This window comes from Blautia sp. DFI.3.45 (assembly GCF_020593505.1).
Lineage (GTDB): Bacteria > Bacillota > Clostridia > Lachnospirales > Lachnospiraceae > Blautia_A > Blautia_A wexlerae.
In genome coordinates, this window is record NZ_JAJDMI010000002.1 from 1 (window position 1) to 57,671 (window position 57,671).

The 57,671-nt window shown below is 40.0% G+C and carries 44 protein-coding genes, 4 pseudogenes and 1 riboswitch (1 of these 49 running past the window's edge); of the genes and pseudogenes, 10 read left to right on the forward strand and 38 right to left on the reverse strand.

The window, feature by feature from the left end:
- Positions 1–26: 26 nt before the first annotated feature.
- The 13 genes from tnpA to LJE09_RS00885 all read right to left on the reverse strand — a co-directional run bounded on the left by tnpA (position 27) and on the right by LJE09_RS00885 (position 14,824).
- Positions 27–470: an IS200/IS605 family transposase gene (tnpA, locus tag LJE09_RS00825; RefSeq protein WP_020993707.1), complete on the reverse strand. Its 444-nt coding sequence runs from the start codon at positions 468–470 to the stop codon at positions 27–29.
- A 110-nt stretch (positions 471–580) separates the two neighbouring features.
- On the reverse strand, positions 581–733 hold the full coding sequence (locus tag LJE09_RS00830) for a hypothetical protein (RefSeq protein WP_155513398.1): 153 nt from the start codon (positions 731–733) through the stop codon (positions 581–583).
- Positions 734–1,752: 1,019 nt separating this feature from the next.
- Complete coding sequence (locus tag LJE09_RS00835; RefSeq protein WP_008703989.1) at positions 1,753–3,222, reverse strand: hypothetical protein; 1,470 nt, start codon at positions 3,220–3,222, stop codon at positions 1,753–1,755.
- Between the two features lie 6 nt (positions 3,223–3,228).
- Entirely contained in the window at positions 3,229–4,287 is a 1,059-nt protein-coding gene (locus LJE09_RS00840; protein ID WP_118569696.1) for a nucleoid-associated protein, read from the reverse strand.
- Between the two features lie 344 nt (positions 4,288–4,631).
- Positions 4,632–5,489: an HNH endonuclease signature motif containing protein gene (locus LJE09_RS00845; RefSeq protein ID WP_008703993.1), complete on the reverse strand. Its 858-nt coding sequence runs from the start codon at positions 5,487–5,489 to the stop codon at positions 4,632–4,634.
- Positions 5,490–5,506: 17 nt separating this feature from the next.
- Positions 5,507–8,002, reverse strand: a complete 2,496-nt coding sequence (locus tag LJE09_RS00850; protein WP_008703994.1) for a DEAD/DEAH box helicase family protein — start codon at positions 8,000–8,002, stop codon at positions 5,507–5,509.
- The gene (locus LJE09_RS00855) at positions 7,972–8,568 is read right to left on the reverse strand and encodes a class I SAM-dependent methyltransferase (protein WP_008703995.1); all 597 of its coding nucleotides are present in this window, start codon (positions 8,566–8,568) and stop codon (positions 7,972–7,974) included. Before LJE09_RS00855 ends, LJE09_RS00850 begins: the two co-directional genes overlap by 31 nt.
- Before the next feature lie 357 nt (positions 8,569–8,925).
- Positions 8,926–9,528: an HDIG domain-containing metalloprotein gene (locus tag LJE09_RS00860; RefSeq protein WP_008703996.1), complete on the reverse strand. Its 603-nt coding sequence runs from the start codon at positions 9,526–9,528 to the stop codon at positions 8,926–8,928.
- Positions 9,529–9,615: 87 nt separating this feature from the next.
- Positions 9,616–10,137, reverse strand: coding sequence for a cysteine hydrolase family protein (locus tag LJE09_RS00865; protein WP_022381390.1), 522 nt, complete (start codon positions 10,135–10,137; stop codon positions 9,616–9,618).
- A gap of 163 nt (positions 10,138–10,300) precedes the next feature.
- Positions 10,301–10,777: a DUF1653 domain-containing protein gene (locus LJE09_RS00870; protein WP_227226391.1), complete on the reverse strand. Its 477-nt coding sequence runs from the start codon at positions 10,775–10,777 to the stop codon at positions 10,301–10,303.
- Between the two features lie 49 nt (positions 10,778–10,826).
- Complete coding sequence (locus LJE09_RS00875; RefSeq protein WP_119243975.1) at positions 10,827–11,168, reverse strand: arsenate reductase family protein; 342 nt, start codon at positions 11,166–11,168, stop codon at positions 10,827–10,829.
- Positions 11,169–11,209: 41 nt separating this feature from the next.
- Positions 11,210–13,666: a transcriptional repressor LexA gene (gene lexA / locus LJE09_RS00880; RefSeq protein ID WP_227310907.1), complete on the reverse strand. Its 2,457-nt coding sequence runs from the start codon at positions 13,664–13,666 to the stop codon at positions 11,210–11,212.
- 393 nt (positions 13,667–14,059) lie between these two features.
- Positions 14,060–14,824: a PIN domain-containing protein gene (locus LJE09_RS00885; RefSeq protein ID WP_227310908.1), complete on the reverse strand. Its 765-nt coding sequence runs from the start codon at positions 14,822–14,824 to the stop codon at positions 14,060–14,062.
- 458 nt (positions 14,825–15,282) lie between these two features.
- On the opposite strand from LJE09_RS00885, the gene pckA reads away from it, so the two are divergent.
- On the forward strand, positions 15,283–16,887 hold the full coding sequence (pckA, locus tag LJE09_RS00890) for a phosphoenolpyruvate carboxykinase (ATP) (RefSeq protein WP_008704006.1): 1,605 nt from the start codon (positions 15,283–15,285) through the stop codon (positions 16,885–16,887).
- Positions 16,888–17,024: 137 nt separating this feature from the next.
- Here pckA and LJE09_RS00895 read toward each other — a convergent pair whose 3' ends face one another.
- The gene (locus tag LJE09_RS00895) at positions 17,025–17,936 is read right to left on the reverse strand and encodes a ketopantoate reductase family protein (protein WP_044952194.1); all 912 of its coding nucleotides are present in this window, start codon (positions 17,934–17,936) and stop codon (positions 17,025–17,027) included.
- 176 nt (positions 17,937–18,112) lie between these two features.
- On the opposite strand from LJE09_RS00895, the gene LJE09_RS00900 reads away from it, so the two are divergent.
- On the forward strand, positions 18,113–19,162 hold the full coding sequence (locus LJE09_RS00900) for an RluA family pseudouridine synthase (protein ID WP_008704010.1): 1,050 nt from the start codon (positions 18,113–18,115) through the stop codon (positions 19,160–19,162).
- Here the strand turns inward: LJE09_RS00900 and ribH are convergent.
- From ribH to LJE09_RS00925, 5 genes are all read right to left on the reverse strand, one after another.
- A complete protein-coding gene (ribH, locus tag LJE09_RS00905; protein WP_020994061.1) occupies positions 19,159–19,626 on the reverse strand; it encodes a 6,7-dimethyl-8-ribityllumazine synthase in 468 nt (155 codons plus the stop codon). The two genes, LJE09_RS00900 and ribH, sit on opposite strands and share 4 nt — an antisense overlap.
- Before the next feature lie 114 nt (positions 19,627–19,740).
- Positions 19,741–20,940, reverse strand: coding sequence for a bifunctional 3,4-dihydroxy-2-butanone-4-phosphate synthase/GTP cyclohydrolase II (locus tag LJE09_RS00910; protein WP_008704014.1), 1,200 nt, complete (start codon positions 20,938–20,940; stop codon positions 19,741–19,743).
- Between the two features lie 163 nt (positions 20,941–21,103).
- Complete coding sequence (ribE, locus tag LJE09_RS00915; protein WP_008704016.1) at positions 21,104–21,751, reverse strand: riboflavin synthase; 648 nt, start codon at positions 21,749–21,751, stop codon at positions 21,104–21,106.
- Positions 21,732–22,841, reverse strand: a complete 1,110-nt coding sequence (gene ribD, locus LJE09_RS00920; protein ID WP_044952695.1) for a bifunctional diaminohydroxyphosphoribosylaminopyrimidine deaminase/5-amino-6-(5-phosphoribosylamino)uracil reductase RibD — start codon at positions 22,839–22,841, stop codon at positions 21,732–21,734. The genes ribE and ribD overlap by 20 nt, the downstream gene beginning before the upstream one ends.
- 244 nt (positions 22,842–23,085) lie before the next feature.
- A riboswitch (FMN riboswitch) is annotated at positions 23,086–23,200 on the reverse strand.
- A gap of 106 nt (positions 23,201–23,306) precedes the next feature.
- Positions 23,307–24,797 carry an AAA family ATPase gene (locus tag LJE09_RS00925; RefSeq protein ID WP_055059509.1) on the reverse strand — a complete coding sequence of 497 codons (1,491 nt, stop codon included), beginning with the start codon at positions 24,795–24,797 and terminating at the stop codon, positions 23,307–23,309.
- A 349-nt stretch (positions 24,798–25,146) separates the two neighbouring features.
- Here LJE09_RS00925 and trpS point away from each other — a divergent pair, with 349 nt between their 5' ends.
- On the forward strand, positions 25,147–26,208 hold the full coding sequence (gene trpS / locus LJE09_RS00930) for a tryptophan--tRNA ligase (protein ID WP_022380250.1): 1,062 nt from the start codon (positions 25,147–25,149) through the stop codon (positions 26,206–26,208).
- 198 nt (positions 26,209–26,406) lie between these two features.
- Here the strand turns inward: trpS and gnpA are convergent, their stop codons facing one another.
- Positions 26,407–28,563, reverse strand: coding sequence for a 1,3-beta-galactosyl-N-acetylhexosamine phosphorylase (gene gnpA / locus LJE09_RS00935; RefSeq protein WP_055059510.1), 2,157 nt, complete (start codon positions 28,561–28,563; stop codon positions 26,407–26,409).
- Between the two features lie 392 nt (positions 28,564–28,955).
- On the opposite strand from gnpA, the gene LJE09_RS00940 reads away from it, so the two are divergent.
- Together LJE09_RS00940 and fliB are read left to right on the forward strand one after the other, a co-directional pair.
- Positions 28,956–29,795, forward strand: coding sequence for an AraC family transcriptional regulator (locus tag LJE09_RS00940; RefSeq protein WP_008704021.1), 840 nt, complete (start codon positions 28,956–28,958; stop codon positions 29,793–29,795).
- A 4-nt stretch (positions 29,796–29,799) separates the two neighbouring features.
- The gene (fliB, locus tag LJE09_RS00945; protein ID WP_055059511.1) at positions 29,800–31,002 is read left to right on the forward strand and encodes a flagellin lysine-N-methylase; all 1,203 of its coding nucleotides are present in this window, start codon (positions 29,800–29,802) and stop codon (positions 31,000–31,002) included.
- A gap of 162 nt (positions 31,003–31,164) precedes the next feature.
- Here the strand turns inward: fliB and LJE09_RS00950 are convergent, their stop codons facing one another.
- The 4 genes from LJE09_RS00950 to LJE09_RS00965 all read right to left on the reverse strand — a co-directional run bounded on the left by LJE09_RS00950 (position 31,165) and on the right by LJE09_RS00965 (position 37,043).
- Positions 31,165–33,663: a glycoside hydrolase family 3 protein gene (locus tag LJE09_RS00950; protein WP_227310909.1), complete on the reverse strand. Its 2,499-nt coding sequence runs from the start codon at positions 33,661–33,663 to the stop codon at positions 31,165–31,167.
- 84 nt (positions 33,664–33,747) lie between these two features.
- Positions 33,748–34,593 carry a carbohydrate ABC transporter permease gene (locus LJE09_RS00955; protein ID WP_008704027.1) on the reverse strand — a complete coding sequence of 282 codons (846 nt, stop codon included), beginning with the start codon at positions 34,591–34,593 and terminating at the stop codon, positions 33,748–33,750.
- A gap of 3 nt (positions 34,594–34,596) precedes the next feature.
- On the reverse strand, positions 34,597–35,550 hold the full coding sequence (locus LJE09_RS00960; protein ID WP_008704028.1) for a carbohydrate ABC transporter permease: 954 nt from the start codon (positions 35,548–35,550) through the stop codon (positions 34,597–34,599).
- A gap of 131 nt (positions 35,551–35,681) precedes the next feature.
- Entirely contained in the window at positions 35,682–37,043 is a 1,362-nt protein-coding gene (locus LJE09_RS00965; RefSeq protein WP_025580051.1) for an ABC transporter substrate-binding protein, read from the reverse strand.
- A 413-nt stretch (positions 37,044–37,456) separates the two neighbouring features.
- On the opposite strand from LJE09_RS00965, the gene LJE09_RS00970 reads away from it, so the two are divergent.
- Both LJE09_RS00970 and LJE09_RS00975 read left to right on the forward strand, forming a co-directional pair.
- A complete protein-coding gene (locus LJE09_RS00970; RefSeq protein ID WP_334303158.1) occupies positions 37,457–40,156 on the forward strand; it encodes a GH36-type glycosyl hydrolase domain-containing protein in 2,700 nt (899 codons plus the stop codon).
- A gap of 78 nt (positions 40,157–40,234) precedes the next feature.
- The gene (locus LJE09_RS00975) at positions 40,235–42,646 is read left to right on the forward strand and encodes a GH36-type glycosyl hydrolase domain-containing protein (protein ID WP_227310911.1); all 2,412 of its coding nucleotides are present in this window, start codon (positions 40,235–40,237) and stop codon (positions 42,644–42,646) included.
- Positions 42,647–42,693: 47 nt separating this feature from the next.
- Here LJE09_RS00975 and LJE09_RS18570 read toward each other — a convergent pair.
- Positions 42,694–42,831: pseudogene (locus tag LJE09_RS18570) on the reverse strand (DUF6783 domain-containing protein).
- Here LJE09_RS18570 and LJE09_RS18600 point away from each other — a divergent pair.
- Positions 42,781–42,897, forward strand: a pseudogene (locus tag LJE09_RS18600) (DUF6783 domain-containing protein); the annotation flags it as partial. The pseudogenes LJE09_RS18570 and LJE09_RS18600 sit on opposite strands and share 51 nt — an antisense overlap.
- Before the next feature lie 8 nt (positions 42,898–42,905).
- On the opposite strand, the gene LJE09_RS00980 reads toward LJE09_RS18600, so the two are convergent.
- From LJE09_RS00980 to LJE09_RS18625, 4 genes and pseudogenes are all read right to left on the reverse strand, one after another.
- Positions 42,906–43,703 (reverse strand): helix-turn-helix domain-containing protein, encoded by a 798-nt coding sequence (locus LJE09_RS00980; protein WP_008704032.1) that lies wholly within the window; start codon positions 43,701–43,703, stop codon positions 42,906–42,908.
- A 9-nt stretch (positions 43,704–43,712) separates the two neighbouring features.
- Positions 43,713–44,381 carry a YkgJ family cysteine cluster protein gene (locus LJE09_RS00985; RefSeq protein WP_118613944.1) on the reverse strand — a complete coding sequence of 223 codons (669 nt, stop codon included), beginning with the start codon at positions 44,379–44,381 and terminating at the stop codon, positions 43,713–43,715.
- A gap of 22 nt (positions 44,382–44,403) precedes the next feature.
- On the reverse strand, positions 44,404–44,781 hold the full coding sequence (locus tag LJE09_RS00990; RefSeq protein WP_118613946.1) for a DUF6483 family protein: 378 nt from the start codon (positions 44,779–44,781) through the stop codon (positions 44,404–44,406).
- A 26-nt stretch (positions 44,782–44,807) separates the two neighbouring features.
- Positions 44,808–44,906: pseudogene (locus LJE09_RS18625) on the reverse strand (DUF6783 domain-containing protein); the annotation flags it as partial.
- Between LJE09_RS18625 and LJE09_RS18630 the strand changes: the two are divergent.
- Positions 44,865–44,996 (forward strand): annotated as a pseudogene (locus LJE09_RS18630) (DUF6783 domain-containing protein). The pseudogenes LJE09_RS18625 and LJE09_RS18630 overlap by 42 nt on opposite strands.
- A 49-nt stretch (positions 44,997–45,045) precedes the next feature.
- On the opposite strand, the gene LJE09_RS00995 reads toward LJE09_RS18630, so the two are convergent.
- A complete protein-coding gene (locus tag LJE09_RS00995) occupies positions 45,046–47,250 on the reverse strand; it encodes a DNA topoisomerase III (RefSeq protein WP_227310912.1) in 2,205 nt (734 codons plus the stop codon).
- Between the two features lie 211 nt (positions 47,251–47,461).
- The gene (locus tag LJE09_RS01000; protein ID WP_055149422.1) at positions 47,462–48,130 is read right to left on the reverse strand and encodes a response regulator transcription factor; all 669 of its coding nucleotides are present in this window, start codon (positions 48,128–48,130) and stop codon (positions 47,462–47,464) included.
- A gap of 305 nt (positions 48,131–48,435) precedes the next feature.
- Between LJE09_RS01000 and LJE09_RS01005 the strand changes: the two genes are divergently transcribed.
- Positions 48,436–49,119, forward strand: coding sequence for a phosphatase PAP2 family protein (locus LJE09_RS01005; RefSeq protein ID WP_118613950.1), 684 nt, complete (start codon positions 48,436–48,438; stop codon positions 49,117–49,119).
- A 128-nt stretch (positions 49,120–49,247) separates the two neighbouring features.
- On the opposite strand, the gene LJE09_RS01010 is transcribed toward LJE09_RS01005, so the two are convergent.
- From LJE09_RS01010 to LJE09_RS01040, 7 genes are all read right to left on the reverse strand, one after another.
- Positions 49,248–50,264 (reverse strand): glycosyltransferase family 2 protein, encoded by a 1,017-nt coding sequence (locus LJE09_RS01010; protein WP_022381019.1) that lies wholly within the window; start codon positions 50,262–50,264, stop codon positions 49,248–49,250.
- Positions 50,261–51,319 (reverse strand): A/G-specific adenine glycosylase, encoded by a 1,059-nt coding sequence (gene mutY, locus LJE09_RS01015; RefSeq protein ID WP_022381020.1) that lies wholly within the window; start codon positions 51,317–51,319, stop codon positions 50,261–50,263. The genes LJE09_RS01010 and mutY overlap by 4 nt, the downstream gene beginning before the upstream one ends.
- Before the next feature lie 195 nt (positions 51,320–51,514).
- A complete protein-coding gene (locus LJE09_RS01020; RefSeq protein WP_022381021.1) occupies positions 51,515–51,811 on the reverse strand; it encodes a DUF3784 domain-containing protein in 297 nt (98 codons plus the stop codon).
- A gap of 176 nt (positions 51,812–51,987) precedes the next feature.
- Positions 51,988–53,553, reverse strand: coding sequence for a L,D-transpeptidase family protein (locus LJE09_RS01025; protein ID WP_182465553.1), 1,566 nt, complete (start codon positions 53,551–53,553; stop codon positions 51,988–51,990).
- 295 nt (positions 53,554–53,848) lie between these two features.
- Complete coding sequence (locus LJE09_RS01030) at positions 53,849–55,189, reverse strand: MATE family efflux transporter (protein ID WP_118585605.1); 1,341 nt, start codon at positions 55,187–55,189, stop codon at positions 53,849–53,851.
- A 245-nt stretch (positions 55,190–55,434) separates the two neighbouring features.
- Positions 55,435–56,976, reverse strand: coding sequence for a 2,3-bisphosphoglycerate-independent phosphoglycerate mutase (gene gpmI, locus LJE09_RS01035; RefSeq protein ID WP_008704048.1), 1,542 nt, complete (start codon positions 56,974–56,976; stop codon positions 55,435–55,437).
- A gap of 194 nt (positions 56,977–57,170) precedes the next feature.
- Positions 57,171–57,671: the 3' end of a homoserine dehydrogenase gene (locus LJE09_RS01040; RefSeq protein ID WP_118613952.1), read on the reverse strand. 795 nt of this gene lie beyond the right edge of the window; the window shows 501 of its 1,296 coding nt (coding positions 796–1,296); the start codon falls outside the window, past its right edge — the gene reads right to left on this strand; the stop codon is at positions 57,171–57,173.

A 57,671-nucleotide genomic window follows, 5' to 3' on the forward strand; every position in this document is an offset into this window, starting at 1 on the left:
TTTCCTCCAACAAATCATTTCTTCTGTCAGGCTTTTTTCTTTTCTTTTTCCTTTTGTCCTTCGATGTAGGCAAGCACCTGGTCTCTGCTCCTGTCACTGACCGTTATGGCACAGTAAGACGGATTCCACAGATGCCCACCCCACAGTTCCTTTTTTAACTCCGGATACGCAAGAAACATCTGGCGTGCAAGATTTCCTTTCATGATCTTGATCATATCTGAAATATAAAACTGAGGTTTACAGTCCACAAGCAGATGGATATGATCCGGCATCACCTCCATTGCCAGGATCTGAAATTTATATTCTTCTGCAAGATTCTGTAACATTTCTTCGCATTCTGTATCGATTCCGTTTTTTAAAACCTTTTTTCTGTATTTTGTACACCAGACAAGATGATACTGCAAGGAATAGACATATCCCCTACCATATGAAAGTTTGTTTTTATCTATATTAAATATATCTTTTTCCATATAAATATTATACCATATGTATTGGTTTATGTAAACATTTGTTCTGTTGTTTTGTAAAAAAATTTGCGCGTCTAACTCATCACTGGAAGTAACGAGAATGCGACGCGCAGTTATTCAATCTGATCAATCGATCTTTCCTGTAATACTCCTGTTATAATTTTCTTATAGTCTTCTTTTGAAATTTCTACTGACAGCTCATTTCTTCGTCTGTCATAAGTTTCCCCTGATTCATAAATAATTTTATAGCAATAATTAAAGTTCAAATCTTCCATGCCTCCAATCAAAAATAGCTTCATGCCATCAAAATTTTTAACTAAAATAATGATAGCATGAAACCATTTTAGCGTAAAGCAACATTCTCCATAAAGAATTCAATAATTTTTTCAGCCAATTTATTATGAAGACTATTGCCAAATTCATCAATGATCAGCATTCCGGCATTTTCTATTATCCTGAGCAGATGAGGCAGCAAATCGGCAAATACCTAGTTTCCCTGCGATTCGCCCTTGTTGCCATAGAGCAATTCCACTTCTTCGTTTCAGGATTAATCCTTAATAACTGACAACTTCTAATATTAATATATTTATGAAAGAATTCTTCCAACAATTCAAGCGATCTCCTTATTGATAAAATGCCCCAGTGATGTAAAGACCATGTCTGGGTTTTCTTTTGATAATTGTGATATTCTCGCCAATTTCGTTTCCATTAGTTCCCCTATCTCTGTGTATAGCTAATGTTTCCTCTTTGATATAGTTTCGCAGGCCAGAACTGCGAGGCACAGTTCTCTCTCGACTTCCCTCCAGTATTTATTTTTGTTCATACCTTCACCGGTACTGTTCGGGCCTCCGACTACCTGCATTTCGTTTGTCTTTTTTCTTTTGGTTGGCGGACATACTTTTCATTTACACACTCTGAAAAGAAAATGCAGGTCCTCTCCAGTTGACATATAGTCCCTGTCTGACATGAATAGTTTCAACAACACCGCAGAGGCATGCAAAATCTCACCATAACGATAAGTGCATATATTGTCTTCCACCCTGACCACGGTGTCGACCCTCTGATACTTTGGGATTTCGGTGCTCCATAGCTATCCCTGCTATCTTGCTGTCTACGCTTAGCCTTCACGTTACCGTAACAGACTCAAGACTCGCTTCAAATGCTGTGGTTAACAGCTTATTTGATGGGACCACCCACCGGACTATATACCCTTTGCTGAACGCACGGTCAGACCCTCAGTATACTCCTACTTAGTTTCTTTTGGGTATATACCGGTATGATCACACTATTTTTTTGTTATTTGGAATAAAGATTTTAAAATAGGCCATATAAAAGGTTCACTACTCATATATTCTACCAATATCAGAAGCGAAAGCAAAATACCACCCCAAATTATGAGATATATTCGCACAGATCTATCAATCGTTCGTTTCATTTCTGTTTTTATGTCATCATTCTGAAAACACTCTCTTATATCATCTTCTGTTAGTATTTCTCGGTAAGAATCTTTTAGCTTGTCATAACTACTATATACTTTTTGTAGTTCATATTTTGACTGTTGATAGCTAATAAAAAGATAACCAAAAGAGGCTATCAAAACAATTTCTGAAAGAATTGTGATGTCTTTTGTAAAAATATTGTCCAAAGGCTGATCAGATACGATGTTCGCAAGTATTACAGAAAACAGGAATCCCAAAATAGCCAAAAGATTTGTCTTGAACTTATCTAACATCTCCGTTGCATATTCTCCGGTTCTCGATACAATATCCGTAATAAATTCTGCGACTTTATTTTTTAATTCCAAATATTGAGTTACATTATCTCTCAAATAAAGATTGTAATTCGTTTGAATGGATGCCATTACTCCATCACTGATATTTAACAAAGATTCATATTTACAATGGAGACATATAATATTCCTAGCTATAATCACTTTATCAACAATACTGCCGCCTGAATAAATCCAATTGTAGATTTTATAAAGATTATTATTTCCCTGTATATTTTCAAGAGTATCATGATATTCCATTGAACGCTGCCCCATTATCTGAAGTTTCAGTTTACCATCCTGTATGAATGAGTTTGAAGCCAGTAAACAAGCAGACAAAATTGTTTCCATTTTCAGGAATAAGTCTTTGAGCGGGTTTCCTTCGTATCCAATTTCTATTTTAAAATCATCTGGAAGTAATTCATAATTGTCCTGATTATAAAAATATGCATTTTCTCTGCATTCCAGTAATCTGTTTGTTCTATCAAAGTCCAAATCCAGTGGTCTGCTTCCTGCCGTCAGAAAGAACATTGTTTTTGTATAAAACATATCTCTACTGTCAAATAATTCAAAGGTTATACTCCGACCAGCTTTTTTCATAAAATTCGAAAATGCTGTTAAAACTTTGTCTATTGGTAATGAACTAATATCTTCAGCAAATTTTTCAAAGCAGTATACAGATAAATATCCATTTACTATTTTTTTGTCTATTGTAAGGCTAACCTCAACTGTTTCATCACTTTCAAGACCTTTAAGAAATTCTGCATACTCTTCCTCTACATTTTCTTTTAAATCAAAGGATTCTCCCCCCTCTGAAACTAGATAAATTTTTATTTTGTCTCTATTAGAAATATCCCAAATCGTATTCATCCATTCTGAATATTGTACCGGAAGTTCTTTGCTGAAACTGAACTCTGCCTCATATGTATATCTCCGTTCTTCTTCCTTTCTCAGCTCTGTAATTTGATTTCGGATTCTTTCCAACATAAGAAACTACTCCTCTCTATTGTCTTCATTATTGCGTGCAAATGTCTGAAAAGTGCGGTCATCGCTTAACCTTATTTTAAGATATTTTTTTCCATACGCATCTTCATATGCACTGATATCATTTTCATTTCCTATATCTGAGATTTTTAACATAATTCCTGTATTTATTTTATAAGTTCTTATTGCTTTTTTCTTTATGGCGTCTGGTATTGCCTGAAATTGTCTGTCAAATCCTTTTTCTTCTGGAAGTCTATTTAGTCTTTCATGTAATTCTCGTTTTTGCTCGCCTGTCATATCATTAGGCATATAACCCGTAAATATTTTTTCAATCATATTATCATAATCGAACATCTCCCGATTTGCATTGTTCATATATGCGTACATGGCATTTTGGATAACTCTATTATCATAAGGCGCTGTTTTCTTCAATTTTCTGTTTAAACACTTTTCAACAGAATCATATGTTTTGTACGTATTTACCCTGTCATTCTGACATTCCACCAACTCTAGGAAATCGAACCACCAATATTTTGCAACCGTATTCGAATATATTTTTGCCTGAAACTGATCTGCATTCAGATTATTCAAATCAAACATGCATGTTTTCCAGATTTTCTTTGTATCTTTTGAGAATCCAAATCTTTCACTGTAGTCCCTTTCATCAAAGAAACCTGTATGCTCAATTTTAGCAAGAATACACTTTCTGTTTCCATTATCCTCAAACAATGCAAAAATCAAACTTCCCTTCTGTACACTGATGTTCATATGCCCAATCCGAGCCTGAGCTTCCCGTTCATTTCTGACAAGTCTTTCTGCAATTGAATCTATCTTTTCTTCAATCGCATCTGGAGTTTCCAGATTTCCTGCAATCTCAAGAATTCCCGCAATAACTTCGGTTCTTGTTGACTGTGTATGATATTCCCTGATGGAAACATTGTTGCTCACATGAACAATCAATTGTTCAATATAATCTTTAAACTTTGGCATCATATTCACATTTCTTCTTTGAACACTGTTGTTTTCATAATCAATCACTCTGACTGCCTGTGCAATTATTTCCATCATAACTCTCCTTCATTTTATCTTTTGTTTATAAAACCTTTGTTGGAATTATCTATTTCACTCTAATTCTTTTCCATTCCAAGTAATCCAGATTCTGATAATACAAATATTTATAATTCAGAATCATTAGTCATGTTTATATCAAGTTCTCACAACATATCAATATCGTCACTGTAAATACATTTTCCACCTTTATCAATTTTGTATATCACCTCTTTTTCCCATACGGATTAATGTTACCTCTTCATGTTCTATATGTGAATATCCATCCACGTTTTTCTACGCTCTGTCTTCCATTATAACAATCTCCATATTAGACCGCAACAATTTTTCTATATTTGTATGTACTATTTCACATATATAAATAAATGCTTATTTAAGCTAATCCTTTCTTCCACCCCATTATCAAACCTATACACCATCCTCCTCCGATCAAACACCGGATTCGCATCATGTATAACACTATGATGATTCGGGCATACAATCATCTGGTTATTCGCATCATTATTCAAACTATTAACAAAATAATCAATGTGATGTGCCTCTGCGATATGTGAACCATATTTTTCTCCAATCACCTGCCCGCATATCTGGCATCGGTATCCGTACAACAGCTTCAAATTTTCTCCAATTTTTCTGTTCAGTTTACGAATCTTAACAATCTGTAACTTCTTTTCTATTCCACTGCTTTTATCTTCCATCTCATATTCTATTTCATTCTCCACAGTCCGCTCTCGCATTCCTTGAATTGCCTTTTTCATAACCTGAAAATCATCCTGTGCTATTGGCTCCAGAAGAAAAGTATCTTCATATTCTGTGGTATAAATAGCAAGATATTCCTTTAGTCCATCTGGCATTTTTATATAACTTCTGTCTTTTGGATCTCTGTTTTCACGAATCATCTTTATGTAACTCATGCTTTTGAAAAAGTATTGCTGAAGTGCCTGTGACAGCTCACCATTTCTTGGATATCTGATCTGATAGGCATCCTTCTTTCTCTTTTCTACTGAGTTATTCATATTAACGATTTTCGCATCATACGTTTTTCCATTCATAAAAAAATGAATGATTTTAGATTGTCCACGCTGTAAAAAATTCTCCATATTTCGGAGAAAAATCACCTGATTATCTAACGGCAATGTAAAGCCTTCCATCAATGTAGACCAGTCTATTTCTTTTTTATACACATAATTTTCTGATTCCATACGCATCTTCTCCATCACTATAAAAGTGCTTTTATCTGCTCTTTATACCGTCTCCGATAATAGTCCATCGCCCTATACTCAATAACATCCTTCATTTGTTCCGCCAGCACCGGCTCCTTCACAATTTCTTCCATTTCATCCCTCAATGCCAACGCCGCGCCATCCTTTTTCACAAAGAATTCTTCCCCAGATTTTAACAGAAAGCGTACCGGCATTTTCATTATCTTTTGGATATGGTTCTTATCCGAAATCTTGCGATATTCCTCATATGTAATCTCTTTCTCCAAATCCTTCCAGTTTGTTCCTGTAGAGAAGAATTTTTTCCAGCTTGCCAGAAGTTCCACCTCTGACACTTCCATTCTCACATTCCCATGGTTATAAAAAGCCATCAGTACCGGCATTTTATACACCTTGCTCATGTTGGTGTTTTCCAGCAGATTTATAAAATCTTTTCCCATTCCCTGGCTGAATTTTTTCTGCTCATCTGTGAGTTCATCCAATTCTTCCAGATAATTCAAATACTTTTTAAACGGATTCTCATTCGAATGTGTGACCGCCATCTGATACACATCATCATCCATATAAGTAAACAAATCCATTCTGGTTGGTTGTTTGCCAAGCAATTCTTTGATCCGGAAATACTCGTTTCTGATTTGTTCTTTGATTGTCAGTTGTTTCTTGTCCATTTCTGCAAACAGATCAATCAATCTCATATCAAAATCAACGAAGCATTCATCTGGATAATCTGCCTTATCTGCCGGATAATATGTTTCTTTTCCTGTTTTATTTTTCCCTATCAGCAAATACCTGACTCTTCCCGCTTTTTCATAATTGCCGATAAAGTCCAGAACATTGAGATATTCTTTTCCCTTACTTCTGCGCAATCCCCTTCCAAGCTGCTGCAGAAAGACAACCGGAGATTCTGTCGGACGCAGGAACATTACCATATCGACTGATGGAATATCTACACCTTCGTTGAACATATCCACTGAAAAGATAACTTTGATTTCTCCATTTTTCAGTTTCTCAATCGCTTCTGCTCTGTCCATGGAAAACTCTCCATCTGCATTACTATAAACTGCTGCCGACGGAATTCCTCTTTTACCGAATTCTTTTGCCATTTCTTCTGCATGTTTTCTGGAACAGCAGAATCCTAATGCCTGACTAGAGCCATATTTGCAGTAATATTTGTAAATCAACTCATGCCTGTAAGCATTCCCGATATAAGTTCTGTTCAGTTCTTCTTCTGCATATTTTCCCTTAACTATATGTAGCTTTGTGTAGTCAGTCTCATCATAAATTCCATAGTAATGAAACGGAACCAGCATTCCCTTATTGATTCCATCTTTCAGTGAAATCTCATACGGCACATTATAATCGCAGATTTCATATATATTTTTGCCGTCCATTCTCTCAGGCGTTGCCGTCAGTCCAAGGAGAAACTGCGGTCTGAAATATTCTACAATTCTTCGATATTGGTCATTGACTGCATGATGAAATTCATCAATCACCACGTAATTGAAGTAATCTGGAGCGAAATATTTTTCATTTAAATATTCCGGTTTTCCAAGGCTTGCTACCGAGGCAAATATAAGCGGTTTATCTGTGCACTTCTCAGCTCCCATAAAAAATCCATAGTCTTTGGAATTCCTTACATTCTGAAAAGAAACTGCTGCCTGTTTCAGAATCTCTTCCCTATGTGCAACAAACAACACTTTCTCATATTTTTTTGAATCAAAAGCAGCCAGAAATGTTTTCCCGATGCCCGTTGCAGCCTGAATGAGTGCTTTCTGTGCTCCTTCTGCTCTTGTATCTTCCAATGCGCACAATGCCTCGATCTGTGCTCCTCTTGGTTCATATAAAGGTTTTATTTTCGTATCATTTGTTTCCGACTCCGTAAAGTCATATCTGTCAAGGTCTTTTGCCACCGCCGGACGATGCCAGTTCTGGGAGTAACGTTTTAATTCTTTATCATCAATGATAATGGAATGATTCACAAATAAATCTTCAAATGTACGAAAGAACTCTTTGTAGTTTTCCGGGTCCTTCTGACTGCTGAACCGATAATTCCATTCTATTCCTGAGGTCAGCGCACTCCTGGAAATATTGGAAGAGCCGATGTAAAGTTCACTGTAATCTGTATAATGGAAAATGTAAGACTTGGGATGAAAAGACCGTCCTTTTTCACAATAAAATCTAAGATCAACTCTGTCACCAAGTTTTCTTTTGATCAGATATAGTGCTGATGGCTGTGTAATTCCAAGGTAGTTTCCTGTCAGGATTCGGATTTTGGCTCCACGTTTTAAAGTATGTTCCAGTTCTTTCAGCAACATTCTCACTCCGGATTCCATAAGAAAAGAGACAATGATATCAACGCTTTCTGCTTTTTTCATGCTCTGTATCAGCTGATAATATAGCTGTCTTCTTTTATCCGGTCCGCCGGTCATTGCATCTGTGGAATATTCGTTTTCATACCCGATGTTTACTTTTTCTGCAGAAGTAAATTCAGCCATTTTTCCTCACCTCTTCCCGGTCGGACATCTCCTGTGATCCAATGTTCTTCTATTTTAAGGCCATGCATGTCATGTATGAAATCTTTAAATGTATATGTCGTAAAATCGGTAAAATATCTTCCGTTTCGTTCACCTTCAAATTCTCCGTATTTAAAAGAGGTATAAATCCATCCTTTCGATTTCAATGCTGCATACATATTTTTCAAAACTTCACGCAGTTGTTTTTTCGGCAAATGGAGAATAGATGCACAAGCCCATATGCCATCATATTTTTCTTTTTCATCCAATTCCTGAAACAACATCTGCCTGACTTTAATTTCCGTATATTCACTTGCAATCCGACACAATTGTTCTGAACCATCAACTGCATCTACCTGATATCCACGACTCAGAAAGTACTTTGTATCTCTACCTGCACCGCAGCCAAAGTCAAGAATATACGCATCTGGGTTAAGTTTCTCCAGAAATTTATCTTGCACTTTTGTAAACTTTACCGAAACAGTCCCAGAGGCAAAAGACTGCGCATTTTCGTTGTAATATTTTAATGTTTTATCTATATCTGCCATATATTCACTCACCAAATGCCATCCAGCACTGATTTCACTCCTGTTTTATCTGCAAAATACCTGTTTTGTTTCTTATGCCTTAATTTTTCTGATAAATCTAACTTCTTTGTGACATATTATACATTTTTTTGACATAAACAGCAACAATTTTCGTCAGACATTTTTTGTTATATTCACTTATCTATAATACGCAAAAACTGTTGCATATTTCTTTTTTGATATCTTTTCTCTTTCATCAACTTCCATATAAGTAAAAAAGAAAGCCAGACTGCACATAGGTTTCTTCCCCTACATACAGTCTGGTTCTCTGATTCCATCATTCATTTCTGGTAATAAGTCAATAAATCAGACATTCCATTACTCTTCCGCATCCATCTCCGACTTAATCTCATCCTCGCAGTCTGCCATTGCCTGCAGTGTCATAGTGAGCAGCTTCTGCAGTTCCCAGCCGAGTTGTTCGGCTCCTCGCTCGATGACTTCTCTGGAGCATCCTGCTGCGAAGCCTTTGCTTTTATATTTCTTCTTGAGGGATTTGAGTTCCATGTCTTTTGTGCTTTTGGATGGTCTCATAAGTGCTGCTGCCCAGATAAGTCCTGTAAGTTCGTCCGCCGCAAAGAGTACTTTTTCCATTTCGTGTTCCGGTGCTACATCAATGGTTGCGCCACATCCTACTGTGATGCCGTAGCCGTGGGATACAACTGAATGGATTACGTCTTCGCCTACGCCTGCTTTGCGGAGCATTTCCGGAGCTTTCAGGCAGTGTTCTTCCGGATATAACTCAAAGTCAATGTCATGGAGGAGTCCTACAATTCCCCAGTATTCTGCATCTTCGCCATAGCCAAGTTCACTGGCATACCATTTCATTACTGCTTCTACAGTCAGGGCATGCTGAATATGGAAGGGATCCTTGTTGTATTTCTTTAATAATGCGAATGCCTCATCTCGTGTAATTGTTTTCATTATTTTGTCACTCCTCATATCTGAATTGTCAAGCGGATAAAATATCTGCTTTGCTACTTGCTCATAACTGAATAACTGCTCCGCAGTTTATCTGTCAATCTGGATCTGACATGCTTCCATTGCTTTCAGTGCATTCTCATGGCTTTCCGGTGTTACGCCTGCGCAACATTTAGCGTCTACGATGATCGGAACTTCCGGGAGAGATGCTTTTGCCAGAAGTGCATTGGAAATAACACAGATGTCTGTGCATAAACCTACGAATGTGATACTTTCGATTTCATTATCCTCATTCATTGCCACCAGTTCTCCTGCAAGGTCTGTGGAACCAAAGGTTTCTTTATCAATGGGTTCTGTTTTTCTGAGTGCATCTAATTCGCTTCTGATCTGCCAGCCTTCAGTGTCACGGATACAGTGCGGTACAGGAAGCTTCTGTCCTTCCTGGGTGTCAAGATAGTAAGTCTCATGGGTGTCTCTGGTAAAAAGAACAACTCCATCAAAATTTTCGATTTTCTCTTTTACACCAGGTACAATGGCAACTGCCTCTTTTGTTCCAAGAGCTCCGTCGATGAAGTCATTCTGCATGTCTACAACTACTAATACCTTCTGCATATTTCCTTCCCTTTCGTTCTTTCTGCACATTTTTTCAGATAATGCTATAAAATCTCTGGAAACGTATGCTGTTATTATTTGTTATTACTATACAACGACAAAGTGTTTTTGTACAGGCAAAAGTGCCTGTTTTACTATAGCAATTCCATAAAATATCAATCATCTATTTTTCAGTATATTTTTCAAATCTGTACTTCTGTTTAATATCTGGATATTTGTCTCTGTCTACTTCACTCATAAACATATCATAGGGTCTGGCACAGATTTTGAAGGGTGCGTAGAGTGCCTGGTAAATCATCAGTTTTTCACCATTTTCTGTGTGATGGGCTACTGCCAGGACTTTATAGAGATATTCGGAAGTATCCGGGGATACCCATTCTCTTTTGAAATGCTGTACAATGTCGCCTGTATGGATATCGTGTTCCGGTGATTCTGATGTATTTTCATTTTCTGCACTGTCAGGTTCTTCTGGTTCTGTGTTGAGTTCCATATATTCTTCTTTATCAAGGGAAACCGGGATTCCGGAACGGCCATTGATGTGGACGCCGCCATACCAGGTACCTGTGACCTCACAAATATCACCTACTTCGTATTCCATGCTGCAGTCATTATTTTTCTTTATGATTCTGATCTTTGCCATCTTTTATTTTTCCTTTTATCTCTTATCATTTTAAATATATTCACATTTTTTATTTCCAATTTTTCCAAATCTCTGGCTGATATCCCACTGTCGCCTGTTTTCCGTTTCTTACCACAGGGACTTTGATGATGCTCTGGTTTTCGAGGATTTTCTCTGCTTTGTCTTCCTCTGCAATATAGGTGATCAATGCCAGCAGGTCTTTATCCTTGCAGTCAGTATCTATCAGCTTGTTATAACCACCAATTGCCTTGCAGACAGATTGGAATTCACCTTTACTTAAGCCTTTTTCTTTCATATCTATAAACTGATATTTAATTCCCCGTTCTTTGAAATAGCGTTCTGCTTTCTTGCTGTCAAAATTTTTCTTTGTTCCGAATATTTGTATATTCATAGTTTCCTTTCCATTTTATAGCAAAGCAATTTCAAATTACTCTACACATTATTTTTCTTTTTTATTACTCCGATTGCATGACCCAGTATCCTGATCTGATCCGCATTGACCATCATGGGTTCATACTCATCATTTTCCGGAATTAGCAAAATGGTACTTCCCATCTTTCGAAAAGTTTTTAATGTGACATTTCCATCAAGTTCTACAGCCGCAATCTGCCCGTTATCTACCACATTTGTTTTCCGCAAAACGACTTTGTCTCCATTATTAATATCTGCATTAATCATAGAATTTCCCCGTACAGTCAAAAGGAAAGTTTCCGCAGGTGCTGAGATCCATTCTAATGGTAATTTACATATCTCTGTTATACCTTCCGTCATTTCTATCGGAGTTCCTGCTGCTATTTCAGCAAATACAGGACATTGTACCAGTTCATTCTCTTTTAAACTTCTCTGCGCATTTTCTTCCTGAAGGATAAATTCATCCGGACATTCTTCGTCACACATATACCTGTATTTTTTGTCCCGTACAAAATCCACATATATATATTCAGCAATTCCTGACGGAAGCATTGAAACATCAAACTTCGGAATATCCTCTACTTCTACTCCCTCTTTATTGATAAGTTTCAGTTCATTTCCATCTGTAATAATTCCATAGCAAACCTCTGGACTTACAGCCATATAAGAGCGCAATTGTTCTTCAGCTACGCTTATTCCTGCCTGGTATTGTTTTACCTCAGCCATAATATACGGTACTATCCGATTATTTTTATAAACCATGACAACGACATCAACAAATCCCATTTTTGAGAAAACCTGTACTTTATATTCTACATCTAGCAATTCTGACGGATAATGATAAACTGTTTTCAGTTCATTCAACAACCATTGACGTATTTTTTCTTCTTTACTATAAAGATCTGCAATTTTGTCCTTAAACATATAATTCTGTAAAGGAATATCTGTCAGGCAACGAAATGCCGCTCCCTCCCTCATTTTCAGAAATTTTGGTTCTATACTTGAAATAAACCTCGAAGGAACGCCATGACAACTCATATACAATCTCTCTGTTGCCCTTGTCATACCTACATAAAGTAATTTTCTTTCCATTGTTTCTACATAAGCGGCATCTTCGTTTTCCTGCAATAACATAGGATTCGGAATTAATTTGTCTGATAATCCCATAAGAATTACTATTTTAAACTCAAGCCCTTTTATAGAATGCATAGTCAGCAGCTTAATTGCCTCTTCTCCGAAATTGATTCCTTCCTGAGAAGTATACAGCGTCATCTTTATATTCTCATCTGTTTCTTTTTTAACTTCTTCCAGGATTCTTTTGGTTCTGGCAACAATTGCAATTTCTTTCGCTTCATAGCGTTTAAGAAGTTTCTTTAAAAGTTTTTCCACTCCCAAAATTTCTTCCCCAATTGTATTATACCGGGCAAAAACGGGATAAATCCCCTGCTTATCAATAAGGGAAGGTTTTACAAAGTTATCATCATTTACAATATCTGAGTCTTCTCTGATCAGACTATATGCAGCCTCAGCAATTTGTGTTGTTGTACGATAATTTTTTGCAAGGGATGTGCTTCTTCCTGTCATATCCAAACCTATGCTTGTAAAGCTCCGTCCCTTCACAAGCCATGATGTACTATAAATACTCTGTGCTGTATCTGCTACAAACATAATACTACTGTAATCCTTTTCAGAATCATACATTTGCATAAGACATTGCAGCTGAACTCTGGATAAATCCTGACTCTCGTCAATAATAATATGTGTATATCCAGATATTTTATGGTTTTTCAGATACTTTAAAGCATACAATGCGACATCCTGAAAATCACAAAGATTTTGCGCATAGCACTCTTTCGTATATGTTGCCATTAATTCATAAATCGCCTGTCTGATCCGGCTGTTTTTCTGTAATTTCTGTGGTCCCTCATTGCTTCCTTTGCTTCCCATTCTTCCAATCCTGTCAGCCGACTGATAACTTTCATATTCCACATAATTACAAGCCCTAATCCATGCAATTTCATTTTTCAAAAATCCTAAATACTTTGCATCCAGAATTTTGACATCCCCGAATGTCTTTTTTACATTACTGAGACTTTTCTGCCATATTTCAATTTCTTTTTGTCCTTGGACAATTTGAAGCAGCTTCCCTTTTTCCTGACAAAATGCTCTAAAATAAGAATACAACAGTTTATCTATATTCGTTATTTTTACGTTTTTCTGTAATTCTGTTTTATCAAACAATCCATATTGGTCATCTTTATCAATCTGACCATATATATACTCAATATAATTTGTCAGACTTTTATTATAGGTGACCATCAATATTTTATCGCTCGCACCATAACAATAATTATCAAGCAAAAATGAAATTCTATGTACTGCTACTGTAGTTTTTCCAGAACCTGCTACCCCTCTAATGATTGAATGTCCCATGGCTGAACTCCGAATCAGTTTTTTCTGTTCCAGATTTAGCTGCATACCTTATCTCCTGTATCTTCAAAATATCATAACCATTCCCTGTTTGCACAATTATAATAATTGATATTCATAGTCTTTTGATAACTGTTCAGTATCTTCTTTGAAAATAGACATCTGAATAGTTACATCTTTTGTACTTTTATCTTATCATAACTGCTAGATGCTTTCAATGTCAGGTCTTATGCAATTTGTTACGTTCATTTTAAATTTCCATCTATTTCACAGTTTTTTCAAATTCTCACCACATATTTCTCACATTTCCTGGTTATATTATTACCTGTACAGAGCAAAGAGTAATTGCAAATAAAACTTTTTCTTTTTCATACTTTTGCCGGGAATCCATAAGGTTCCCGGCCTCCTTCTTTTATTCCGATATTTTTCAGTCCTATTCCATTAAATTTTCTTTTTAATATGGTTATAGATATTCAGTCCTTTTGTCTGTCCGTATTTGGAAATGATAGATCTGTAAATCTGCTGCTTTCTGTTTTTGTCTTCTGCATTTTTCTCCACAGTTGTGGAAACATAGTTTACCACTTCCTTTGGCATACCTGCCTTGTCAAGAACCAATACTAATTCCTGCTGTAATCTCTTTGTTCCGGCTTTCATGTCAATTATCTTTTGTTTTGGCTTTTTTGTATTCTGATTCTCTGATTGTTTGGCAGACTGCTTTTCAGATTGTTCATTCAACTGTTTTTCTGTTTTCTGATCAGTTTGTTCTGCCACCTGTTTGTCTTTTTCTTTACTGGTCTGTTTTTTTACCTGTTTCTTTGTCTGTATCTGTTTTCCGGAAATCTTCTCGTTTCTGGAGATTTTTACATTTTTTTCTGCCTTCCAGAATTCTATAATATGGTCAAATCCTGTATCTTTGCTGATTACAACAATTTTACATTCTTCATCCTGCCCTGTGCACTCTTTTCCTATCAGATATCCCAGATAAGATCCCAGATGCATATCTGCTGACTGATTTCCTGTCGGTACTTTATGCGTGATCAGTTTTGACTCTCCGTGATCATTGATAATATCAAGGTCTATTTTTCTGCTGTTATCTGTATAAAAAAGATTGATAATATCTGTTTCCCGTAATTTTTCGCATCCTTTGAAGCCTTCGCTTCCTACATTTTCATAATCAATTAAATAATAAGTTTTGATAATCTTCATCCTCTCTTTATTTGTTAATGTTCACTCCGTTCACAGTAACCTTTATTTTTCTCTGCTGTATAATACTCTGTCATTTTCAGCCGGATAATTCTTTCCTATTTTAACATGCATCTTTCTTCGGCACAACCACATAGTGGCAACTCTCCTGGTTAGTATTTTCTGGTTGCCTTTCCTGTCTGTTCCAGTCAGACAGAATATTATCATATCCACGAATAGTATTCCCATATTGCCACTATAATAAATTTACATACCTTTTGTGAAAAGTGACGGATTTTTATCAAATTTGAGTTGATAAATCTTTAACAAAATTCAAAAAAACGCAAAAATCCTGTTGATTTTAAGCGTTAAATATGTATAATAGTAAAAGAGAAGCGATACCCATTCGCTTTTATGGTAAGGTATCTTAAGCCTGTTTAAACAGGCGCTTTCATTAACGAAGAAAAGAGGTTAAACGTAAGATGGCAAAAATCGATTTAAGCAAGTATGGCATTACCGGAACTACAGAAATTGTCTACAACCCTTCTTATGAAGTATTATTTGAAGAAGAAACCAAACCGGAACTGGAAGGCTTTGAAAAAGGTCAGGTCAGCGAACTTGGTGCAGTTAACGTTATGACAGGTATCTACACAGGACGTTCTCCTAAAGATAAATACATCGTTATGGATGAGAACTCCAAAGATACAGTATGGTGGACAACAGACGAATACAAAAACGATAACCATCCTGCAACTCAGGAAGCATGGAATGCAGTAAAAGAAATCGCTAAAAAAGAGCTCTCCAACAAGAGACTTTTCGTAGTAGATGCATTCTGCGGTGCTAACAAAGATACTCGTATGGCTATCCGTTTCATCGTTGAAGTTGCTTGGCAGGCACATTTCGTAACAAATATGTTCATCCAGCCAACAGCTGAAGAACTTGAAAACTTCGAGCCAGATTTCGTTGTATACAACGCTTCCAAAGCTAAAGTTGAAAACTATAAAGAATTAGGCCTTAACTCTGAAACAGCTGTAATGTTCAACATCACAACTAAAGAGCAGGTTATCGTAAACACATGGTACGGCGGAGAAATGAAGAAAGGTATGTTCTCTATGATGAACTACTTCCTTCCACTTAAAGGCATGGCTTCCATGCACTGCTCTGCAAACACAGATATGAACGGCGAAAACACAGCTATCTTCTTCGGTCTTTCCGGAACAGGTAAAACAACTCTTTCCACAGACCCGAAACGTCTCCTGATCGGTGATGACGAGCATGGCTGGGATGACAACGGCGTATTCAACTTCGAAGGCGGATGCTACGCTAAAGTTATCAACCTTGACAAAGAATCTGAGCCGGACATCTACAATGCAATCAAACGTAACGCTCTTCTTGAGAACGTAACACTTGATGCTGAAGGCAAGATTGATTTCGCAGATAAGAGTGTAACAGAGAATACTCGTGTATCTTATCCGATCAACCACATTGAAAACATCGTTCGCCCGATCTCTTCTGCACCGGCAGCTAAGAACGTAATCTTCCTGTCCGCAGACGCTTTCGGAGTACTTCCTCCAGTATCTATCCTGACAGAAGCTCAGACTCAGTACTATTTCCTGTCTGGATTCACAGCTAAACTTGCTGGTACAGAGCGTGGAATCACAGAGCCTACACCTACATTCTCTGCTTGCTTCGGACAGGCATTCCTTGAACTGCATCCGACAAAATACGCAGAAGAACTTGTTAAGAAAATGGAAAAGAGCGGAGCAAAAGCTTACCTGGTTAACACAGGATGGAACGGAACAGGAAAACGTATCTCCATCAAAGATACTCGTGGTATCATCGATGCAATCCTTAACGGAGATATCCTTAACGCTCCTACTAAGAAGATCCCATTCTTCGATTTCGAAGTTCCTACAGAGCTTAACGGCGTAGACACAGGTATCCTTGATCCTCGTGACACATATGCTGACGCTTCTGAATGGGAAGAAAAAGCGAAAGATCTTGCTGGAAGATTCATCAAGAACTTTGCTAAATACGAAGGAAACGCTGCTGGTAAAGCACTTGTTGCAGCTGGTCCTCAGTTATAATTATAATTGCTGAATTAAAGTTAATTATAATTAAATTATAATTTTATTGTCCAAATGAGTACGAAAGGGATGCGAGTAATTCGCATCCCTTTTTCATGTTGTTTCGGTGGTCAAGCGGATATTCGCAATCCGCTTCGCTACAGGGCTCTGAGTTTTTCTGCCACTTTCTCATATGCGGGTACCGGAACGTGATATTCTTCTCCCATTCTTACTACTTCGTAAACTAATCCGTCAATTTCGGACTGTTTTCCTGCCATGATATCCCGCTGCATGGAAGTGGTTGCTTCCGGTGCGAGGTTGGAAAGGATTTTTAAATTTACTTCTGCCATATCTTTCTGGAAAGGAACTCCCATGGCTTCTGCAAGTGCTGCGATTTCTTTTATCATGGTCTTAAAAAGTTCTCTGGCTTCGCCTTCTTTCTGGAAATCTGCGGCAGTTGCGTGGTAATAGAGTCCTGCTGCCCCGATCGGGGATACATAGGAAAATTTCTCCAGTGCTTCACGGCGGATGTTTTCCGAAAGAGTCCCGTCGATATGACTGTCACAGAGGTCTTTCTGAATCTCTTTCAGTTCCGGTCGGAATTCTGCTTTGTCTCTTACGCCGAATACAATGTGCAGGATCTGTCCATGCTGGAGAAGTTTTCCCGGTTCTTTAATGTTGGCAGAAACATAGATGCAGCCGTCCGTTACCAGAAGATCCGGCAGTTCTTTCTGCATTTTTCCACCTGTTCCATATATATTCAACACTGGAATTACGATAGTATTTTTCCTGGCAATGCGTTTGATAAACGGAATCGTTTCCTGTAAGGAATAGCCTTTTACGCAGACAAAAATTACGTCCGGATGCTCTGCATAATGCTCCATATCTGTAGCAGGAATGCTTATGTTTTCCTCTGTTTTATCCCACATTTTCTCCAATGTAAGACCCTGTTTCTGGATCTTTTTCAGGTGTTCGCCTCTCGCGATCAGGGTTACGTCCTTGCCTGCTTTTTTCATATAATATCCGGTAACACCACCGGTTCCTCCGGCTCCAATGATTAAGTATTTCATATTTATTTTCTGCCCCGCTTTCATTGTTTTGATTCTTATATCATAGCACAATTGCAATTTTTCTTCAGTATATTTTATGCATTACGCTGACATAATTTTGCATTGACAGTTTATTTTTTGCCCTGTAATATCAATGGTATCAATATCAGAATATATTACACAGGAAAAGTATTAAGATGGAACGATATCTGGAATTTAGAATAGATGAACAAACTACAGAACTTAAAATGGAAGCATTTCTGAAAAAGAATGCAGGACTTACAAAACGGCAGATCAGCCAGGCGAAGTTTCGACCGGACGGGATTACCAGAAACGGAGTTCGCTGTCGTGTAACTGAGACAATATATCCAGGCGATGTGATCCGCGTTTGTCTGGAGGAAGCCGGGACTGCTTCTGCGCATCTTGAAAATTATAATGACGGAATCAGAAGTAAAGATTTGTCGGATTTCCATTCCAACAGAGCTTCAGCTTCAATTTCCGAAACTTCTTTTTCTCTGAATATTTTATATGAAGATACGGATATTCTGGCAGTTGATAAACCGGCAGGAATGGTTACGCATCCAACGGGAATGCATTATACAGACAGCCTCTCCAATCTTGTTGCCGGTTACTTTCGAGAGAAAAATGAACAGGTCTGTGTCCGCCCGGTGGGGCGGCTGGATCAGGAGACTTCCGGGATTGTGGTTTTTGCCAAAAATCAGGTAGCAGCTTCAAGGCTTCAATCTGTAAAATCTCCCTGCAAAATTCACAAGCAATATCTTGCCGCTGTATCCGGTACTTTGCCTGTAGATATGCCTGGTGTCTGGCATACCTTAGATTTACCGCTGATGCAGGACCCGGAGAATCATCTGAAAATGAAAACTGCTGCTGATCTTTCCTTACATTCATCTGCATTATCGGGAAAAATCAAAACAGCAGTTACTCATTATCATACTCTTTTTTCCAGTCAGGACTGGTCGCTTATCACACTTAAGCTGGATACCGGACGTACCCACCAGATCCGTGTCCATATGGCATCCACAGGACATCCTTTGCTTGGAGATACTCTTTATCATTCAGACGATAAAATATCTTCCTGTGCTTCCTTTTCCAGGGCAGCCCTTCATGCATGGAAAGTTTCTTTTCAGCATCCTTTCAGAGATGAAATGCTCCTTCTGGAAGCACCATTACCTTTCGATTTTCGTGAACTGGTTTCACTTTCAGGGTCTGATCTGTTGTCTATTTAAGCTTCAAATTCTTTGATCAGATTTACCATTTCAATGGCACTGAGTGCACAGTCATAGCCTTTATTTCCTGCTTTTGTACCTGCGCGTTCAATTGCCTGCTCGATGTTTTCTGTGGTAAGTACTCCGAATAATACCGGAACTCCTGTTTCCAGTGATACTGATGCAATCCCTTTGGAAACCTCATTGCATACATAATCATAATGACTGGTATTTCCACGAATCACAGCACCTACGCAGATAACCGCATCATACTTTCCACTTTTTGCCATTTTAGACGCGATCAGTGGGATTTCAAAAGCACCTGGTACCCACGCTACCTGGATGTCCTCTTCTTTTACATTGTGACGTGTCAGCCCATCCATGGCACCACTTACCAGCTTGGAAGTTATAAATTCATTGAAGCGGGCTGCTACAATTCCTACTTTCATTCCATCTGATACTAATTTTCCTTCTAATGTTTTCATTTTTTCTGGTCCTTTCATCTGTAAATTTATATTTTTTAACCTGTACAGGTTTTTATATACGGTAAATTTTATTTTCGGGAACGTTATCGTTATATATGAAAATCCCCGCTGTATTTAATACTTCAGAATATGTCCCATTCGTAATTGTTTTGTCTTAAGATAACGCAGATCATACGCTGTGGCATTCATCTGTATCGGAACTCTCTGTTTGATCCTGATGCCAAATTCTTCCAACTGATAAACTTTATCCGGGTTATTTGTCAGCAGCCTCAGCTCTTTTACCCCAAGATTTCTCAGAATCTGCGCACCAATGTAGTATTCTCTTTCGTCTCCGGCAAATCCAAGTGCCAGATTCGCTTCGAGTGTATCCATTCCCTGTTCCTGAAGTTCATAGGCACGAAGTTTATTGATCAGTCCGATTCCTCTTCCTTCCTGTCTCATATAAAGGAGTATCCCTCTGCCTTCTTCCTCAATCTGGGCCATCGCCGCTGCAAACTGTTGTCCGCAGTCACAACGCTGTGATCCAAAAACGTCTCCTGTCAGGCACTCTGAATGCACACGGCACAGAACGTTTTCTCCATCTCCGATTTCACCTTTTACCAGTGCTACATGATGTTCCCCATTCAGGCGGTTTACAAATCCATACGCCATAAACTCTCCGTATCTGGTCGGCATTTTTGTGGTCGTCACGCGATCCACCAGAATATCATGGCATTTACGGTAATTCTGAATATCTTTAATTGTTATGAATTTAAGATTCCACTTTCCGGCAAGTTCCCGTAACTCAGAAGTCCGCATCATAGTGCCGTCTTCTCTCATAATTTCACAACACAGCCCGCACTGTTTTAACCCTGCAAGTCTGCACAGGTCTACAGTTGCCTCTGTATGTCCGTTTCTTTCCAGAACACCGTTCTTCTTCGCCAGAAGTGGAAACATATGTCCGGGGCGTCTGAAATCTTCGGGTTTTGCATTCTCATCCACACATTTCATGGCAGTAACAGAACGTTCTGCCGCAGAGATTCCTGTAGTGGTGCTGATATGGTCTACGGAAACAGTAAAAGCAGTTTCGTGATTATCTGAATTTTCTGCTACCATCTGCGGGAACTGCAGTTTTCTTACATATTCCTCAGACATTGGCATACAGATAAGTCCTTTTCCGTGAGTTGCCATAAAGTTAATATTTTCTGTTGTGGCAAACTCTGCTGCACAGATAAAATCTCCTTCATTCTCTCTGTCCGGATCATCCGTTACCAGAATAATTTTTCCATTCCGAAGTTCTTCCAGAGCTTCTTCTACTGAATCAAATCCGTTCATTTTTTCTCTCCTTATGCAATGTATTTTCTGATACAATATATTTTTCTGTTGTTAAGAGGGCAAAATCATTCGTATTGGCTGCTTATCTGGTTCGTGTCAGGCAGATAAAACATCCACTGTACAGTTCTGCATCAATCGAATAACCGCTTTGTGGTTAATTCTGTCAAAAGCCATACTTATTCAGAAAATCCCGTGTAATATTACTTTTTATCGGCTGTTCTTTCACAGGCGTTATTAATTTTTCCACGTATTTTCCAATTATGTCTGTCTCCAGATTAACGATATCTCCTTCTTTGCGTTCTCCGAGGACTGTAATCTTTACTGTATGAGGAATTGCAGAAATGGAAAAGTCTGTTTCTGAGACTTTTGCCACTGTAAGACTGATTCCATCAACTGTTACAGAACCTTTTGTCACAATATATTTCATAATTTGTGGTGAAGCCTGAATGGTGTACCAGACAGCATTATCATCTCTGCGAATTTCCGTGATTTTTCCTGTTCCATCCACATGCCCGGCAACAATGTGTCCTCCAAATCTTCCATTTGCAGGCATTGCCCTTTCCAGATTTACATGCTGTCCCAAAGAAAGCTGAATCAGCGCAGAACGATTCAATGTCTCATGCATCACATCTGCTGTAAAACCATCTTCCAGACATGCAGTTACAGTGAGGCAGATTCCATTTACAGCTACACTGTCCCCTGTTTTCAGATCATCCAGAATTTTCTCTGCCCGTATCGTAAATACTGCTGAATTTGCTCCTTTTTTTATTTTTTTCACAGTTCCCAGTTCTTCAACAATTCCCGTGAACATTACTCTTCACCTCACTCTCTATAAGAAAATCATCTCCTATTCTGATTATTTCGCTGTTTTTTAATAATATTGCGCTGGCAGGATCAGGAAATCCTTTTCCTTCTATCGGTGTCTTTGCACTTTCTCCCCCAAAAAGTTTAGGTGCTATATAGGTCTGGACTTTCTGAACAATACCGCTTTCGAGTGCTGACCAGTTTAAAGTGCCTCCTCCTTCCAGTAAGATACTGTCTATCTTTGCAGCTCCCAGAAGTTCCATTAGTCTGTTTAAATCTATGTGTCCGTTTTTTTCCGGGACATCCAGAACTTTACATCCCATATCTTCATAATTCTTTATCTTCTGCTGGTCTTTACTGCTGGTTGCAAAGATTGTTGGAATTGTTGATGCCGTTTTCACAATTCTGGAATTCAGTGGTGTCCGCAAGTGGGAGTCACAGATAATACGCACAGGATTTCTGCCGTTTTCCAGTCTGCATGTAAGCATCGGATCATCTGCCAGCACAGTTCCCACTCCAGCCATAATCCCTGTATATTTCAATCTCTGTTTCTGCACATGCATTCTGGCAGCTTCGCCTGTCACCCATCTGGATGCGCCTGTATAAGTGGCAATTTTTCCATCCATGGTCATCGCATATTTCATGACTACATATGGTTTTTGATTCTGTATGTAATAGAAAAATGCTTCATTGAGTTTATCGCACTCTTCTTTTAAAACGTTTTCCGTTACTTCGATCCCATGCTCTTTCAGAATCCGGATTCCTTTTCCTGAAACCAGGGGATTAGGGTCCGAGGAACCAATGATCACACGTCTGATCCCCGATTCCAGGATTGCATTGACACACGGAGGCTGTTTCCCGTAATGGCAGCAAGGTTCCAGAGTAACATATATGGAGGCACCTTCTGGCTGTTCTGTACATGATGCCAGAGCTTCCCTTTCTGCATGAGGTTCACCGTATTTTCTGTGATATCCCTGGCCAATGACTTTTCCTCTTTTGACGATCACGGCACCTACCATTGGGTTAGGTGCTGTAAATCCCATTCCTTTTTGTGCCAGTTCTAACGCCATTTTCATATATTGCCTGTCTTTTTCCATATCCGTTATATCTTTCAATCCCTCATCTCCTGTTCTTCTGATGGTACTGATGATACCAAAAAAGCCCCGGTGTCTTTCAACATCCAGGGCCTGTAAATTAATATCTGTTTGAATTATCTTCGTGTGAATCTGACTTTTTGCTTCATCATTAAAACTGCTTTGATGATATAAAAAAGCTCTGGAATAAATTTATTATTCCAGAGCAGTCGCTTTCACAGATCAGTTAATTCTTCTGTATCTCTACTACTATCTTCTTTCATCCAGACTGTACTGTCGGCTTCGGAATTGCACCGAATCATACCTTACGGCTCGTGGGCTTTACCACCGGTAGGGAATTGCACCCTGCCCTGAAGATCTTATTTTATTTTTATCAGCAATTTCTAAATTTTATCCTGCTGATGTCTGAAAGTATACTCTTAACTTTTATTTATGTCAAGATTTTTTCAAACATATAATTTCAGTTTTTCAGGAAAGTAATTCTCTTACCATCTCTGCATTGAATGTCACACCTGTCAGGTGGTCTACTTCAATCTGGTACAGGGCATTGGCTGCAATATGCTCTGCCGCCTGTTCCAGGTCACGGATTCCGCTGGTGTTTTTGTGTTTCTCAACAATAGCCTCCAGACCGTCTTCTGTCACTACGCATTCTTCTGCTTTGAGGCTCATACGTTTCAGAACTTTCGGAAGTACATATTTGGAGAAGATAATCTTCTTCTCTTCTGAGGTGTAATCCGGAATATCGATCACTGCAAAACGGGACATCAGAGGTGCGCTGATCTGGGATTTATCATTTGCTGTAGCGATCGGATAAACGCCCACTGTCGGCACCATACATTCCATGTAGTTATCTGTAAATCCAAGGTTGTCAAGCAGTGTCAGAAGTACATCTGCCGGGTTTCCGTTGCCCTTGCCTGATGCTGCTTTATCAAGCTCGTTGATGATGAATACAAGGTTGGATTCTCCTGCTGCTGAGAAGGCTTCCATGATGATTCCAGGCTTTGCGTTTGCATAGATTCTGGAGCTTCCTGTGAGCTGTTCCGGATCGTTGATGGAACTCATATCCAGAGTTGTCCACGGAAGTTTCAGGATACGGGCAACCGCATAGGCAATCTGAGATTTACCTGTACCTGCCGGGCCTACAAGAAGAAGTCCGTATGCCGGAAGTGTATGGGTACGGTTGATCTGAATGATCGTCTCAATGATACGCTGCTTTACAGATTCCATTCCGTAGAGTTCTTCGTCAAGGATTCTGCGGGCTTCCTGAGGATCAATTGCTTCAAAGTAATTACTCTTCCACTGTACATTCATCATAATGGAAAGAGCTCGCTGAGCATGGCGTCTTTCCTCCGGAGATACTTCGTGGGAACGGGCAACTGCAAGGTTTCTTCTTGCCCAGAGACGGATGTTGTCCGGAAGGGTTCTGCCTGCGCAGGTCATAAAATCAGTGATGCTCTGAATACTTGTCAGCTTCATTTCATCTCCTGTTTCTTCCTCATCTTCGTCTTCTGCGATCTCTGCCGGTGCACTGCTTGCAAGAAGTCTCTCGATCATAAACTGAAGAAATCCGTCCTCTGCGGAGAGCTTTGTGCCGCCACCGAATGCGGTCTCACGAATCTTATAAACTGCATATCCTTTCTCCTGATTCTGTCCGGAAAGACGTACATTGATGTGATTCTCTCCAAGCCATTTCAGAAGGCTTACGAATCTTGAATCAATGCTGAGAATATCTGCTGCGAAAGTTCCATCGTCCTCTTTAAACTCAAAGGAAGTACGTTTGATCGGGTTTGTAAAAATACCGCAGGAATGATGTTTCCACTGGTGGCTGCTGTTATCAAGAACCATGATCGGTTTCTCAGGGGATGTTTCCTGTTCATTGGACTGGAAAGTCGTGTAGGTACATTCAGACTGTACACCTGGTTTCTTGTCTGAAGCACCGCTGAAATCAAATACTGGCATGGTGTGTTTACTCCTTTTATCTTATCCTTATTCAGTGTAAAATTTTGTATAATTCCTTATTATTTTAGCAGAATCTTTCCTTTTTATCAATTATGGAAATGTATTTCCTGTATAATTATTCACAAATTTAGCTGCTTTTTGATTCTGACCACTTTTCTCTTCCAATATATCATAATACCATACAGATATATGGTATTATTTAGCGTACATAAAACCATACTGGTGTAACATAATACCTATTTATTCTCTCAAAATCATTGACGGTAACATTCGCAGGCTTTATAATAGGGATAACTGAGAATTTCCAGAAACTCTCTGGAAAATCGGAATTTACTTTTAGGAGAGCAAAATGAGCAAAATTATTTTAACCGGTGACCGCCCAACAGGCCGCCTTCATGTTGGACATTATGTTGGTTCATTATCCGAGCGTGTTCGTTTACAGAACTCCGGCTTATATGATGAAATTTATATTATGATCGCAGATGCACAGGCATTAACAGATAACGCTGAACACCCTGAGAAAGTTCGCCAGAACATCCTTCAGGTCGCCCTGGATTATCTTGCATGCGGCATTGATCCTGAGAAATCCACTATCTTTATCCAGTCCATGGTTCCGGAGCTTACAGAGCTTACTTTCTATTATATGAACCTTGTTACTGTGGCACGTGTACAGCGTAATCCTACAGTTAAATCTGAAATCCAGATGCGTAATTTTGAGGCAAGCATCCCTGTTGGATTCTTCTGCTATCCGATCAGCCAGGCTGCAGACATCACTGCATTCCGCGCTACTACTGTTCCGGTTGGCGAAGATCAGCTTCCAATGCTCGAGCAGTGCAAGGAGATCGTCCACAAATTTAATACTGTTTATGGTGAAACTCTGACAGAGCCTGAGATTATTCTGCCATCCAATAAAGCATGCTTACGTCTGCCAGGTATTGACGGAAAAGCAAAAATGAGCAAATCTCTCGGAAACTGCATCTACCTTTCAGATGAAGAAGCTGATGTTAAGAAGAAGGTTATGTCCATGTTCACAGACCCGAATCATCTTCGTGTGGAAGATCCGGGACGTGTGGAAGGAAATCCTGTATTTATTTATCTGGATGCATTCTGTAAACCGGAATATTTCGCAGAGTTCCTGCCTGAATATCAGAATCTGGATGAACTGAAAGCTCATTATACACGCGGCGGTCTGGGTGATGTCAAGGTTAAGAAATTCCTGAACAAAGTACTCCAGGCAGAGCTTTCTCCAATCCGCGAAAGACGTAAATACTGGGAACAGCATCTTGATGATGTATATGATATCCTCAAAGAGGGAAGCAAGGTTGCTGAAGCAAAAGCTGCACAGACACTTCATGATGTTCGTTCAGCAATGCAGATCAACTACTTTGATGATAACAGCTTAATTAAATAATTATATGCCGGTGGCTACAGCGACCGACAACGATGCGTAAATAAGAAATTCAAACGCAAGATTGTTCAAAAATCAACTTATTGACACATCAAAACAGGTTCAGGCAAAAGCATTCTGCTCACGTCTGAACCTGTTCTGTTATTTCTTCACTGACTTGCTTTTCAATCTATTTTACAGATAAAATCTATCCGATATCTTTCATATCTGATACCATTTGATCTCATTTGCCTCCATATGTAACCGGAAACTGCTTCCATCACCTCTGTAAACTACTGTATCCTGTGGTTCGTAAGTGTTGTTGACTACGCAGTATTTTCCATTTTTTACGTAAGCATGTACTTCTACATTGTAGTTGGTTGAATACCAGCAGTGAAGTTCTTCCTCTGCGGATGCTGACCAAAGGACTGCACGATAAAGCACGCGGCTGTTCTTGAAGCTGTATGGAAGTCCGCTGATATAAACGCCTCTTCCTTTACCGAAAGTCTTTACAGCCATCTGCACTTCCTGGTCTTTCTGGATTAAGATTTCTGTTTCCGGTAAGGCATAAATGTTCTTCTTACCTTCACCGAAATCAACCTCGCCTTCTGCATCTTTAAGGATGAAATGATCTCTGTGTTCTTCCCAGTTATATTTATCTGTATTCAGGTTAAATCCATGTTCTTCTTCTACTCCAAGTACATCATCTAACTGAATGAATCTGCCCTGCCACTGATGTGCTGCCGGTTCTCCTACACCGATAAATCCACCGCCATTATATACAAATTCTCTGACTGCTGTGATGATTGTTTCGTCGATCCAGTTCTCGCCGCCTGACTGTGCAGTGTCCGCATCTCCTACATTGATCACTACGTCAAACTTCTTCAGAAGATCTTTGTCTGCTTTGATATCATCAAAGCTGATAAATGATACATCAAACGGTGCGCCGCTTAATGCTTCGATAATTCCGAAATAAGAATAATTCTGCTTGTAATAGATGGCGTGATGTACCATATGGTTACCCCATGAGCGCATCTTTCCCCAACAATTCAGGACTGCTACCCGTTTTACGCAATAAGGAGTCGTTCCCTGAATGTTATCATATAAAGTGCGGAACTCTTCGCAGACTTCTTTGATATACTGTACAAAATCCGGGAATTCCAGGGCAAGTTTCAGATATCCGCCGTAGCCTATTCTCTGGATCGGGCTTCGAAGGATTGCTCTTCTTGCTGTTACCCAGTTTACTTTTGCCTCCTTTACAGGATCGCCGCCTTCATGGAACGTATCCGGGAAAAAGTATGGCAAAAATCTTCCTTCTGTATATTTTACATTCTTAATATCACTGAACAGACGCAGGGTCGCACCATTTCCAACACTTCCAACTACAGCATCCAGTCCGATAGATGCAAATTCGTCCATAAACGGTTCCATACCAATCCAGTGATCTCCCATGAACATCATGGCCTCTTTTCCGTATTCATGTACGATATCTACCATCTCTTTGGCAAGCTTCGCAACTTCGCGTCTCTGAAATGCCTGGAAATCTTTGAATTCTTTTGAGGGAATCCGATAGGTATTGTTCATGTATCCCTGATCAATGATATATTCCGGTCTGAAAGGATAGCCCACTTCTTTCTCAAACTGCTCCAGAATATATGGGCTGACTGAAGCGGAATAACCAAACCAGTCTACATATTTCTCTCTTGCAAGTTCATCAAATATAAGAGTAAACTGATGGAAAAATGTAGTGAAGCGCACAACATCCACATACTCATGAGTATCCAGAAATCTGCGCAGACGTTCCAGAGAGTGTGCTCTTGTTTTCGGCTGACGCACATCAAATGTAATCTGCGGTTCTACGTCTTTCCAGTCATTTACTACTGCATTGTACATATGTACAGGATCCCACATAATATATGCCAGGAAACTTACAGTATATTCATGGAAGCGTTTCGCAGATAAGATCACTACATTTCCTGTCTCTTCTTCATATGACCACTGATCTGTCAGTACCGGCTCTCCTGTGGTACGATCCATTACTTCCCACCATCTGCGGATATCATCTCTTGTGTTGACTGCAAGCATATTCGGATAGAGGTGATCCATCAGATGAATCTCCAGTGTATCTGCAACCGCTGTGTGGAAAGATGTCATAATATACATCTGCTGGATTTCTTCCGGATGTGCTTTCGCCCACGCATTGTCCTTACGAGTTGTATAGTAGGTTGCATAAATTTTGGCACCTGTGTCTTTTAATTTCTGCGGAAATTCTGTTCCGTCACAGTCACGTATAGCATCAGCGCCCCACTCTTCTATCATTTCCAGTGTCTGTGGAACTACATCCAGGTCAGTTGGTATGGTTACACGACCTTTTCCCATTTTCTGTTACCTCCTTCATTTTGCTGACAAGCGGATAATTACTGTCCGTTCGCTTCTGTAATCACATTATTTTCAGTCTATCTGTTTATAAAATACTTTCTTTCAAAATTTTTTTCAATTCACTTTTTGCTTTGTTTTTTAGAAATCTTGCTCTTACAAAAAAATTATGGTATTATAGAAAATATGTTATCAGCTATCTGAAAAGCCTTCTATTTTTTACCTTAATAACTGATGTTGATTTTATTTTTATCATTTTTTATGCACTTATTCTAATTATCCTGAAGAATCTCAGTTATATCTTTTGCGATATAAAATACTATCATTCAGAATCCGCCAACAAAATTGCTACAAATATACTCATCTGCCGTAAACAGAAGAAAGGAGAATCTGCCATGAGCTCACAATCATTTCGTTTCAGCCCCGAACACCCAACAGCTCAGAATATTACGCTTTTAAATACCTCTTCTTCCCGCTACGAGGGTGACTGGCCCAGTATTCCTCACTCTCATGCCTTTACAGAATTGTTCTATGTACGTGACGGTCAGGGAGATTTTCTGATCGAGGATCAGATTTTCCCAATCTCAAAGGACGATTTGGTCATCATTAATCCACATATCAATCACACTGAAATCTCCAAAGGGAGTCCTCCTCTGAGTTATTTTACAGTAGGTGTGGACGGACTATGTTTTTCCTTTAACGGTCATAAAGAGTATCGCATTTTTAACTGTCGTGAAAAGAAAACAGATTTGTTATTTTACTTTAATTCTCTGTTTCAGGAGCTGGACAGACAGTCTGAAGGATATGAAACCATCTGCAGTCATATGCTGGATATTCTGATTCTGCAGCTTCGGCGCATTACGGATTCACCATTTGAACTGATCACCGCCCAGCATCCAAGTAAAGAGTGCGCTCATATTAAGCGTTATCTTGACTCCAATTACGGGGAAAATATTACTCTGGATCACCTCTCAGAACTCAGTCATCTTAATAAGTATTATCTGAGTCATGAATTTACAAAATATTATGGGATTTCTCCTATCAATTATCTGAACCGAAAACGCATCGAAGTGTGCAAGGAGCTTCTGGAAAATACTGATTACGGGATTTCAGATATTGCGCATCTCACAGGATTCTCCTCTCAGAGTTATCTCTCCCAGAGCTTTCGCAAATCCTGTGGCATGACTGCAGGAACTTACCGTAAACTTAAGAAAAAAAGAAAGGATCCTATTTAATATCATGCAATACACATTTCCAAACTACTATAAAGAATTTTCCTGCATTGCAGGAGCCTGTCCGGATACCTGCTGCGCAGGATGGCAGATCGTGATTGACGATCAGACACTGAAGAAGTACCAGCACTTTAAAGGTCCATTCCGCAATCGCCTGCACAATGATATTGACTGGAAAGAACATGTTTTCCGCCAGTATAACAGACGCTGTGCTTTTCTCAACGAAGAGAACCTGTGTGATATCTACACAGAAGCAGGACCGGAAATGTTCTGCAGAACCTGCAGAAATTATCCTAGACATATTGAAGAATTTGAAGGTCTGCGTGAGATTTCCCTGTCGCTCTCCTGTCCGGAGGCAGCAAGGATTTTACTTTCCCAAAAAGAAAAGGTACACTTTATCACAAAAGAAAAAAAGACAAAAGAAGAAGTCTATGATGACTTTGATTATTTCCTGTTCACTGCACTTATGGACACCCGTGATATGCTTATAGATATCATCCAGGACAGAGCTGTACCCATGCAGAAACGTCTGTGGAAACTTCTGGCTGCTGCACATGATTTCCAGTTATGTGTAAATAAAAATGAACTCTTTAAATGGGAAGAAATGCGAAAACGACATGAAGATTCCGGATACGGAGATAGATTTTGCAGCAAAATTTACTCTCGTATAAATACAGATAACATAGAAAACAGTTCTGTTGCATCTGCCTGCGCAAATACACCAGAACAATTATTTAAAAAAATGTGGAAAACTGTTGTCCCGGAAATGGAGGTTCTGCGCCCGGGATGGCAGGAATACTTAAAGAATTGTCTGACTCCACTGTATAATGGAAATACAGATTCGCAGTCTGACTCCGGAAATCTTTATTCCTGGCAGAAAAGTGAATTTGATTTCTCTTATCCGGACTGGCAGATTCAGGAGGAACAGCTTCTTGTTTACTGGATCTATACCTATTTCTGCGGTGCAGTTTATGATGATGAGATCTTCGCCAAGGTGAAAATGGCAGTTGTGTGCACCCTGTTCATCCATGAATTAAATGTGGGAACCTATCTGAAAAACAACCGGCAGTTTAAGCTAGATGACCAGATCCGTATCTGTTATCAGTTTTCAAGAGAACTGGAACACTCAGATCTTAACCTGAACAGATTTGAAGAATTAATGTCTGAAAAAGAGATTTTCTCCTTTGAAAATCTGCTGAAAATCTGCTGATGCAAATAAAAAATCCAGTTATTATGAGCACTAAATCAATCGGAAGGCCTCTGATGGTCTTCCGATTGATTTTAATAATTAATATTGTCCTCTCATTACTGTATTTTCAGCATATGCCAGAATTCTATCTGTTTTCATTTAGAGCATGTTTGAAAAATCATTTCAACAATCTGTACGCTCTAATCTACGGATCATAGATACCAGATGTCCGGCACAATTTCGGATTTCTTCTTCTGTAAGTTTACCTTCTTTATATGCCTGGCGAATATTCTTATCATCATCCGGATTTCCAGGCATGATAATGTCATTGCCTGCTGCCACACATTTCCATGGAACGCTTCCATCTTCCGGAACTGTTGTGTTCCAGTCTGACATAATTGCTCCGTCAAATCCCCATTCTTTTCTGGCAACTGTCATGCACAGATCTTTGCTGTTCGCCGCATGAATACCGTTGATAAGATTATAGGAAGTCATAATAGAAACAGGATTTCCTTCTTTTACTGCAATTTCAAATCCGCGGAGATAGATTTCTCTGAGCGCACGTTCGGATACGCAGGAGTCAACACCCATGCGGTTATCTTCCTGATTATTACATGCAAAATGCTTGATTGTTACGCCACATCCTGACTTGCTCTGAACACCCCGGATCACTGCTGCTGCCAGCATCCCTGACAGATATGGATCTTCTGAATAATATTCATAATTTCTTCCACATAATGGATTTCTGTGGATATTCATGCCTGGTGCAAGCCACAGATTCACATGAAATTCTTCCATTTCTTCTGCGATTGCTTTTCCAAACTCTGTCATGAGATCTGCATTCCATGTCTGTGCCAGTGCTGTTCCTACAGGAAAAGCTGTGCAGTACTGATAATAAGTGTCTGCATTCTCATGGTGTACGCCTGGTTCCAGAATCCCATTTTCCAGAGAGCCAAGAACACCCATTTCATAGATACTGTCTGCCTCTTTATCTACTTCATACCACTGTCTAAGGCGGATACCTGCCGGACCGTCCGCCATAACAAGAGAGGGGATTCCATACTCTTCCAAAGTACCGCAGGTTTCACCTGCTGATCCCGGTACTCGAATCCCTGCTGCACCAAGAGTACTGATATTCTCTGAAATCTTTCCATAAAGCAGAGGAATCAGCTCTTCTGTAGTTCTGTCTTCAAGAACAGAAACAAATCTTTTTTCTTCCTCTGTCAGATTTTCCTGATTTTTTCCGGCATTTTCCGATTTTGCCGGTATCATCGCAGGTTTAAAATAATATTCCGGAACCTGCGCTGTTATCAGTTTTTCCTGTCTCTGCACAGATTTTTCTTTCAATTCTTTTGTCAAATGAATCTGTTTCAGTTCTTCCTGAAGCGGGCAGATTTTATCCATCTGTTCCAGTACTGTATCATCTGAAACTACCAGAACTGCTTCCAGTTTCAGTTTGTCTGAACTGTTTCCGACCAGAATGCCATATTTGCCTTTTTCCACTATCCATGTATGTGTTTTCTCATTGAAAGAAGCCAGTTGTTTCTGCGGAATCTCAACAGTAAGTGTTTGTGTTTCTCCCGGCTTCAGAAGTCTGGTTTTTGCAAAACCTGCCAGTCTCTTATACTCTTTTTCCAGTTCTGTCTGCGGAAGCGTAACATAAATCTGTACCACTTCTTTACCAGCATATTCATTTCCTGTATTTGTAACCTGAACCTCTGCTCTGATCTTACTTTCTTCCATATTTATGCTGCAACACATCATCTCAAACATAGTATAAGAAAGACCAAACCCAAACGGAAACATCACCTTTTTGTCAAAGCTGTCAAAATATCTGTAACCTACATAAATACCTTCTTTGTATTTTTCCTTTTCCAGATTGCCATTCAGATACCCATACTCTTCTGAAGCCGGATAATCCTCGTATCGCCTTGCCCAGGTTGTTGTCAGTTTACCGCCCGGCACTTCTTTTCCCAGAAGTACATCTGCCAGGGCATCTCCCCCTTCCTGACCAAGCTGAGAAATATTTAAGATTCCTTTTATATTGTCTGTCTGTTCCAGAATATCTGTCAGCTCCACAGGACCACCTGCATTAAGAATAAGGATCACAGGTTTGTTCATTTCTGCAAGATAACGTAAATCTTCCTCTTCTCTCTCGCTTAAATAGTAATCTCCCTTTACTTTGCGGCGGTCTTTTCCTTCTCCTGAAATACGACTGATCACATAAATCACCACATCTGCTTCACAGATATCTTCCTCTGCCACCTTACGTCCCAGCGGCATTGCAAAAGGATTCTCTGCATAGGCATCAAAAGGATTATCTACTTTCTTAGCTTCTTCCAGAACTTTTTCTTTCCACGCCTCTCTCGCCTGCTCATAGCGATTGTGATAATCGCTGATCCAGTCTTCGCTTACAATTTTTACTCCTGCTTCTTTCAGTCCCTGATAAATAGAAGTATTCTTTCTGTTGTTAACATCTCCAGAACCAATTCCACCCTTTACGGTTTTCTCTGCTCCATACCCAAGAAGTGCAGCAGCTGTATCTTTCTTTAATGGAAGGATTCCTTCATTTTTCAGCAGAACAATGCCTTCTGACGCCGCTTTTCTGGCAAGCTTTCCATGCATCAGTTCTCTCTCTGACGGCTGTTCTTCTCTAGTTCCACTGTAAATCCATTTCTTCATATAATTATACTCCTGTTTTTAATATTATAATTCTCATGAAAAGAACCTCCATAGCATTCTCTCTATGGGGGTTCTTAATTCTCATTATTCTTTTACACCACCAAGTGTTACACCTGCAATAATGTATTTGGATAAAAGCAGATATACAATAATGATTGGCACGATCGCAACAGTGATCATCATGTAAATTTTACCCATATCAAAGTTCATATAATCAGCACCACGCAGAGTTGCAATCAGGATCGGCACTGTCATTTTGCTCTTTGACTGAATGATCAGGGCAGGAACGAAGTAATTGTTCCAGGATCCTACGAAAGTAAAGATTGCCTGTACTGCTACTGCCGGTTTCATGATCGGAAGTACAATACTGTTAAAGGTTCTGAATTCTCCGGAGCCATCAATTCTTGCCGCTTCTACAAGGGATAAAGGAAGGGAAGACTGAAGGTAACTGTACATAAAGTAAAAGACTGCTGGAGATGCAATGGATGGAATGATCAGCGGAAGTAAAGAGTCATACATTCCCATCTTTGTGATCAGTCGTAAAAATCCCATTGCTGTTACCTGTGTAGGCATAACAAGAATTGCCATAATAAAGGTAAAAGCTGCTTTCTTCATTTTAAAATCATAAGCATATAGACCATAAGCTGTCAAAGAAGAAAAATATGTACAAAGTGCAGCACTGCAGGAAGATACAACAACACTGTTAAGAATACCGCGGAACATCGGGAAACTTCCGTCATTTGCCACATTCTTCAGATTCTCAAGAAAATATTTTCCGGGAAGTGCTGAAAATCCTTTCTGCAGATCCGCATGGGAACGTGTTGCATTTACAATCAGAATGTAAAAGAAAAACAGACACAGGAAGGATAAAAAGATCAGCACAAGATGAACAAAAATACTGCGCACACGACCTGATGTATTTGGTTTCATAGTTTATCTCCTCCTTCTTTCTTCTTTTGCTTTTTTCTTTGCAGCTTTCTTAGATCCGTCCGGGTCTGTGTCATTTGTCATCTTATATACGATCATACATAAAATACCGCTGACAATAAACAGATATACGGACAGTGCACCTGCCATACCATAGTTCTTGCTCTTTAAGTGGCTGTTCAGGAACATAATCAGAGTCATAGATGTACGGTCCGGATTTCCCTGTCCATTTGTAAGAATCTGAGGAACATCGAACATCTGAAGACCACCGATGATAGATGTGATCAGTGTATAAGCAAGGATCGGACGGATCAGCGGCAGTGTGATATAGAAAAATCTCTTGATACTGTTACAGCCATCCAGTTCAGATGCTTCAAAAATATCCATACTGATACCCATAACAGCAGCCATCAGCATAATTGTTGTATTACCAAACCACATCAGGAAGTTCATAAATCCGACCAGAGATCTGGTTCCGATTACAGAACCCATGAAATCTATCGGATTTTTAACCCATCCCAGAGACATCAGAATAGAGTTAATCGGTCCGTTGGTAGAGAACATGGTAAAGAACAATAATGCAAATGCAGAAGCCATGATCAGGTTAGGAAGATAAATAACAACCTTGAAAAACTGCTGTCCATGGATCTTCAGACGCGCATCTGTAAACCAACATGCCAGAACCAGTGCGATCACAATCTGCGGTACAAATCCGATTACCCACAGAATCAGTGTATTAGCACTGTATTTGAGCATATCTGACTTCAACAGACTCAGATAGTTTGCAATTCCAATAAAATTCGGTCCGATTTCTTTAATTCCTGAACGATAATATTCATAGAAACTATAACGTACAGTATCTACCAGCGGAATCAAAGAAAAGATTAAAAAAGTTATAAAAAATGGAAGGATAAAGATGTATCCCCATTTTGCATAGCTGATGCTTTTCTTTTTTTTCATAGTTCAGCATTCCTTCCTTTACATATTAGCGCCAGACACACATCGCGTTCATGTGTGTCTGGCAAATACAAATGCATCTGTACAGGTTATTTACACCTGAAACTTTTTAACTGTCAATTCAAAAGCGTTTATTATTCAGCCCAGTTAACTTCCTGGATTTCCGGATAACGTTCTTTGATTGCTGTTTCAAAGTTTGATTTTGCTTTGTCATAGTCTACCTGACCCTGGAAGTAATCGCTGAAAGCGTTCTGGAGCAGTTCTACACATCCCTGGTCATAAGCAGAAAGTGGTGCGATCTTGATGTTCTCTGCAACCGGTGCGAAATATTCAAATGGATTCTGTCCGCCAAGGAAGTCAGATGCGAAAGTATCATCTGTTGCAACTTCCTGCATACCACTCTTTGTATTTGTAAAGTCAGAATAATCTTTGGAAATCTTTAATAAATTGTCCTTATTTCCTGTCAGTGCAAGAATGATATCTTTTGCATGTTCCGGATTATCTGTTCCTGTTGCTGCATGGATGTAAGAACCGCCCCAATTGTATTCCTGTGGTGGATTTGTAACAGCCCATTCTCCGTCTTCTCCATCCCAGTTTGGTTTCAATGTAAAGTCAATTCCCCATGCCGGGAAGAGGAATGCAAATACTTTGGATTCAGATCCCATAGCTTTGTTCCAGTCATCATTCCACTGACCTTTTACAGTTTTGTTCAGGTATCCTGCATCCAGCCATTCTTTGGAATCTTTGATCCAGTTCATTACCTGCTGGTCCACATTAACAGTTGTTGCACCGTCTTCTACCCATGGCTGGGAAATGCTGTTTCCATACAGTCTGAATGTATCAGCATAAGAAGCAAATGTGTAATATCCTTTTGCTTTCAGTTCTTCAGCTGTAGCTTTTGCTGTATCCCAGTCTTTCATTTTCTTGCCTACTTCTTCAGGATCGTCGGTTCCGAACACATCTTTGGCAATATCACGACGATATACAAGAAGTCCAGGGCAGCACTGCCATGTAGATCCTCTCTGTACTCCATCTGCATCAGATGCAGTTGTTTTTGTAAAGTCATACTGATCTGCAAGATCTTTGTCAGGATCAATTCCAAGATCTTTCAGAGGCATTGCCACATCCGCTGCTGCATCTGTATATTTGTATACATAATCTGTTTCTGATAAGAAGATATCTACCTTATCATCTGCTGATGCATCAGCCTGATTCATAAGAGCTTCATCAAGTTTCTGCTGATAAACACCATCCTGATTTGGATTTATGATCCAGTGAATTTCTGTTCCATCGTTTAATGTTGTTACTGTTCCGTCTTTGGATGTTTCTTTTACTTCAGGATATACTGCTTCCAGACGCTGACGGAATTCATCATTCCAGGAATAAATATTGATTACTTTTCCTTCTTCATCTGCATGTACGATTGTAGCGGTTCCGCCCATTGTACCTGCAATTACGGATGCTGTAAGTAAAACAGCTAATGCTTTCTTTTTCATTAAAAAAGCCCTCCTTTTTCTTTTTTTCTCTTTGTGAGTTTCTTGCCTCACCTGATGTATCAGATTATAGCTTAAGCTGCTTTTCGGGTATATTATAATTTCCACCAAAATGTCAGATTCATGACCTCATTGTATTCTTTTTATGCACAGACAGATTTTGTCATTTAATAAGGAAATCTTTCCTAAAATCATAATCTTTCTGTTTTTTTATTAGTATTTTTGTATAAAAAGTACCATTTTTCTATAAATCAGCCAGATGAATATTCGCAATCTGATTCATTACCTGCTCATATATTTTTCTGAAATTGTGTTATTTTATGTCATGATTCTGATACTTACTTCATGTTTCTTATTTCCGAAAGATCTCAGTTCCGATATAATTTCCATACAATATTTATGGAAGGAGAAAAATGTTGAAACATATTAAGTTTATTGATAATCATGGAAGCTTTTGTGTGAACAGACCGGAAAATACCAGTTATCTTTATTTTCCTCTTGCATCAGAAGCAGGTCTGAAAAGTTCCGTCACACCAGTGCTTGGAGGTGACAGCAAAATTGATCAGGATACCTTCCTGCTGGAACCGGTCAGTTCCGAAAATCTTCATAACAATCGTTCTTCCAGAAATTTCTGGATCGTAAAAGAAGGACACATTCCTTATTCAGTAACAGGTTCCTCTGCTCAGCAGGAAGCCGACCGTTTTACTGACAGGCAGGAAGACAGTGAACTAACCGCCGGATTCATGTGGCAGACTTTGAAAAGGACTTCCAGAGAACTTGGGCTCATCTCCACAGTTACTTCTTTTATCCCCAAAAGTGATAATGTGGAGATTATGTATGTGACAATTGAAAACCAGACAGATACTGTACAGAAATTTACTGCATATGGTGCAATTCCTGTTTACGGAAGAAGTGCAGATAACATTCGTGATCATCGAAATGTCACTTCCATGCTCCATCGTATCGAGACAACAGAACATGGAATCAACGTCTGCCCCACCATGTCATTTGACGAGCGTGGACATCAGCCAAATCATAAAATCTATTATGTAAATGGCTGTTCCGGAAAGGGAGAAAATCCGATTTCCTATTATCCGACTGTAGAAGATTTTATCGGAGAAGGTGGTACCTATACACATCCACGCACAGTATATGAAGGATATAAAGGAGTTCCCGCACACAGTCTGGCAGCAGGAAAGGAAGCAATGGGTGCTTTCTGTTTCTCATCTTTCACACTGGCTCCCGGTGAAAAAACAGACTTTATTTTATTATCAGGTATTGCCGACAGTAAAGAAGAAATTGAAAATATTTTTGAAAAATACAATACTTCCGATAAAGTAAAAAATGCACTGGAAGAAACCAGAATTTACTGGAAAAAACAGGTAAACGTTGACTTCCACACACAGGATCCTGACTTTGACAGTTATATGAAATGGGTAAGTTTCCAGCCATTCCTGCGCCGTTTATTTGGCTGTTCTTTCCTTCCTCATCATGATTACGGACGTGGTGGACGCGGATGGCGTGATCTGTGGCAGGATTGTCTTTCTCTTCTGCTGATGAATCCTCAGAATGTAGGTGCCATGATTGAAAAGAATTATGGCGGCGTACGTATTGATGGTACAAATGCTACTATTATCGGAGACGGTGACGGCAATTTTATCGCTGACAGAAACGGAATCGCACGTGTATGGATGGATCATGCACTCTGGCCGCTAATCACGACCAGTCTTTATATTAATCAGACCGGAGATATAGAGATCCTTAAGAAACAGGTTCCTTATTTTAAAGATGCACAAACCATGCGCGGCACAGAAATTGATACTCTCTGGAATGACGCATATGGAAATAAACAGCGCACCGAAGACGGTCAGGTATATACCGGAAGTGTTCTGGAGCACATTCTGATCCAGCAGCTTGCCGCTTTTTATGATGTAGGTGTTCATAATATTTACCGTCTCCGCGGAGCTGACTGGAACGATGCCCTGGATATGGCAGCAGAAAATGGTGAAAGTGTTGCCTTTACCTGTGCTTATGCGGGCAATCTCCACACTCTTGCTTCCATATTACGCCTTATGGAATCTGCAGGCGAAACCAGTATCCCACTGTCAGAGGAAATTGAAATCCTGCTGAACGACCAGACAGATATGTTTGACAGTGTATCTGAAAAGAAAAAGGTTCTTACTGAATATGCCAAAAGCTGCAGGCATAACCTGAGCGGCAGAAAGAAAAACTTCTCTCTCTCCACACTTGCTGCCAACCTGATCCAGAAATCCAACTGGCTGACAAATCATATCCGTTCACAGGAATGGATTGATGGCAAAGACAACGAAGAAGGATGGTATAACAGCTATTACGATAATCATGGAGAGGCAGTGGAAGGTTTCCACCATGAACAGGTGCGTATGATGCTCACGGGCCAGGTTTTCTCTATTATGGGAAATGTTGCCACTGATGCGCAGATCAGAAAAATCGTAAAAAGCGCAGATCATTATCTTTACAGAAAAGAAATTGGCGGTTACCGCCTGAACACAGATTTTCAGGAACTGAAGTTTGATATGGGGCGTATGTTCGGTTTCGCTTATGGCGAAAAAGAAAACGGTGCTGTTTTCTCTCATATGGCAGTTATGTATGCAAATGCCTTATATCAGAGAGGCTTTGCAAAAGAAGGCTGGAAAGCATTGCGTTCTCTGTCTGATACAGCTCTCGACTTTGATACCAGCCATATCTACCCGGGAATTCCTGAATATTTCCGTTCAGACGGACGTGGCATGTATCATTATCTGACAGGTGCTGCAAGCTGGTATCTTTTTACCATGATCACAGAGGTCTTTGGTGTCCGTGGAGTTTTCGGAAACCTTTTGGTTCATCCAAAACTTCTGGCAGAACAGTTCGATGAAGCAGGAACTGCTTCTGTCTCTGTTACTTTTGCAGGAAAACAGTTCCATGTTACCTACCGAAACACAGACAGAAAAGATTATGGTTCTTATCATATCGCCGCTGCGGACTGCGACAAAACAGCAATAGAAATCGCAGAAGATTCCCATATTATGATCTCCAGAGAATTTATTAACAACCTCTCTTCTGATCTTCATGAAATTACAGTGACACTTGCCTGAAAACAATAGCTGCTCAGCCTCCATAAAAGCAGTCGACAGGCAGTTATAAATATTGTTCTGACAGAAAGGATTTACTATATGAAATACGGATATTTTGACAATGAAAACCGAGAATACGTGATTACTAATCCGGCAACACCTGCACCATGGGTGAACTATCTGGGTTCCCCGGAGTACGGTGCAATCATTTCCAATAATGCAGGGGGCTACAGTTTTGCAAAATCCGGTGCAAACGGACGTATCCTGCGCTATGTTTTTAATAACTTTGACCAGCCGGGACGTTACATTTACATTCGCGATGACAGATCATCAGACTTCTGGTCTGCATCCTGGCAGCCTGCAGGCAAAGATCTGGCTCAGTATAAGAGCGAATGCCGTCACGGAATCGGTTATACAAAAATTTCTGCCGACTACAGCGATATTCACTCAGAAGCCCTTTACTATGTTCCTCTTGGAAAGAGTTATGAAGTATGGGCATTATCTGTGACCAATCATTCTGATCACGAAAGGAACCTGACTCTCAGCGGATATGCAGAGTTTACCAACCACAACAATTACGAACAGGATCAGGTTAATTTACAGTACTCTCTTTTTATTTCTCGTACACTGTTCGAAGGAAACAGGATTACTCAGCAGATTCATGGAAATCTTGATGCAATTCCTGAAAATGAGAAAGTAGATGAGAAAAATGTGACAGAACGTTTCTTTGGACTTGCAGGTGCTGAGGTTTCTTCTTACTGTGGGGACAAAAATGAATTTCTCGGAAGTTACCATGGATATGGAAACCCTGAAGGTATTGTCTGTGGTGATCTTGGTGATAAGACAAGCTATAATGAAAACTCCTGTGGTGCTCTCTCCTGCAAAATAACTCTTAAAGCAGGTGAAACCAGAACAATTGCTTTTCTTCTTGGAATGAAACCGTCATCTGAAGCTGCTGAAGTAATCAGATGTTACGAAAATCCGGCTCCAACTGTAGCAGAAGAACTGGAAGCATTAAAAGCTGACTGGAACAGTAAGCTTGATAATCTTAAAGTCAGCACTCCAAGTCCGGAATTTGATACTATGATTAATACCTGGAACGCATACAACTGTTTTATGACTTTCATCTGGTCCCGTGCAGCTTCCTTCATTTACTGTGGACTCAGAAATGGATACGGATACAGAGATACTGTACAGGATATTCAGGGAATCATCCATCTGGCACCGAAAATGGCACTGGAAAAGATTCGTTTCATGCTGTCTGCTCAGGTAAATAACGGTGGCGGACTCCCTCTTGTCAAGTTTACTCACACACCTGGAAAAGAAGATACTCCGGATGATGCTTCTTATGTACAGGAAACCGGCCATCCGGCTTACCGTGCAGATGATGCATTATGGCTTTTCCCAACTGTATATAAATATATTTCAGAAACCGGAAACACTGCTTTTCTTGATGAAGTGATTCCTTTTGCCAACAAAGAAGAAGCTACTGTATACGAGCATCTGAAACGTGCAGTTGCCTTCTCCCTTGATCACCTTGGACCGCACGGAATGCCCGCCGGACTTTATGCAGACTGGAATGACTGTCTCCGTCTGGGTGCAAACGGAGAATCTTCTTTTGTTGCTTTACAGTTCTATTATGCAATGACAATCCTGAAAATCTTTGCCGAATATAAAAAAGATACAGAATATGTACAGTATCTTGAAGAAACTCAGAAAGCATTTGGCGAAAAAGTTCAGGAACTGTGCTGGGATAACGACCGCTTCGTACGTGGTTATACAGAATCAGGAGAAAGAATCGGTGAAGCTGCTGCTCCTGAAGCAAATATGTGGCTGAATCCTCAGAGCTGGGCAGTTATCAGTGGTCTTGCTACCCCGGAACAGGGAGACGCAGCACTAAATAATGTATATGAACGTCTGAATACGGAATATGGCGCAATCCTTATGGATCCTCCTTACCATGCACATGCTTTCGATGGTGCACTGGCAGTTATCTATAATCAGGGTACCAAAGAAAACTCCGGTATTTTCTCCCAATCCCAGGGCTGGCTGATTCTTGCTGAAGCACTCCGCGGTCATGGAGAACGTGCTTTTACTTATTTTATGGAAAATTCTCCTGCTGCGCAGAATGACTGTGCCGAAATCCGTCGTCTTGAACCATACTGCTATGGTCAGTTTACAGAGGGAAAAGCAAGCAAACACTTTGGACGCTCTCATGTTCACTGGCTGACAGGAACTGCTTCTACTGTAATGGTAGGATGTGTGGAAGGTATCCTCGGACTTCGCCCTGATCTTGAAGGACTTCGACTGTCTCCTTCTGTGCCAAAAAGCTGGAAACACTTTGAGATTGAGAAAGTTTTCCGTGGAAAACAGCTTCATATCTCTGTAGAAAATCCAGACGAAAAAGAATCTGGCTGCTGCAGTCTGGTTCTTAACGGACAGAAATTAGCAGATAATTATATCCCTGAAAACCTTCTTCAGGATAAGAACGAAATCATATTAACTCTTTAATCCCCCGATATTACCAGATGAAAATAAGCGGTCGGCTTACAGAAAATTTATATTCCCTGTAAGCTAGAGCGTGTCTGAAAAATCATTCCCGCAATCTGCACGCCCCACTTTGCGGGATATTTCACCCGAATTCAGTTGCCGTAGCCCGCTACGGCGCCCTCATCCGGGCAAAATATACCACAAATTGTGACGCACATCTTGCAGAAAGCCTTTTTCAGACACGCTCTAGCCGCCTGTTTTACTTATCTTAATATTTTGATTAATCCTGTTCTTTTTTCAGTTCCGACTCTGATGCGACACAAAGTTCTTTTTCTATATCCCAGTGTATCATATAATGTTCATCCCTGTATTTGCCCGGTGTCATTCCCGTAACTTCCCGAAACTGCTGGATGAAATGACTCTGGGAAGAAAAGGAAAGACGGTTTGCAATCTCAATGATCGGATAATCACTGTACTGCAAAAGATTTTTCGCCATTTCTATCTTCTGTCTGCGGATATAGGCACTGACCGATATTCCTGTTTCTTTTTTAAATAATCTGGAGAGATAGCTCGCAGATACTCCAAGTGAATCTGCAAGATCTTCTATTGTAATTCGTTCTTTGATATGAGAATAAATGTATTCTTTACTTGCGTTGATATGTTTAGAATAAGTGTTGTCTCTGAAATATCTGCGCATTTTTTCAGTATAATCCATCACCATCTCATCATGAAGGCTCTGAACCTCTTCTACTGTATGAATGCCATCCAGCTTTTGAATATAAAAATCACTCAAGCGAAATGCCTGTTCCATCTCCATTCCATTTTGTTTACAGAGTCTGGTTATCATTGCGGTAGTGATAACAAAATGATATTTCATATTTGTGACCGCATTCTTTGACAGTACTCCCACACCATCACACTCTGTAAATCTCTGCCGTTCACAATTCTTCTTAACAGTTTTTATATCTCCACTTGCAACTGCACGATAGAACAATAATTCCTCTGTCGGTTCTCTGTGCTTAATTTCATCAAACTCATCTTCCGCCTCAAAAAGAAGCCATTCGTTCTGATAACTCATATGTCCCTCCTACGCCAGTGCCAGCAATTCTTTTCCTTCTTTCAGTCTCTCATAAAACTGTATGTAGAAATCCTGATTTTGATCATATGGTTTGAGATAGAATCTGTTCACCACAAAGAGGTTCAGATTTCTGATCAGATTTGGATCCTCAGCATTGTACAGTACTTCCTGCACATCCAGCAGAAAATAATGCCAGTCATTTACAAATTTCTCATATTTTTTCAGATCCGGTGTGTCCACCCACTTCTTTACCTTGATCTTACTGCGGTTTGTTTTAGGACATTCGTGAATCTGAAGAATATATTTAAAACTGCCATTCTCGTAGAGTCTTCCCAGCGGGAATAATCTGCAGAATCCCGGCCGAATAGAGTGGATGTGACAGCGTCCTTCACTGTTAAGGAATATACACTGTTCCTTAACTCCTGTCATCCGAAGATGCGGAAGGATATTTCCATCTGTCACTCCCAGTTCCAGATATTCCTGTAAAAGCTGCTCTGCTGATTTCTGTAATCCTGCCGACAATCTGTATACATCATATGGATCCAGGAGCACAGAATCTCCCATTCCCTGACAACAGTCACAGCAGCCTTCACAGTCATGGCAGTCTGCCTTTACCATATCATTAGAATCATATAATTTACCATCCGAAATCTCTTCCAGTGTCTGTTCTCTGCGCATATGCTATGCTTTTTCCTTTCTCTCAAAAAGCCTCTAATCCTGTAACACCCCAGTCTGAAGCAAGATCTTTCATACCTTCCAAAACTTCCTCCCTTGAATATCCGTTATCATCCAGGAAATCTCCATCCATATCATTCAGATACAGATAAAAGGTCAGTGCCAGTTCCAGATAGTCTACATCATCTTCTACCATACCCATATATAATTCGTTTTCTGCTTCATTGATCTTGCCTTCTTCTGCCAGTTTCATAATTGTAGCAAAAAGCCGGTCTGCCTCTGTGTAATCTGCTTTCTTCTCCGGAAGTTTGTAATTGGGCTGCTGCTCATGAAGCAGAAGCTTCGCGATCAGTCTTCCTACGTCCTGAATATTTCTTATCATATGATCATCCTGTACTGCCATAATATTATCTTCCCTTCTTTTTTATTTTACCTAGAGTGTGTCTGAAAAAGGCTTTCTGCAAGATGTGCGTCACAATTTGTGGTATATTTTGCCCGGATGAGGGCGCCGTAGCGGGCTACGGCAACTGAATTCGGGTGAAATATCCCGCAAAGTGGGGCGTGCAGATTGCGGGAATGATTTTTCAGACACGCTCTAGTACATCGTTTCGTAAATAACTATACCCATCGCATAGAATGCGGATTCGCAGACAAGAGAGTGATATAGTTATTCCAGTTTTAATCCTGCCAGTGCCTGTGCAAATGCATTATTCACCGGCTCCTTGGCTTCTTTCTGCTGCTGTCTCATATATTTTTGAACATCACGCTTATTGACTCCTGCTCCCTCTTTGGCTCTTCTCGCCTGAAAAGCAGAGAGCTTTTCTTTATAGCCGCAGGCACAGATAAATGTCTCTTCCTTACCTTTCACATACATTTCCATACGTTTATGACACTTGGGACAACGGGCATTGGTAGTTCTGGACAGGGTTTCTTTATAACCGCACTCTCTGTCCTGACATACAAGCATTTTTGCATTCTTTCCATTCACTGCCAGAAGCTTCTTTCCGCAGTTCGGGCAGATCTTGTTTGTAAGATTATCATGCCTGAAGGTTCCCTGTCCGGTTTTGATCTCATCTACAATGTCACAGGTATAGTTCCTGATTTCTTTCAGGAAGGTTTCCTGTTTCATTTTACCTTTTGCAATATTTCCAAGCTTCATCTCCCAGTCTGCGGTCAGTTCCGGCTTTCGCAGTTCCTCGGGTACCAGTTCCAGAAGCTGCTTTGCCTTGGAGGTCAGATGGATTTCATTGCCTTTTTTCTCCATCAGAAAGCTGTTAAACAGTTTCTCAATAATATCGGCCCTTGTGGCAACAGTCCCCAGACCACCTGTCTCACCGAGAGTTTTCGCTGCCTTCGTATCATGACTCTCCATATAGCGCACCGGATTCTCCATTGCTGCAAGAAGCGTTGCTTCTGTGAATCTCGCAGGTGGCTTTGTCCTGCCTGTATTCATGGATACATTCTCTATGTGCAGTCTCTCACCTTTCTTCATCTGTGGAAGCTTCTGATCTTTCAGTTTCTGCGCATCGTCAGCAGTATCCTCATCCTCTTCAGTGTCGTCCGTATTTTCATATACATCTTTCCATCCGGCACTTTTTACAACTTTTCCACTGGCAGCAAAAAGTTCTCCTGCAACAGTCCCCTCCATGCTCACCTGTTCATAAACAAAAGGCGGATACAGAACACTGAGAAATCTGCGAACTACCATGTCATAAATCTTACGTTCTTCATTTGTCATATGGTCAAGCTGCACAAACTGCTCCGTAGGGATAATTGCATGATGGTCGCTGACCTTTTTATCATCCACAAAACTTCCATTTACACGAACAGGCTGATTCATCAGTGCGCCTGCCGGTTTTCTGTACGGTCCTGTTGCACAGGCTCTCAGTCGTTCTTTAATTGTAGGAACAATATCCTTTCCAATATATCTGGAATCTGTCCTCGGATAAGTGAGAACTTTGTGATTCTCATACAGACGCTGCATGATATTCAGAGTCTGCTTTGCAGAATATCCATATTTCCGATTTGCCTCTCTCTGCAGTGTGGTCAGGTCATACAAACCCGGTGCAAAGGATTTTTTCTCTTTGCTGGTTACGGAAGTTACTTCCAGAGACTGATTTCTGAGAACATCGGAAATCTCCTCTGCCCGTTCTTTATTAAAAGTTCTGAAGCTCTTACTCTTTGGTTCCTTCCATGTCCAGGTGATATCACCTGCTTTCAGGGTGATTCCGTAATATTCCTTCGGCTTAAATGCCCGTATCTCTTCTTCACGTTTCGCAATCATCGCCAGTGTAGGAGTCTGTACACGCCCGCAGGAAAGCTGGGCATTATATTTACAGGTAAGTGCCCTTGTACCGTTCATTCCCACCAGCCAGTCAGCTTCCGCTCTTGCCACAGCCGCTCTGTACAGATTATCATACTCATGTCCATTTTTCAGATTTCCGAATCCTTCTTTGATAGCTTTATCTGTAACCGAAGAAATCCACAGTCTGCGGATTGATTTATGACAGTCCGCTTTGTCAAGAATCCAGCGGGCTACCAGTTCACCTTCTCTTCCGGCATCTGTGGCTATTATAATATCATTTATGTCTTTTCTGTACAGCTGTGTTTTTACTGCATTGTACTGTTTACCGGTCTGTCGAATAACTACCAGTTTCATTCGGTCCGGCATCATGGGAAGTGTGGATATTTCCCATTTCATATACTTCTTATCGTATTCCTCAGGATCTGCCAGCGTAACAAGGTGTCCAAGTGCCCAGGTGACTACGTAATCTTTTCCCTCAAGAGTACCATTTCCTTTCTGTGTACAGTGAAGTACTCTGGCAATATCTCTGGCAACAGAAGGTTTCTCTGCTATTACTAATGATTTCATAAAATAAATAACTCCTTATAAAAATCTACAGTCAGGGTTTCTGATATCCCTGACCGTTGATTTCGGGCAGCTGTCCATTTATTTTTGGCATCTGCTTATATTTAAGATGTCAGGATCAAAAGCTATTTTGCTTTGCTCTTTGCAACTCCTGCAATTCTCATATTTAAAAGTATAGCATAGATAAATTCCTGTTTCCAGTTATTCTTTAACTTTATTTCATATTAATTTTATATCCGACTCCACGAACTGTCTCCACCAGCTCACCGGCACTTCCCAGTTTTTGTCTCAGTGTTCGGATATGTACATCAACGGTTCTGCTCTCTCCGTCGAATTCATACCCCCAGACCTGATTCAGAAGCTGGGTTCTGGAAAGTACAGTTCCGCTGTTTTTCAGAAGCAGACATAATACTTCATATTCTTTTAATGTAAGATTTACATTCTTTTTATCTACAGTTGCAATATGTCTGGAAGGGCAGACATAAAGGTTTCCTGTCTGATATTCTTCTGCGCCGTCATCTTCTGTTCTTCTTAATAATGCGCGAATCCTTGAGATCAGTTCCATCATGCGGAATGGTTTTGGAATATAGTCATCTGCCCCGCTGTCAAGACCTACCACTGTATCATATTCACTGCTTTTTGCTGTCAGCATGATAATAGGAAGTTTACGTGTATCCGGACGCATACGCAATTTCTTCAATATGGAAATCCCATCCTCTTCCGGCAGCATCACATCAAGGAGCAGAAGTGCAGGTTTTTCCTTTTCCAGGGCTTTCCAGAAGTGAGAAGGTCTTTCAAATCCTTTTGCTTCAAATCCCTGACTTTTCAATGTATAAATCACCAGTTCACGTATACTCTCATCATCTTCTACCAAATATATCATTTTTCTGTTCTCCATTTACAATTATTTACTGAATGCCATAAGCCGAAACCAGTATACAATCTCCGGAAACAACATGACATTTTCGAAAATCACTATAATTTCTCCGGCTCAGTTGATATCAGTATAATAAAAAGCCGTAAAATCTTTGTTCTGCTTTATGTTAAAACTTTGTAAAACGCTGAACTTTATTGAGAATTTTTTTATAAAATTTTTATATACTTTATGAGAAAATTTATTTGTAAAAGCAGTATGAAGATGTTATGATATGGTATGGTATGAAATAATTCTCCAAAGAAGGTGAAATTTTGAAACGTTTTATTTCCAAATACCGGCATGGACTTGTGATTGCTGTTTACAGCATCATTTATATCCTGCTCTTCAGTTACCTGGAGCACAGACCGGTTCACAGCTATCATATCGTACATACAGTATTTGATGACTGGATTCCATTTTGTGAGTTCTTTATCGTTCCTTATATGCTGTGGTTTCCATACATGATTCTGGCTGTGATTTATTTTATATTTTTTAACAAAAACAAACATGAATACTATCAGCTGTCATTTAATCTTATGATGGGAATGACTGTTTTCCTGATTGTTTCCTATGTTTATCCAAATGCTCAGCACATACGTCCGACCGAATTTCCAAGAGACAATATCTTCACAGATATAGTAAAATGGCTGTACAGTACAGATACTCCTACGAATATCCTGCCCAGCATTCATGTGTTCAACTCTCTTGCAATCCATATGTCGCTTACAAACTGCGAAACACTGCGAAATAAAAAATTTATAAAAGCAGCATCCTTTACCCTGACCGCGCTGATCATCATGTCCACCATGTTCCTGAAACAGCATTCTGTGATTGATGTATGCATGGGTGCAACACTTGCATTGTTTGGCTTTCTGGTTTTTTATCCGAGAAGAGTTTCCGTTTCTTCTGAATCTGTCTGCTTTAGAGAAGTAAAGAGAAAAAAGAGCGAGAATTAGAAAGATTTAAAAAAAGCAGAATCTTTGAAGTACATTTTTGTCTTTCAGAGATTCTGCTTTTTTACAGTTATAACAATTTCATAAAATATTTTCCCAAAACCGATATCCGGATGTGAAGCTTTTACGCATCAGTTAAATCCATAGAATTTCTGGCTGATTTTGTAGGCTGCCACTGACATTTTTCTTCCACCTCTTCCCGGAAGGTTCATGACTCTTCCGAAAAGACTGTGACGCAGTTTTCTGTATACCTGTTTATTCTCTGTCCTGATATATTCCAGAAGTTCTTTCTTCTTCTGAAGGGACTCTTCTGTATTGGCACGTATCAGCATAATGGAAGAAATAGTTGTAATAATATCCAGATAGCTGAACATATACGCTTTCAACTGCTTATTTGTATTTTTACAGTTGATATATGCATCTACCATGAGTTTGTTTACCCGGATCTGCTGGTCAATACGTTTGATCATCACTTTCTCATTTACAGACTGGTCATCTCTCCCGATAAAATAACGGTAGAAATTCACATCCAGATAATACAGATTCTTTACATACGGAAGAGGTTCAAAAGCAAATAGATTGTCTACATAAAATGTATGCTTCGGCAGTTCCAGATTGCATTCATGAAGCAGTTTTGTACGATAGATCATGGAGTGCATCAGAAGATATTTACCTTTCGGCATGTGTTTCACTTCTTCCCATCCAAATATTCTGTCCTGCGGCAGGCATTTGCGGTACTGCATGATTTTCTTACGGGTTGCGCCCTGTTTCTCATATACAAAATTACTGATCAGAAGGTCAACTGTCTGTGGACCTCTGAGCAGTTCATATAAAGTTTTCAAAATCTGTACATACGCTTCTTTATTTACCCAGTCATCACTGTCCACTACCTTGAAATACAATCCTGTAGCATTTCTGATCCCTGCATTGACAGCTTCTCCATGACCACCATTTTCCTGATGGATTGCCTTTACAATTGTCGGATATTTCCTGGCATAGTCATCTGCAATCTCAGCAGTTCTGTCAGAAGATCCGTCATCTACTATAAGAATCTCTACTTCTTCTCCTCCCACCAGTAATGACTCTATACAACTCTCCATATAATCCTGGGAATTATAACATGGAATCGCAATACTTAACAGTTTCATCTTGTTTCCTCCTTGATATACTTTGCATACGCTCCAAAAGCAGATGGAATTGCGTATTGTTTACCTGACTGTTCTTTACTTACAAAAATGAGTTCTTTATCCTGTGTTGTCTTTAGGGATGATACCTTTATTCTGTATGCCTGCATTCTCCATTCAATATGGGAGAAAATATGTTTCGCAGGCGGAAGTTCTTCTATATATAATGGATCAAGTCCCAACTCTTTTACGTACAAAAGCGCATCTTCGCTTTTTAAATGTCCCTGAATATTTGGCAGTTCATATAAGCCTGCCAAAAGTCCTTTCTCAGGTCTTTTCCTGATAGCTGTGCATTCTCCGTCCTGAATGATAAACACAGTCCTGTTGTCCTGTGTTCTGGCTTTCTTAGGTGCTTTTACAGGAATCATATCCGCTTTATCATGTCTGTGAGCCAGACAGGTAAATGCAATCGGACATTCTGCACATTTCGCCTGACCGTTGGGAACACATATCACAGCTCCCAGTTCCATCAGTGCCTGATTAAAGTCTCCCGGACAATCTGAGGGCATGATCTGCGAAACCTGCTGTTCTATTTTTCTGCGGACAGACTGCCGGCTGATGTCTTCCGTACTCTCTGTAATTCTGGAAATCACACGCAGTACATTCCCGTCTACAGCCGGAACCTTTTCCCCATATGCGATCGATGCAATGGCACCGGCTGTATAACTTCCTATTCCCTTTAACGACAAAAGCGCCTGATAATCTTCAGGCAGTCTGCCATTATATTCATCTTTTACAGTTTTCGCCGCTTCCTGCATGTTCCGAACGCGGTTATAATATCCCAGTCCCTCCCATAACTTCAGAAGTTTCTCTTCAGGACATTCCGCCAGTGACTGAATATCCGGGAGTTCTGTGATAAATCTCTGAAAATAGGGTTTCACTGCCTCCACTCTGGTTTGCTGCAGCATAATCTCCGACACCCATGTATAATAAGCATTGTCCTTATCTCTCCATGGAAGAATCCTCTTATTATCCCTGTACCATTTTACCAGAGGCCGCACAATCTCTTCAAGTACCATAATTTATCTTTTCCTCGTTTATTTACTGTTCACTCCATTCTCAGTAACGCCGCCAAAATTCATTTCAGATTACCTGTGGCAATTGGATTTTGGCCTGTATGTCATTTTATCACAAAACAGAAAAAAACGCTAATACATAAAAATAAAAAGGACCGTACACATTTTACCGTATCTCGATCCTTCTTGTCTTATTCATTATTTTTTACATTTTAATTTCAAATAACACACAAGCCCGACAATAATGATCAGAAGTGCTGCTATGTAAGCTATTTTAAAGGCCAGTGCTGTAGTAAAAAGATCTATAGCAGAAACAACGCCAATCAAAATAAGCGCAACTCCACTTGCTTTTGCCATCTTCTCTTCATCATAAAGCTTCTTACTGATGTCCGAGTTTCCACCTTTCAGGAAAATATCCCCATGTCCTGTCAGAAGCATTATTCCTACTATGAAAGCGGCAATTGTCAGTATGATGTTTAAAGAATCAAAATTCATAACCTTCCCCTTTCTTTCTGCATTTTACCATACAGAACCTTTTTTCTTTTTATAGAAATCCGGGACTATTGTTTCGCATACAATGATCCCGGAATATCCATACCTGTTTTTATTTTTCAGAAAACTGTTCAATGCCTCCAATTAAAAGATTACAGAAAAGTAATTCCTGATCAATATTAATAGAAACATACGATTGGAATATTGCAGTCAATAATATTATAAAGTTCTGCTGCTTTCTCCGGCGGCATATTGATACATCCATGCGAACCGCCTTCCATGAAACGATCTCCACCAAAGTATGGCTGCCAGTTTGCATCATGGAAACCAATACCGCCATTAAACGGCATCCAGTACGTTACCGGCTGTTCATATTCGTATTTACCATTTGCCAGCTGTTTACCTCTGAGCACATCCGGGCTCTTCTTATAATAAATCGTATAAATACCGGCCGGAGTCTGACGGTCAGAATATCTCATATCACCGGAAACAATATCTGACTCAAAGATATCTTCTCCGTTCTGGTAGAAATACATATGCTGTTCGGACAGATCCACTTCAATATAAGTATTTCCTATATCATTGTAACCATGTGCATTGGCTGTCATAGAATAAACCGGCTCTCTGGTTGTCTGTGTCCCTGACTGGATTTCCTGTGTCAGCTGTGCAACCTCTGAAACCTGGTCTATCTGCCATCCATATGCAGAACCGTATACACTGACAGTTCTCCCACTTGTTGTCTGGAACTCTCTTTCAGTTCCCACCGTATCATGGGCCGCTGCAAGCTGCGCCACATAATCTGCGATGTGCTGTCTGAAAGATGTATCATCCATGATCAGCTGTCCTTTTTCATCAAAATTCAGCCAGTCCTTGATCGTATTTCCATCCAGGGTTTCCGTTTCATCTCCAAAAGTATACGTAATGCTTGCTTTTGTGAAATTGTTACATGCATTAAGAGACGCCTGCAGATCCGGATTGTCGCTGGTGATATCTGCTTTTACATACACGTCCGGCTCACTGTCGAAATCAACCGAAGTTTTATTTCCCGAAACAGCTTCCGAAAGCACGTTATAAGCATTTTTCAAATCCAGCTTACTTCCCTCTGTCTCCGGGACAATCTCAAACTGCGAATCTCCATATGCGACATATGCATTCTCAGGAGCTACCTGATTCTCTTTCTGTGCACAGTTAAGTGCCTTCACCTGTTTTTTCAGCTTTTCTTTATCGTAAGTCGTGTTCTCAGCGGCTGTATAGCTCTTCTTTTCAAAAAAACCTCTAATCCATTCATAAGGTTTCTGATCTTTCAGAAGTTTCAGAACACTTCCATCAGAAACATAACTATAGCCGATCTGATCTCCGCTGATCGTCTGCGGATCCAGATTTCTGGAATCAACCTCTATGGAATAGTTCTCTACTGTCTTCGCAAGCTTCTGTTCTGCCTCATAAGCAGTTTTACCTGAACAGTCAATGCCATTGATCGATGTTCCTTCAAAGAATTTATCCGAATAATAATATGACATACCTGCATATGCGGCTCCGGCACTTACAATAACCATTGCCACTGCGATTCCTGTAATTTTTAATCCTTTATGCTTCTTGCGAACAGGCGGTTCATAAGGTGCAAGATCTTCATCACTGATCGGTACATACGAAATTCTCCCCGGTCTTGCGGATTTATGGCGTCTGCCAGTTATTTCCATACTGCCATTTGGGACTGTGTTGTTTTTTTCCTCTTTGTTGCCCATCTATTTTCTCCTCAACATAAATGTTACCGTTCATTTTTCCTGAAGCCTATTACTTCTGAATCATATTACTGTTGATTCCGTTAATTAAGAGGCTTGCTATAATTCTTAATAATACGCTTCACAATACACAGAATTTATGTACTGATCACATAAACCTGCGCTGCATGTTTCATTATAACATAATTCTTCCAATTTGCACCTACTATTCACCTTTTTCTCATTTTTTATTACTGTTTGCAGGTAATATCCCCGAAAAATGTTTTCTTTGGCAAATCCCTTGTGATTTTTCTTATTTTTACAGGCCAAGTCTGCGTTTCATATCCTTCATCACATAGAAATACATAACGATCAAAAGTCCTCCGGCAAGCACCCATGCCATCGGACTGGCCATACATGCTCCAAAGTAACTCTTATGAGCTGCCGCGACCATAGCAGTGATTCCACGTCCTGCCAGTTCTGCAACACCGGCAAGCATGGGAAGCAGTCCGTATCCCATGCCCTGGATACCATTCCTGAGTGCATTGACAAAGTGAAGTGGTATGAAAAATACTGCCACGCATTTCACATAAGTATCAACCATAGGGATGACTTCTGCGGCATTATCTGAAATAAACAGATAAGACAGATATTTGCCAAAGAAGAAAATAATCACACCTGTAACAATGGCATAGGTAATTCCTATAATATGCGCACTGTTAAATCCCTGTCTGACTCTGTCCAGTTTACGCGCTCCTATATTCTGTGCATTATATGTTGCCATTGTTGTTCCGATTGCAACATATGCCTGGGTAAAAATATTCTCAATCTTATTTCCTGCCGTAAATGCCGCTACTGCATAGGAACCAAGAATATTCAGTGCAGACTGTACCATCATGGTTCCGATCGCAGTGATGGAATACTGCAGTCCCATGGGAATGCCCACAAGAATTTCTTTTTTGGCAATCTCTGAACGAAATCTCCAGTCATCCGCCTTCAGTCTCAATTCCGGTACGTATTTTATGATATAAATCAGGCAAAGCACTCCGGATACTCCCTGTGCTGTGATCGTTGCCCAGGCAGCCCCGGCGACTCCCATATGGAAAACAATAATAAACGTCAGGTCAAGTACTATATTCAAAAGTGCCGCCAGAATCAGGAAATACAAGGGTGTCTTACTGTTTCCCAGTGCTCTCAGAATACTGGCCAGGATATTATATAATACCTGTGCAAAAATACCTCCGCATATGATCATAATGTAGGTATATGCATCCTGAAAAATATCCTCTGGTGTATGCATTAATGTCAGAAGCGAGTGCATCCCCACCATACTGACAGCCGTCATTATAACCGAAATGATAATTGAAAGTAACGCCGCATTTCCCACTGACTGACGCATCTCATCCATCTTTCCTGCACCGAATTTCTGTGAGGTCAGAACTGTAAAACCGGCTGTCAGTCCCGTAAGAAAACCTATGATCAGAAACATGATCGTTCCTGTTGAACCAACCGCTGCCAGCCCTTTTGTTCCTACAAATTTTCCTACGATTATGGCATCTGCCATGTTGTAAAACTGCTGGAATACATTACCTATAAATACAGGTATCGTAAAGTCAAGTATCATCTTCATTGGTTTCCCAACTGTCATGTCTGTCTGCATTCCAATAAACCCTCCCAATCCTTTTTTAATCCTCTTTATTTGCTGTTTTCGATATCTGTTTTATCAGATATCAGAGCGATTATAGTTGAAAAAATTTTCCATTTCAAGATGTGTTTTTTAATTCCATGATTTTCTACATAATCACCAAAAACAAACAAAAAACCCTCTGATTTGTGTCAGAGGGTTTCGTCAATATCACGAACTGCTGATGTCTGCAAAGCAGTTCTCACAGTTTTTGTATTATATTATTTCTCTACAAGAAGTGATTTTCCTGTCATTTCCGCAGGCTGTTCCATTCCCATAAGCTGGATCAGTGTAGGAACGATATCTGCAAGACATCCGTTCTCGCGCAGTGTATATTTCGGATCTGCATTTACAAGAATAAATGGTACAGGATTTGTTGTATGTGCAGTCCACGGAGCACCTGTCTCATAGTCGATCAGCTGTTCTGCATTTCCATGGTCAGCACAGATAAACATCTGTCCGTCCACTTCCTTAAGAGCCTCTACTGCTTTGCCAACACATTCATCAACAGTTTCCACTGCTTTGATGGCAGCTTCCTGTACGCCTGTATGTCCAACCATATCCGGGTTTGCAAAGTTGATCACGATCACATCATATTTGTCAGATTTGATCGCATCTACCAGTTTCTCGCAAACCTGGGGTGCACTCATTTCCGGCTGAAGATCGTAGGTTGCAACCTTCGGAGATTTAACCAGAATTCTGTCTTCTCCTTTGTTCGGCTCTTCCACACCGCCGTTGAAGAAGAATGTAACATGTGCATATTTCTCTGTTTCAGCAATACGCGCCTGAGTCATATTGTGTGCTGCAAGATACTCACCAAATGTATTGTGAAGCTGAACCTTGTGGAATGCAACCTGTTTATTCTGAATGGTATCATCGTAATCTGTGAAGCATACGAAAGTAACCTGTGGTCTTGCTTTTCTTTCAAATCCCTGGAAATCATCATCGCAGAATGCTCTTGTGATCTCACGAGCGCGGTCAGGACGGAAATTAAAGAATACAACAGAATCTTTATCAGATATAACACCTGTCGGCTGTCCGTCTTTCTCGATAACTGTAGGAAGAACAAACTCATCTGTCTTATCATTATCATAAGAAGCCTGAACTGCTGCTGGTGCATCTGTTCCCTTTACGCCTTCTCCTGTTGTAAGAGCATTGTATGCAAGTTCTACACGATCCCAGCGGTTATCACGATCCATCGCATAGTAACGTCCGGAAACAGTAGCAATCTCACCTACACCGATCTTCTTCATCTCTGCTTCAAGAGCCTCTACAAACTCTTTACCTGATGCAGGAGGTGTGTCACGACCGTCAAGGAAACAATGTACGTAAACCTTCTCAACGCCCTCTCTCTTAGCCATCTCAAGTAATCCATAAAGATGTGTATTATGACTGTGCACACCACCATCAGAAAGAAGTCCCATGAAATGCACTGCGGAGTTATTCTCTTTTGCGTTCTTCATTGCTGCAAGAAGAGCTTCATTCTTAAAGAAATCACCGTCCTGGATTTCTTTTGTGATTCTGGTAAGTTCCTGATATACGATACGGCCTGCGCCCATATTCATATGTCCTACTTCAGAATTACCCATCTGTCCGTCCGGAAGACCTACTGCCAGTCCGCTTGCGTTTCCTTTTACAAATGGATATTCTGCCATCAGCTTGTCCATAACCGGTGTTTTAGCCAGATATACAGCATTTCCTTCCTTTTTGTCATTCAGACCATATCCATCAAGAATCATTAATACGGTTGGTTTTTTGCTCATAATGTTCTCCTTTTATGTTTATTCATAATTGATAACTGTTTTGCTGATATCAGGAGCAGAAAACTGATCATCTCTGCACAATAAATCTTTTATATCTGACATCTCTTATATAGTATCAAAATCTCAGGATTTTTCAATTCTTTTTTTGTATCTGTTTCATTTTCATTACTATAATATATGAAAAGAACAGTAACTTATTTTCCATATACACGAATGATCGTGGAAATCTTTCTTACGGAATCCCTGTTTCTCAGTTCTTCGATGGCAGTTCTAAAATCACCTTCTCTTACCTTCTCAGTGATCACAACTACTTCCGCACACCCTTCCACCTTGGTATCTTTCTGGATAATCTGTGCAACACTGACCTGATATTTGGCAAAAATAGCAGTCATCTCGGCAAGAACACCGCAGCGATCCTCTACTTTGAGACGGAGGAAATAACGGTTATGTGTATCTTCCATTTTCTTAACAGGGATATTCTTGTAACAGGTACATCCGATTCTGCCGCAGCATCCTGCAAGAATATTTCTCACAATATCAAATACATCACCCACAACTGCACTGGCTGTAGGAAGTTCTCCTGCTCCTCTTCCGAAGAACATGGCATCCTCCACTGCATCTCCATGGACAAATACTGCATTATAGGAATCATTTACAGTTGCAAGCGGATGGGAACTGGGGATCAGCATCGGGCA

Excerpts from the sequence above, each read along its gene's own strand:
- tnpA (WP_020993707.1), bottom strand. The coding sequence starts at position 470 with ATGGAAAAAGATATATTTAATATAGATAAAAACAAACTTTCATATGGT.
- LJE09_RS00835 (WP_008703989.1), bottom strand. The coding sequence starts at position 3,222 with ATGTTGGAAAGAATCCGAAATCAAATTACAGAGCTGAGAAAGGAAGAA.
- LJE09_RS00840 (WP_118569696.1), bottom strand. The coding sequence starts at position 4,287 with ATGATGGAAATAATTGCACAGGCAGTCAGAGTGATTGATTATGAAAAC.
- LJE09_RS00845 (WP_008703993.1), bottom strand. The coding sequence starts at position 5,489 with ATGGAATCAGAAAATTATGTGTATAAAAAAGAAATAGACTGGTCTACA.
- LJE09_RS00850 (WP_008703994.1), bottom strand. The coding sequence starts at position 8,002 with ATGGCTGAATTTACTTCTGCAGAAAAAGTAAACATCGGGTATGAAAAC.
- LJE09_RS00855 (WP_008703995.1), bottom strand. The coding sequence starts at position 8,568 with ATGGCAGATATAGATAAAACATTAAAATATTACAACGAAAATGCGCAG.
- LJE09_RS00860 (WP_008703996.1), bottom strand. The coding sequence starts at position 9,528 with ATGAAAACAATTACACGAGATGAGGCATTCGCATTATTAAAGAAATAC.
- LJE09_RS00865 (WP_022381390.1), bottom strand. The coding sequence starts at position 10,137 with ATGCAGAAGGTATTAGTAGTTGTAGACATGCAGAATGACTTCATCGAC.
- LJE09_RS00870 (WP_227226391.1), bottom strand. The coding sequence starts at position 10,777 with ATGGCAAAGATCAGAATCATAAAGAAAAATAATGACTGCAGCATGGAA.
- LJE09_RS00875 (WP_119243975.1), bottom strand. The coding sequence starts at position 11,168 with ATGAATATACAAATATTCGGAACAAAGAAAAATTTTGACAGCAAGAAA.
- lexA (WP_227310907.1), bottom strand. The coding sequence starts at position 13,666 with ATGCAGCTAAATCTGGAACAGAAAAAACTGATTCGGAGTTCAGCCATG.
- LJE09_RS00885 (WP_227310908.1), bottom strand. The coding sequence starts at position 14,824 with ATGAAGATTATCAAAACTTATTATTTAATTGATTATGAAAATGTAGGA.
- pckA (WP_008704006.1), top strand. The coding sequence starts at position 15,283 with ATGGCAAAAATCGATTTAAGCAAGTATGGCATTACCGGAACTACAGAA.
- LJE09_RS00895 (WP_044952194.1), bottom strand. The coding sequence starts at position 17,936 with ATGAAATACTTAATCATTGGAGCCGGAGGAACCGGTGGTGTTACCGGA.
- LJE09_RS00900 (WP_008704010.1), top strand. The coding sequence starts at position 18,113 with ATGGAACGATATCTGGAATTTAGAATAGATGAACAAACTACAGAACTT.
- ribH (WP_020994061.1), bottom strand. The coding sequence starts at position 19,626 with ATGAAAACATTAGAAGGAAAATTAGTATCAGATGGAATGAAAGTAGGA.
- LJE09_RS00910 (WP_008704014.1), bottom strand. The coding sequence starts at position 20,940 with ATGAACGGATTTGATTCAGTAGAAGAAGCTCTGGAAGAACTTCGGAAT.
- ribE (WP_008704016.1), bottom strand. The coding sequence starts at position 21,751 with ATGTTCACGGGAATTGTTGAAGAACTGGGAACTGTGAAAAAAATAAAA.
- ribD (WP_044952695.1), bottom strand. The coding sequence starts at position 22,841 with ATGGAAAAAGACAGGCAATATATGAAAATGGCGTTAGAACTGGCACAA.
- LJE09_RS00925 (WP_055059509.1), bottom strand. The coding sequence starts at position 24,797 with ATGCCAGTATTTGATTTCAGCGGTGCTTCAGACAAGAAACCAGGTGTA.
- trpS (WP_022380250.1), top strand. The coding sequence starts at position 25,147 with ATGAGCAAAATTATTTTAACCGGTGACCGCCCAACAGGCCGCCTTCAT.
- gnpA (WP_055059510.1), bottom strand. The coding sequence starts at position 28,563 with ATGGGAAAAGGTCGTGTAACCATACCAACTGACCTGGATGTAGTTCCA.
- LJE09_RS00940 (WP_008704021.1), top strand. The coding sequence starts at position 28,956 with ATGAGCTCACAATCATTTCGTTTCAGCCCCGAACACCCAACAGCTCAG.
- fliB (WP_055059511.1), top strand. The coding sequence starts at position 29,800 with ATGCAATACACATTTCCAAACTACTATAAAGAATTTTCCTGCATTGCA.
- LJE09_RS00950 (WP_227310909.1), bottom strand. The coding sequence starts at position 33,663 with ATGAAGAAATGGATTTACAGTGGAACTAGAGAAGAACAGCCGTCAGAG.
- LJE09_RS00955 (WP_008704027.1), bottom strand. The coding sequence starts at position 34,593 with ATGAAACCAAATACATCAGGTCGTGTGCGCAGTATTTTTGTTCATCTT.
- LJE09_RS00960 (WP_008704028.1), bottom strand. The coding sequence starts at position 35,550 with ATGAAAAAAAAGAAAAGCATCAGCTATGCAAAATGGGGATACATCTTT.
- LJE09_RS00965 (WP_025580051.1), bottom strand. The coding sequence starts at position 37,043 with ATGAAAAAGAAAGCATTAGCTGTTTTACTTACAGCATCCGTAATTGCA.
- LJE09_RS00975 (WP_227310911.1), top strand. The coding sequence starts at position 40,235 with ATGAAATACGGATATTTTGACAATGAAAACCGAGAATACGTGATTACT.
- LJE09_RS00980 (WP_008704032.1), bottom strand. The coding sequence starts at position 43,703 with ATGAGTTATCAGAACGAATGGCTTCTTTTTGAGGCGGAAGATGAGTTT.
- LJE09_RS00985 (WP_118613944.1), bottom strand. The coding sequence starts at position 44,381 with ATGCGCAGAGAACAGACACTGGAAGAGATTTCGGATGGTAAATTATAT.
- LJE09_RS00990 (WP_118613946.1), bottom strand. The coding sequence starts at position 44,781 with ATGGCAGTACAGGATGATCATATGATAAGAAATATTCAGGACGTAGGA.
- LJE09_RS00995 (WP_227310912.1), bottom strand. The coding sequence starts at position 47,250 with ATGAAATCATTAGTAATAGCAGAGAAACCTTCTGTTGCCAGAGATATT.
- LJE09_RS01000 (WP_055149422.1), bottom strand. The coding sequence starts at position 48,130 with ATGATATATTTGGTAGAAGATGATGAGAGTATACGTGAACTGGTGATT.
- LJE09_RS01010 (WP_022381019.1), bottom strand. The coding sequence starts at position 50,264 with ATGAAACTGTTAAGTATTGCGATTCCATGTTATAATTCCCAGGATTAT.
- mutY (WP_022381020.1), bottom strand. The coding sequence starts at position 51,319 with ATGGTACTTGAAGAGATTGTGCGGCCTCTGGTAAAATGGTACAGGGAT.
- LJE09_RS01020 (WP_022381021.1), bottom strand. The coding sequence starts at position 51,811 with ATGAATTTTGATTCTTTAAACATCATACTGACAATTGCCGCTTTCATA.
- LJE09_RS01025 (WP_182465553.1), bottom strand. The coding sequence starts at position 53,553 with ATGGGCAACAAAGAGGAAAAAAACAACACAGTCCCAAATGGCAGTATG.
- LJE09_RS01030 (WP_118585605.1), bottom strand. The coding sequence starts at position 55,189 with ATGCAGACAGACATGACAGTTGGGAAACCAATGAAGATGATACTTGAC.
- gpmI (WP_008704048.1), bottom strand. The coding sequence starts at position 56,976 with ATGAGCAAAAAACCAACCGTATTAATGATTCTTGATGGATATGGTCTG.